We start from the raw sequence: 53,505 nt of genomic DNA on the forward strand, positions 1-53,505 counted from the left end.
TTCGCCGTCACCGCCGCTAACGCGGGCGTGCCTTGGAGGCACACAGACAGGCGCCCTGGGAGCTTGAAAAAGCCCCCCGGCGAAAAGACGGCGGGGTGGAACGGGTCGGCGGAAATGCCGCTTCTCCATCTGCCGGCGAGGGTCAGGCCGGACGGTACCATCCGGCGGGATCTTCCCGGGCCACCGGCCAGGCGTCAGCGAAGGTCCGTCACCGGACGGATGAGCGCTCGATGCCGATCCGCGCCGGCCGATGTCGAGACTTCAAGTCTCGGCAGAGGCGCCGCCTTGCCAGAGAGACGCATGCAGCGGGAAAGAACGCCGAACGGGGCGCCGCAAGGAGCCACATACTCATACTCTGACAGGCCCCCTGCGGCGCCGCGTCCGAGACTGAAATGACCCGACCCGGAGGGAGCGATCCCGACCGGCGGCGAAGTTTTGGGATTTTTGACAATCTGGCGGAGCCACGGCTTGTGGCAAGCCCTTGCCGTGGTAGCGGGAGGTACACGGCCAGAGCGGAAATAACGACGGCAGAAAACAAAAGATGGTGGGCCCGGAGGGTCAAAATTTTCGCAACGATTCCAATGTGCTACCCGGACGGTTAGCCAGCACATTTCGCGATATGTTCCAACGCGACGGCTAACTGTAGAGCGCTTCGAGCGTCTTTCCCGGGAGCCCAGGGCTTGACGTTGCTGTACGCCACCTAGAACATCGAACGCGACATGACAGACCAACCTGATCATCCCAAAAGCAGCAAGCGCGTACGCGCCAGCGAGCGCGCGGTCTCTGCTGTTCTCCGCGCCATGGCGGCCAACGGGATTGCCGTCGGCAAGATCTGTGTCTCCGGTGGACAGGTCGAAATCATCCCGGCCGGCGTTGAGGAAGCGACCAAGCCGAAGAAGAGTGGAGGCCTCAAGGATTGGTGAGGTACGCGAATCCTACCTCCGCCGAACTGAAGCGCATGGCCGATGTCGCCAACTCGGAGAATGTCATCGTTGAACTCGAGCGCGATGGGAGGCACTCGTGCGTGATCATGTCATCGACGTCTATCGGCGGCCGACGATTGTCAGGCATTCCCGTACCGAAGATGATGCTCCTTGAAGCGCTGATTCGCTGAGAGCGGAGGAACGTATGGCCTTGGACAAAGATACTATTCAATCACTGGTGAGGGCCGGGATCGGATTTTATGTGAACGTGCGAGTGCCTGCAGGTGGAAGAGATATATTGCTCTCTCCTGATGACGTCGAAAAATACGTCGAGGACAAGGTTGGCGCGACCGCTTCTCTTTTCAGGGCAACCAGAGACGAGTATCTCGCTTGGGTCGAGAGCGACGGCAACGTCCAGTGCTCGGCGAGGACGGCATCCGGACACCGCTGCAGGAATTTCATCTCCGGGGGAGGCCAGATGGAAATGGATGAATGGAAGAAGGCGCAAGGAGGATACTGCGCCGTCCATGGCGGCATAGGTGGCCGAAAAGGATAGATCGCTGATGTCAGGACTTGTCGGTTCAAAGTTGGGGTTCAGCGACCGCGATGTTGAAGATATCAAGGCGGCTGCCGGTTATGTTCTCGCAAATTTCAACAAGGGTACTGGTACCGAGCTGATGGCAGAGGCCCATGCAAGGTGGCCGAAACTGCCCGAGCAGGCCTGGCCCCTCGTGATGATTGCGGTCGAGGTCGCGCTAGATTACCACGTCAATCAGCAGATTGCTGAGATCGAAAGCGAGCGGTTCTAAGCCGAGATTACTTTGAGTTTGCAAGGTCGCGATGCCTCCGGCGTGCCGTCAGGGGAGGCATCGCGACGGCACTCTACGCCGCCGGCCGGTTTGCCTGCCGCTCCAGTACTCGCCGCTGCTGTCGGGTCATGCCAGCAAGGTGCGCCGAGTGCCGCGGGTGGAACGGATCGATCTTCCTTCCAATCTCGTCATCCCACTGGCGAAGCGTTCGGGTCGTCACGCCTTTGCGGGAGATCACGGTGAGATCGACCTGCCCACCGATGATGAAGCCCTTTGGCCCTTTCGGGGTCGAAGGATGCGAGACAGGTGTCCGGCGCCACAGCTCAACGGCATCGGCGCCGCAGCGGGCCGGGAAATCCGGCCCGGCCTGCATCACCCACGATTTGACGATCTCGAAATTCTCCGGAGCAAGCGCCGGCGCGGCATCGAAGAACCAGCTGGGCGTATGGAGATGAAACCTCGGCACGTCAGAATAGCCGGCGAATTCCGTGGTGATGAAATACCGATGTTGCGCGCCGGTCGTCTCCGACCACATGGCGATGACGACTTCGCAATGTTGTGTCGGGTGCATCCGCCCGTCGATTTTCTCGCGGGCAGCGTCCAGCGTGGCCGGGATGGCCTTCAGGAAGTCGTCGACCGTGCCCTGCTCGGTTGCGACGGCGAAAAGCAAATCCCGGAAATTGTCGATCATCTCGAGCGAGCCCCGCCCCGTAATCGCGATCGGCAGCGTATCGTGCGCATGGACCTTGCAGCCGATCTTTTTCAGCGTGCCGTCCAGGTCGTAGGTTGCGCCGTCGGTGAGCATCCGGACGGCGTCCGGATATGCGATCGAAATGAACATGCTCATGCTGCATCCTCCAAAGCTTGGCCCATGGAGCCGAGACCTCTGCCGAAGCAGTCGAGGCCCTGGCCGGCCACGTTGATGTTGCTGGTCATACCACCAAGGGCATTGTTGAACTTGTCGGCGTATTGCTGCACCGACGTTCCGAGTTGATCGGTGATGTCGCCGCGGCCGACCGATCCCGGCCCGCCGAACCACGCCTGGGCCGCTCCGGTCGGGCCGTATTTCCCGACATACTGGCCGAACTTGCCGTTAAAGATGTGATCCTGAATGGAGCGGCTGGACAGGAATTCGTCCGTCGATACCGAGCGGCCAAGGATTTCCCGCGACCATGGGCCGATGTTGTTGCCCATGATCTGATACGCACCATAGGCCCGATCGCCGGTCTTTGTGATCGGACCGAGCGCACCATAGTTGCCGCTGCTCTCGATCGACTGGATTGCCTTGGCAAAGCCCGACAGATTGCCGCCGCCCGGAAACTGAAGGACGTTCGAATTGTTGTTGGCCGCGTTTCCACCGAGCAAGCCGCCAAGTCCGCCTGTCAGGCTACCGTTGATCATGACGGTGCCGGCAGTGACCGACATGGACGCGGCGGAGCTGATACCGCCGCGCGCAGCCGGGCTTGGCCCTCCCAGGAGCGCACCGAACACGCCGCCGATGCCGCCCACGCTCTCCAACGTCGGGAGCTGATCGCCGTAGATGGCATTTTTGAGCGGATTCGATATGCCGAGCTGCGTTATCGACTTCAGAATGTCCTGGCTGATGTTCTTCAGCACGTCCTTGATGTCGCTGAAGCCGTTCATCGCGGAACCGGTGATCTGGTCGATCGCATCCCGACCGATATCGCGGATTGATTCCCATGCCTTCACTTGCTCTCGCAACGCATCGTTGGCGCGGAGGATACCTGCCTCGTAGGAGTTGAGATCGACCGGCAGGCCAGCCCCGCGGAGCTGCGATGCAATGCGCTGTTCGGCTGGTGATCGCCCAAGCTGATCGCGATCGAACTGTGCATCGTCCTGCAGCTTCAGGCTGGCAGCCTTGCGGGCCGCCGCTTCATACGCGTCACCCAGGCGCTCAATCTCTTGACGCTGGTCAGGCGTAATCTTGCGGCCCTTGTCTTGGGCTTCCTGCAACATTTCGAGCTGGAAGCGCATGCGCTCTGCCGCAATGCCGGTCAGGCCCGACACTTGGATTTCCAGTTTCATCTGCTCAATGCGGTCCTGGGCGGTCTTGATGATGTCCCGATACGAGCGCTGGGTTGCCTCGTTCGTCTTCGTTTCGCCTGGCAGGCCTTCGAGTTCGATCCGCGGCCGGCCTGTTGGTATTGGAACGGCACCTTTCGGAATGAGATCCTCCGGCGAATAAAGGCGACCACCTTCGGAGAAGAGCCCGGGCAGTTGCCCGAGCTGCGGAAAGATGGAACCGGAACCTTCCTGCCGGAACCGGCCTGCGGCCTCGATGGCCGCCTGTATTTGTGGCGCGACTCGCCCGAACTCTTCAGCGAACCGCCGAACCGCCGGGGTGCCGGTCCGGTCCAGCGTTTCGGCCAATGCCCGTTGGGTCGAGGAAAGGTCACTCGTCGTTGCCGTTCCCGACATGATCTTTGACTGCAGCTCGACCACGGAATCGGTCATCAGCTTCAGAGCCGGCGCGGCATCCGCCCCATAGCCGGTCAATTCCCGCTGAGCCGCACCAAACGGCTTCCGCAAGCGACCCAGCGTGTCCTCGATGGGATTGTATTGCTCCCTCGCCAGCGCCTCACCCGCCTTCAGACGATCCGCCGCTTTTGCCGCACGTTCCAACTCGTCGGCATAGGCCTTCATCCGAGGCGTGGCATCGCCCCAGGCGTTTGCAACGCGGGCAACGAGTTCGGCCTGCTCCCGGAGGTCCGAACTCATACCGTCCGCCCCGTGGTCAGCCTTCGCGAAATACTGGATCAGTGCCGCCGTTCCGGCCGTCAGCCCTATGGTCACCAAGGATATCGGACTGACGAGGGAGCCAAAGGCGGCTGCAAGGCCGGCAATGGGTCGCTGCATCGAGCCAACCACGGAAGCGAGCTGCGTGCCCTGCTGAAGGCCAATCATCAACGGTGACATACCCATCGCGGACGTGACCGCAATGTCCTGAAACTGGTATGCGGCATTTGCCGCGTTGAAACCGCCCATGCCGTTCTGATTGGCGGCGGCGAGGCGTCGATTGGCAGAGGCCGCCCTTTCCGCGGCTAAGACTTGCGAGCTGAGCCGGGAATTGACGTTAGTAATGGCCGATGCGAGGCGCGTGTAGCCACGCTCGGCAAGTTCAGTGGCGTCGGCTTGGAAGCCGAACCGGCGCTGCATGCCGGCGTAGACCTGCTCAAGATGCTCAACGGACGCGGCATTCGTGTCCTGTGAGCGCGCGAGTCGCATAACCTCCCCGTTGAATTTCGCAGCGGATCCGTAACCGTCAATATAGGCGCGGCTCAGGCGCTCGATGACCGGCATAGCAGAAGAGACTTTGACCTTCTGCTCGTCGACGGCCGCGCCCACAGCCTTACTCGAATCCGCCCCTTTCCGATCGGCATCCACCTTCTGCTGCATGCCAGCCACATAGCGGCTGGAATCGAAGTCCGATGTGATGCGCAGCGTGCGCAGTTCAACGACCATTACTCGCTCCTTTCCGAAGCTGCCGGGTTTTGGGAGACATCACTGCAGCGGTAGCGGCTGTTAGAGGCACATTGCCGGGTGCAGAAGGTTTTCGGAGATGAGGGCTTAACCCTGAACATCGTCTTGCAGGCCGGGCACTGGCGCTCCGGCCGGCGCCGATCGAGGGAAGCGGTGGCAGCAGCCTGCGCCGACTGCGTTGCACACGATCTCGAACAGAACATGAGGCCGTGCTTCTTTCGATCATAGCAGGCGCCGCACCACTGACAGGATGCAGCCGGCGCCCTGAGAGCGGCGCTCCCTGCCGTGCGACCACATTCCGGGCTGCAATATTTGTAGGCGCTCCTTCGCGGCTGAAAGCTGGTTCCGCAATGCTCGCACTGCTTTGCGCTCAACACTCGTGCGGCGTCATAGTGGCATTGCTGAGAGCAAAAGCGCTGTTTCACTTGATTTGTGAACTTCGGCGTGAAGGCCTTGCCGCAATGCTCGCAATCCCGCTCAAGCTGCTCGATCCGGAGCTTCTTTTCGACCGCTATTCGGGCGAAATATTCAGCGCGGCTCACCCGTTCGCCAGAAAGCCTGGCGATCCGGTTGGTATGGACAACGCGGCAGAGATGCGAACAAAACTTCTTTTCGCTGCCGTTCTCCGAAGGTTCCATTTTCCGATGACAGTAGACGCAACGGGTCCGCTCGATCGGCGAATGGCCGTCTTGGGTATATTCAGGCTGCCCCTGCTGCCAGGATGGCCGCTCACCACCAGCCAGTGCCAGTGCAGTCGACAAGACGGAAGCTGCAGCAAGATCAGCGTCACTCCAGCACCAACCTTGCAGGCAAAGCGATGACCGGACGCCATGCCGGCAACCGGCCTCAAAGGCGAAGAGCGTCGGGCGTCCCTCGTGCAATATGCCGGCGACGAACTCGACTAGGCGCTTGAACGCACCAGAGCCTAGCTGCCGATGACGAGGAGCCGCACTGATCGATGAGCGCTCACGAATCTCGGTATTCTGTTCCCGGGCGGCAAGGAACTCACGGAGTTGGGCTTGGAATTCCGGCGTGATCTGAAGCATCTACCAGGCCCCCATGTCGACCGACCATTGGTCGGTTTCGTAGATCGAGTGCACGTCCGTCGACGCGCCGCCGATCGCCATGATCAACGCATCGATGCCGTCGATCTTCTGAGGCGAGTCCTTGTGTTCCTTCTTCGGAAGGATGGTGCCGTCCGTGCGCCTGTCGACCACGCAATTCGAAGCCATCCAGCTCAAGACGGGATTGCCGTCGTGGCGGAACTTGTTGATCTCGACAAGCGCTTCGAGGAGCTTGGACGGCTCCGAATAGGTTGCCGCCTTCTTGTGGATGACTTCGACGGGCATACCGTCACCGGAGAGGTTCGCCGCGATCTGCGCGGAGCCGTAGTGCTCGATCCGGATCTTCTCGACCTGATGCGCGCTGCAAAGCTCCCGGATCTCGTCCTCGATCGCATTGTGATCAATGAAATCGCCGGGCGTCGTCGTGATGAAATGCTCCGCCGCCCATACCCGATAGTGGGTTGTGGTGCGGTGTGCGCAGACATCGACAAGCAGCTCCGGCAGGAAGAAGCGCGAGAAGGCGTGATAAACGCCGTCCCGTTCGAATACGATCACGACGGCAGCAACGTCGTTTGTGTCCGCGAGGTCGACGCCGATCCATGCGGGATCGGCCTCGAAATCCTCGATCTTGAGCTTCCGATCGCCGCAGGCGTTCCATTGCTCCATCGGCAGCCATGCCGAATGCGCGTTCTGCCAGAGGTTAAGGCGCTTCGTCTTGAACTCGCCAGCGCTGGCGGGTGAGATTTTCGCCTGTTTGGCATAGGACCGCAGCTTGTCGATATCGACCGACACGCCAAGATTGGGGTTTGCCTTCCCCCAAACACGCTCATCGAAGGCGTCATCGCCCTCGTCCAGAGTGTAGATCGCGCCGAAATACGTATCGTCTTCCAGAACGCTTTCGAGGATCTTCACGACATAGGTGCGCTGCTCATAGCAAACGCCCTGGCTGTTGTAGCCGGCCGTCGTGATGTACCAGCCGAGCGGATTTCGTCGGGCGCCGGTGGCCGATCTGAGAACGTCGAAGAGTGACCGATCCTTGTGCGCGTGCAGCTCGTCGATGACGGTGAGGTGCGGATTGAGGCCGTCCTGAGACGAGCTTTTGGCATTGATAGGCTGGATCGAGCCATGGTTGCTGAGGCTCACCAGCGAGTTTGCCATGATGTTCAGGCCGAACGCCTCGCACAAATCGGGCGTCTGACCAGCCATTTTCGAGGCCACGTCGAAGACAATTCGGGCCTGCGCGCCGCTTGTCGCCGCCGTCTTCACCTGGGGGCCAACCTCGTTTTCACAGGTCAGACAGTAGAGCGCAACGCCGCTGGTGAGAGCCGACTTCGCGTTCTTGCGGGCAACCTCGATATAAGATTGTTCGAACCGCCGCCCGCCGTCGCTCTTCCGGCGCCAGCCGAAGACGTTAACCAGCACCCAAATCTGCCATGCCTCGAGCGTGATCGTCGGCGTTTTCCACCGCCCTTCAACGTGAGGCAGTTTCTCGATGAAGTCGCAGACGTTGCCGCCTTCCCATGCGTCGAAGCGATACGGCCAAGCAGGATCGGTAGCAGCCCGTGCGAGGTCATTGAGATGACGGCGGCATGCCAACTGGATAAGCCGGCCCGCGAGGACGCGGCCGGCAATTACGTCCTCGCAATACTGGCGGGCGATGCCGGCGTAGTCACGCATCGGCGCCCCCGTTGGGCCGCTGCATGTTGGTGGCGAACTTTCCGCCCCTGCCCGGCGTCTTGCTCGGCAGCACTTGGCTAGCAGGCGTGTCGTAAAACTCGGCAGCGTAGATCCGGAAGGAATTGACCTGGGCCACCGGAGGCGTGATGCCCTTCCGGTATTGCTCGATCAGCGATGCCTCGATCGCGCAGTATTGCGCGAGAGCGGATTCGCACCCGACGATCGCCTGTCCCCGCGCCCGGTAGATCGCGACCTTTTCAGCCCACAGCTTCGCTGCGCGTCCCTTCAACCATGAGGGCTTGATTGCCTCTCCTGGGATCGGAGCGACGGCCGGTTCGCGCCGGCGGCACGGTTGATCGGTGCCGGAAACGATCTTCAGCTCGGGCGGCTTGCCCTTCGGTCCCGACCGCGTCATTCGAAATTCTCCAAATTCTCAATGTGCATGGCCGAAAATTCGACCCCCGGACGGTCCACCCCCCGGAGGGCAAAGTCGTCGACCACCCGGGGGTCTCGACGGTCCCGATGGGCGTCCTTGGCGTTGCAGGACCGACACCCAGGCAACCAGTTCGACCGGTCCATCCTGAGGTCAGGACGGCGGGCAATGCTCTCCCGATGGCGCACCAGCACCGCTGGCTTGCCGCATGGGCAGGTCGGATGCAGCTTGAGGAAGGCAACGGCGGCGCGTTGGAACTCGCTATCATAGCCACGCTGGCGGGCAGAGGGCCTGTAACGATCGGCTTTGGCCTTGCGTGCCTTAGAGCATGCGCAAGCACCGCTGCCTCTAATGGTGCCACCGCAGGATGAACAGACGCGAGGGGGACGGCTTGTCATGGTTCACCCCGTCGCCGTCAGTTCGATGCGAATGAATTGGCCGGAGTCGTAGATCGGCGCAGGGCGCTCGATCGCGCGCTCACGGCCGCGAAGCACCACCTTGTCCGACGTGGTTGGTATCCACGCTTCTGCCGGCTGTATCAGACTGCCAGTGGTGGCAGGGACGCGGCCACCGGGCCATTGTGCGCGGAGGATATGGGTAGGGCTGAGGATGACGAAGAACGTCTGTTGAGTGACGTTGCCTACGAGCTGTTCGATAGTGAGCGCCCGCACGATCGCAGGCACCTCGCACTCCACGCTGATGATCTTGCTGCCCGCCGTGGAGCGGCGGCGCAGAACGACCATCTCGCCCCGCTGCTCAAGCCGTCTATCCAGTTGGGCAAGCAGTCTGCTCATCGGGCGTTCACCTTCACACCAAAGATCGTGGTGGCATAGGTTCCGACGCTGACGAGACGAACGCGCAGCGCGGAGCCGAGGATGCCGTTCAGGCAGGTGTTATCGGCCATGGCGCCGTCGCTCGTGGTCACGGCGTCGGTGATGGGGGTAAGGCCTGACAGGTTGATGACCTTGATGCTGCTGCCCGTCGTGAAGGCAAAGCAGGCGATATCGATCCAGCTATCGCCTCGATCGAGTGTCGTTTGTACATAGGCCTTCAGGCTGCTGCCGCCGCTTCCCCAGGACAGCTTTGCTTCGATCGTCGCTGCAACCATGCCCTCAAGGTCTTGGATCGGCGTGAGGGCAACATTGTTGATCGCCGTCGTGATGGGCTGATCGCAGAGGGAATAATCGCCGGGATTGAGCATGGCCGTCATCCAATCGAGAGGTTGCGGTACGGGGCAAGCAGGCTCTCGACTTCCGGGGGAAGCTGAGAAACGGTGCCTGGGAAATAATCGGTGCTGCCGGCGTCATCGACGGTTTCGCTCCGGATCAAGGGATCGCGGTTCCGCGAGAACCAATGCGCCTTAATGAGGGTGAGAGCGGCGCGCTCGATATCGGCAGGCAACGTTCTGCCGGGCTGGCCGGGCAAGACATATCCGGCCTGGTACTCGACTTCGATTCGGCCACCGGGCCACCATCCCATGCGAGAGCCGTCTTTCCAGAAGCACAGCAAGCCGCCTTCCCCTGGCTGCGCAACAATCGGATCGGCAGGGCTGCCATTCAGCGACACTGACGTGACACTAAGGACAGGCCACCGGGAAACGACGAGGGTATGAGCTGGAACGATGCGGGTGATGACTTCGCGAACGGTCTCAACGGCGAACACGCGGTCGCACCACGCCTCGATCGCGGAGCTCGCCTGATCGATCAGCATCGATAGGTAGGCATCATCACCACCGCCCGTGATCTTCAGCTCGAGCTTGACGGCTGACGTCGTGGTCAGTTTTCGGTTCGAGCTAGGGGCGGTGACGATAAGCATCAGGCCACCGGCCGTTCCGCTGCGCTGCCTTTGACCAGCACTGCGCCAGCAGCGATCGAGGTGCCGCTGTTCTGGGTGATGACCAATCTGACGTAGCGCTTGAAGCCGCGATAGCCGACTTTGACCACGCTGTTGGCGGCAAGCGATGCCGGCAACGCACCATGCAGGAGGCCGGCGTCAACGTCGGTGAAGTCACCACTGGTTGTGGTGTCCGATTCCTGGACCTTGGCGGTGAAATCACCGGCGCCGACAATCGCGCCGGTGTTGACGACGAAGGCCGCGCTGCCGTAGCCGAGAAGGTCAAGGGCGGCGCCCATCGTCGTCGCTGCAAGAACGTCCGGGGCGATCGCCTGCACGGCCGCGATGTTGTGAGCAATGTCGCGCATGGGAAATCCTCCTTAAGCCGCAGCGATCTTGAGCTTGCGGAGCGCTTCGGTCAGAACCGGCCCACCGCCCACACGACGGCGCGCATGGAAGCGGATCAGCCCCTTTATCGCTTGAGTGAAGGGATCGCGCATGATCGACATGCCAACCCGGTCGTAAACCCGGTAGGCTTTCGAAAAATCACCGAAGAGGATGGGGAAAGCACCCGCGCTAACATCAGGCATGGTTGGATCTTCGAGAACCGGACGGCCGAGCAGCGTCGACGGCGCGCCGGCCTGAACAGACGGCTGCCACAGGTAGTGGCCATCGCCCGTCTTCAGCTTGCGGACAAAGCCAAGCGTCGTCCCGTTCATGAGCCAGGAGCCGGTATTGCGATAGGTTGCCGGCAGCTCGTACATGAGAGTAATCAGGCCGTCGCCCGTGATCGTGGTGGCGTCGCCGGAGAGGACTTCGGCGATACCGGAAGTTCGCAGAAGACCGAGCGGCTTTTTCACTCCGTCGCCGTTGGAGAAGGCCTCCCCCTCCTTCCCGGCGAATTCCTGGGAGAGCTCGGCGGCAACCTCGCTTTCGACGTTGATTGCAGAGTCCTCGAGGAGCTTCACGGACACGTCGATGTAACAGGCCAATTCGTGAACCGGGATTTCGAGTTGGCCGTAGGTCTGGGTGGTTTCGCCACGGTCCTCGGTCTCCCCGACCCAGGAAGCGGTAGGGCGTCCGGTGAGCCTGGGAAGGATGACGGAACCGCTCGCCGTCGAACCCACCCGAACGGCCTGGCGGATGGGCGAAATCTCGACGATGCCCTTGATGACTTCGGCCTGGAATTCGGCGGGTGCGAGGTAACCGCCCTTGGTGTCATCGCCGACGACCAGAGCGCGAACTTCCTCGGCTTCCATCGGTTCGCGGCCCATGCGGAGGAAGTTCGTGAAGGCCCGGCGTTCAAGGGAGATTTCGGCCGGCAGAGTGCCGCCGCCGAAGCCCGGCCGGTTCATGCGGGTTTCGAGGTCCGTCACCTTGCCGCGCAACTCGCCGATGGTGGCTTCGGCGCTGGTGCGATACTCGGTGAAGATGGTCGTCAGTTCCTGAACCGAGCGCGTGGCGAGCTCCAGCGGATCGTCGTCGGGCTCGGCACGGGTTTCGAGAAGTGCGAAGTTTTTCATTTTAGTTTCCCTTGTGTGACGAGAGCGCACTTGGCCTGTCGGCAGGCTTCGACGAAGGCCGCTGCGCTCTCGGAAGAGCGGCCGTTGCTGCGAACTGAGGTGATGCGGGCGCCCCCAGCGCTGGGAATGCCGACGATGGAGATTTCCGCGAGGCTGATTTCGGAGAGATAGCGAACGCCGGCCCGACGCCTTTCGCCGCCGGCCGGCACGCGAAAGCCGATCGACAAGCCGGTTACGGCGCCGGCCTTCATCCGCTCGTAGGTGTCTTTCCCGCTGGTGACCGCGGTCAGGAGACGTCCGCGAACGAACAGGCCTTTGTCGTCTTCCCGAACCTCCTCCCAGACACCGACGATTTCGACGGGGTCGTGGCTCCATAACATCACTGGCCTGGTGCCCGCTGTGCGGTGCGCCGCCAGCGTCTTCACGAAAGCGCCTCGCTCGACGATCTCGTTATGAGCATTGCGCTCGCCCCAGACGACGGCATAGCCAGCGAATTCGGCGGTATCGGCGCTGGGCTCAAAGCGGAAGGCAATGTCGAGGCAATCCATCAGCTCGGCTCCTTTGGCTGGTTGTCGTCGAGCGGCGGGCCACCGTTGTGCCCCTGGCCCGGCGTGGTCGGGTTGATGTGCGGATTCTGGTAAGCGTCGCCGCCATCGTAGCGAGCAAGATCGAGCCATCCACGGGCTTCGTTCGGGTTGAGAACTTTGGCGCTGATCAGGCTGCTGATCGCCGTCGCCCGGGCTGTGAGATCGGCCCGGGTCAGATCATCTCGATCGAGAAGGATGCGGTACCGCATGCGCTCCTCTCTGGTGAAGAGCGCACGGGAGAATGAGGTTTCAATGATGCGGAGCCACGGTTCCAATGTGTATGTCAGGAACTCTCTGCCCATCTGCTCCGAGTTCGACCAGGTCGCGCGATCCAACTCGAAGAGCATCGAGGGCGGCACGCGGAAGATGCGAGCGATTTCGAGGATCTGGAATTTCCTCAGTTCCAGGAACTGCGCGTCCGTCGACTTGAACGTCATCGCATTGAAGACGCCGCCGCTGAAAAGCGCCGCCGTCTTGCCGCTGTTGTCGGAGCCCTCGTGTGCAGCTCGCCATGATTCCATCATGCGCTTGATGGCTTGGGGACTTATGCTCGCCTTGTCGGGGAACTGGATCACACCGGATGGCCTGGCGCCTTTCCGGAATAGGTTGCCGGCATGACGCTCCATTTCGCGCGCGACGCCGATCGCCTCCGCCGCCAAGGTGACGGGCGACTTGTCGAAAGGACCGCGGACGTGAAGGATCTCGCCTGCCGGCCGAACAGTTCCTTCGATGCGATAGGCAGGCTCTCCGGTCCTCGAATCGTACTGAACCGAGATCGTCGATTCCTGATACCGGACGATCTCGCGAACCTCATCTCCGATCCTGTTGACGAAGGCCATGCCGCCATAATCTCGAATGAGCGCCGCAGCTACGAGATCCCGGATCAACTCATGGCCCGCGGTCCATGGATTCACGTCGCCGCGGAGCAGGATGCCGATCGGATGGTTCACGGCTTCCGTTTCGGTACCGTCTTCGGCGCGTTCCATGATCCGCACCGGCAGGCATGCGGCGGCCTCGGAGATGACGCGGACGGCAGATGCGACGGCTGGCACTCGAAGGGCGGAAGCGCCGGAGACGGCCACCGCGCCGGCACCGGCGCCCGACCACAGAGCTTCGAGCACGCCGTCTTCATCGGCGACGTTCGCATCGCGCGTCTCAAGTTTCTCGGACCTGGAGAACGGCCACAGCTTCATGCATCAGTTTATGGCTGATGTCGCCTTCTTCATGATAACGGTTTGAGCGGGGAATTCATGGTTTCAGAGGGTTTTACGATGATGGAAGCAAGGACAGCGGCCGACGACATTGATCGCGTCGTCCATTGGGAGCTTGGATACTGCGCAGCGGCAATTGACCGCGGCGATCTGGAACGCGCCATATCCGAGCTGCGCCAGGCCGAAAAGAAGCTGAAGAATATCGCCCATCGGGTCCGTCGCTTGCAGGACCAACTTTCCCGGTGACGGTGCCACCTCAACGGTTTCTCAGGTAGGCGATCAGGTCATCCTCGAACGCATAGTAACGCCCACCAATTTCCTTAACTGGCGAGTCCTTCTGACCTGCCAGCGTGTCCCGCACAAAGTCGGCGCCGACGCCGATGCGACGGCCGATCGCCGGAAGTGTCCAAATGATACGCGATGAGTTACCTGACGCGGGATCCGGCGCGCGCTGCTGTGTACCGGCATCTGGTTTGCGACCGTTGAGGGCATTGGTCATGGCAGGATTCCGAGCCTATCCATTACTTCGAGACGCTCAACCTCACGTTCCACCGCCAAGATGAACGGGATGCGTTGTGACAGGACCTCACGCTGCGGGACACCTGCGTCGAGCAGCATCTTTTCCATCTGCTCAACCGCACGGCGCAGAAGGAAATCCTGCCTATTGGGGTGCTCGCGAGCATCATAGATCGTCCTGGCAATCTGCCGGTGACGGCCAATACGGCGCTCCTGAGGGAAGGCAATCACGGCGCAGGTGCGATCGGCCCAGGCGAATAGGTCACTCGAACCAGTCATTGTTGCCTCCGTCGATGGAGGAGCCGGGCGCTTCGCGCGCCCGGCACTCGTCTTCCATGGTGAGATAATGATCGGCGTCACGATCGAGGTGCCAATCAGGATCGAGATCCGAAAGGAAGTCTCTTTCGCTCCTACTATCTCTATTTAAAGAATCCATACCTATCCCCCCTCCGCCGTAAGGCGGAGGGGTAGGTTCTTTAAGAGGAGGTTCTATAGGCGGATTCGCGCCCCTATCGGGGGCGGATTCGCGCCTGTAATTATGGGCGGATTTCCGCCTGTTTTTCGGCCATATTAGGAGGTACGAAGTTGCCCGCCGATCGGGCTCAACCGCCCGTGTATTACGTCGGATGAAGTCGAACTCCTCCATCTTCCGAAGCGCCTCCTTCACGGCCGTGAGGCTGACCTGTCGGTTAGCGGCGATCGTCTCTTGCTTGGGGAAGATCCCGGAGGAGTCCGGGCCTGCGCACTCGTGAGCGAAATAGTACGCGATCCGGTAGGCCGTAGGTGGCAGGCCAGGGGTTGCCATAACCAAATCCAGCCATCGAAACCGCGAGGCGGAACGGATATTCACTCGCTCCTCCTCTCCTAAGTTCGGCGCTTCGCTCATGACGATTTTCAACTTGTTCCGGCATTTTCCGCGATTTTTCCGCGCTAATTCCGCAAGATTTCCGCGCCGGCTATGACAGCCGGCGCGCGAGGCGTAGCGCGAGGTCAAGGACGCACCTCCCCGTCGACTTCGGCCGCCTGGGCGCCATCGGCCGTGAACGGGTAGATCGCGGCGTCGACGAAGCAGTCGCGGAAATATTCCGCGCGCCGACGGGCATCGGCCGCCAGAAACAGGAGATTCTCGACCGTCTCCGGATTAAGGCGATAGGTAACCTCGTCGCCGTCATCCCAACGGCACCGGTCGAGCGCCAGACCGACGTAGTCGTCCAGAACTGTGACCGCCCGTGCGAGGTCGTGCACGTCATCCTCCAGGTCTCGCAAGTTCTCCGCAACCTCGCGAAAGTCGGCGAGACCTGGTCGAGACGAGCCCTGGAATTCGTTCATGGGGATGACGAGAGTCGGCGACGCGATGGCGCGGAGGACGACACCCTTTTCATGTCCTGCCGGGTAAATCTGCAAGAACACCTGCCCCTTCTGGTCGTCGACGAGCAGCTCCGCCAACTCGTCTGCCAGCCTTTTCAACCGGCGCGCGACCGGCTCTCCAGTTGCGGGATCCTGCTTAAGCGTGATATTTCTGTGTTCGTTCATGCTGAAATCCTCTCTGGAGATTTGGTGGAACCACCGCTCGGGACCGTTGCCGCGGTTGCCGAGCGTTTTCTTTTCTGCGGGCGAGCACCGCCCGCGATGATCTCAATAGGCGGCAGTTCCCCTGCCCCCTCCTGCACCGATCGATGAGCTGGTCGCATCTTCACAACTGCCGCGGCGTCATCGAGCTTGCGCCGGAACTCCATGGCCTCGTCGCGGCGCTCGGCCGGAAGCGTGAGGTAGTGGCTCCACGCTGCTTCGAGCAGCCGGCAGACGACTTTTTCGGAAATGGTGAGGTCGGCGGTCATGACTGCCTCCTCGCAAAAAGTTGGTCGATGCGGTTCACGCCGTCGTCCGGCAGATCACTGAAGGCGGCATCAAGAGCGACACGGTCCCAGACCGTGCGACCATCGATCCGCTTGGGCTTGGGCATCCGACGGGCTGCGACGAGCTCGTCGAACTTTGTTGTGCCGACGCCGACATAGCGGGCGGCTTCCTCGCGGCAGAGGCCGCGAGGCGCATAGGCGATGCCGTCATGCCCGCGTGCCATTGGGCTCCCCTTCCGTCGTACTGGCGACTGCCTTTTCGAGGCAGACGAGGATTTCGGAGTTCAGCGAACGGCGGTTGGCCGTTGCACGACTTTTCAGCTTTTCTCGAAGAGTGGCAGGGAGACGAAGCTGATATTGCTCCACTGTTTCGGTGGTTAGAGATCTTGCGTTCATACGTTAACCTCTCAATCATACTAAGCAGATATGATCTATCAAGCAGATATGATTGACTGTCAACCGTTTTGTGTATCTGCTTGATATGAGTAACGTGGGAATTTGCGGCATGGGCGTGAACAAAACAGCGACGGATCAATTTCAGCTCCGCCTACCTCCCGGCCTTCGGGATCGCATCAAGACGTATGCTGAAGCCCACGGCCGCTCGATGAACACCGAGATCGTGCGCGTGCTTGAGCGGGAGTTTCCAGAGCCCTGGGGTCTGGAGAGTCGTGTCACGCAATTGCTGGGTTTGACGCAAATCCTTGGGGATGCGTCGGCCGACGAAGCCGTGACGCACCTCAAGGAGGCGATCTACGAGACTGTGAAGGGCATCGCCACTGGTCGAGTGCAGGACGTCGACGATGAAACACGCGAGAAGATCCGCGAACGCCTGATGTATTGGGAGGCCGAAGAGGCGAAGGACGATCACAACCGGCAGACTGCCGATATGGACGATTCCGAACTCGACACGCTTCACAAGCATGGCTCTACGGAAAAATTCTGATGGAAGACGAGCGCCGCCCGTATCTCTCGAGCTTCCAGGATCGCCACGGCCGCACGCGTTGGCGCTATAGGCGGTCGGGAAAGACGATCTCGATCTCCGGCCAGCCCGGAGAACCGGATTTTGAAGAGGCCTATCTGGCGGCCATAGAAGGCCGTCCAGCGCGAAAGGCTTCTGTGGTGGCGCATCCCGGCGCCACGGTGCCGAAGTCGTTCCGTGATGCCTGGAAGCGTGCTCTACGCACGCCCGAGTGGATCAAGCACGACGACGCGACGAAGGCGAAGAACATTCGGCTTGCGGAAGAGTTCTTGAACCTGCCCGTTGTTGCCGACGATCCGGCGCTCTGGGGTGATATGCTGGTCGAGGATCTGAAGCGCCGGCACATCAAGGACATCCTTGCCCGCTTCTCGGAAACGCCGCATAAGGCCAAACACTTGCTGGTGGCGATCCGGAAGATGCTCCATGTTGCCCTCGACGAGGAATGGATCGAGATCGATCCGACCTACAAGCTTTCCTATCGGCCCGAATACAAGGGTTGGCGCGCCTGGACGGAAGCGGAGCGCGAGGCGTTCGAAGCCCGGTGGGCGATCGGCACGACGCCACGGACCTGCTACGCGCTTGCCTTGTGGATGGGGAACCGCCGCTCTGACGTGGCGAAAGTCACCTGGGATATGTTCGACTTCAAGAGGAGCGTCGTCACCATTGAGCAGACGAAGGGCGGCAAGCGCCTCGTGTTGCCGATCACGCCCATGCTGAGGGATGCGCTTGAGCCGCTGCCCCGCCAAGGCGATACTGTCCTCTTGACCGCCTACGGCAAGCCTTTCTCCGAAAAGTCGCTCACCGGCCGCATGGCTGACTGGACGCACAGCGCCGGCATGCCGAAGGGATGCACGATGCACGGTCTTCGGAAGTCCCTCGGCAAGCTTCTGGCCGAAGGTGGCGCGAGTACGAGACAGCTCATGGACACCCTCGGGCACGACGACATTGAGCATGCCGAACTCTACAGCCGCGAAGCATCGCAAGTGATTCTGGCGAGGGACGCCATGAGCAAGGTTACTCGCCTCGTGCAGAGCAAAAAGAAGCGTGGCTAACCATCTGGCTAACCCTGCTGGCTAACCGATATGTAATTCGTTGATTTTAAAGAAATTTTGGTGGGCCCGGAGGGACTCGAACCCCCAACCAAGCGGTTATGAGCCGCCGGCTCTGACCATTGAGCTACAGGCCCGGCGCCAGGCGCCGCCGGCGGCAATGGTCCCCGCCGGCTAGGTCCCGCTCTAACGCAATTCGGTGGAGGCGACAAGCCATTGCCGCAATGGCTACACAATCACCCGCCATCACGCTATGCGAAGGGACCGATTAACCAGAGGACTAGATGATGACGAGCCGTATCCTGCCTTCCCTCGCATTCGTGGCACTCGCCTGCGCCACCACGCTTTCCCCCGCCGCCGCTTTCGCCGAAGAGGAAAAGCTGCGCGAAGCCACCATCATCGTCTCCGGCGAAGGCGTAGCGAAGCTGGCGCCCGACCTCGCGATCCTCTCGCTCAGCGTTCTGCGCGAGGCGCCGACCGCCGCCGAAGCGCTCGCCGCCAACACCGAGGCGATGGGCAAGGTCATTGCCGAACTGAAGGCCGGCGGCATCGAGGCGCGCGACCTGCAGACCAGCGATTTCTCGGTCATGCCGCGCTACCGCGACCGCAACGACGACGAACAGATCCGCGAGCCGGAAATCATCGGCTATGCGGTCACCAACGGGCTGACGGTCAGGGTGCGCGATCTCGGCAAGCTCGGCGCGATCATCGACCAGTCGGTGCGGCTCGGCGTCAACCAGGGCGGCAGCATCGTCTTCACCAACGACAAGCCCGACGCCGCGATCAGCGAGGCCCGCAGGGCCGCTGCGGCCGAGGCGATCGCCAAGGCGAAGACGCTCGCCGAAGCCGCCGGCGTGACGCTCGGCCGCGTGGTGGAGATCAGCGAGAACTTCGCCCGTCCGATGCCGCAGCCGGTGTTCCGCGCCGCCATGGAGAAGGACATGATGGCCGGAGCACCGGCTCCGATCGAGGCCGGCGAGAACAGCTACAGCGTGACGGTCAACATCACCTACGCGATCAAGCAGTAGGTGTGAAAATGCGAACGGCCGCTCCTGCCCGGACCTGACCCGAGGCAGAAGCGGCCGGCGCCCCCCAGCGGTGTGGGCGCAATCAGTAGCCGATGATCGGGCAGCCACGCACGTTGGCGAAGACCATCCGGTCGTAGTCGCCATGACGGTAGCCGGCGACGACCACCTTGCGCGGCGTCACGCGCTGGACGCGGGCATGGCGAAGGCCGTTCCAGCGGGCCTTCTCGACCGCGCGGCCGGGATTGCAGGGCCGGTACTGGCGACGCTCGTAGCGGTCATGGTGCTCGTAACGGTCATGGCGCTCGTAACGGCCGTAGGGATCTTCCCATCCGCGGCGCTCGCCGGGATAGTAGCCGGGTTCGCCGATATAGATGCCGACGCCGAAGTCCGAACCTGCCGCAGCCGAGCCGGCCGTCGCAGAAACCGCACCGAGGGCGATCAGGGCCGCAAGGCCTGCCTTTGCGAGAATGTTGTGCATGTCTTCCTCCTTGGTCTGTGGCGTGGAACCCTTGGGTTCCGTTTGCCTGTCGATTGGGAAGACGATAGCGGCGCGGGGCTGAACGCTGTCAGAACCCGCCGTTCACTTGCCGTTCATCGGCCGAAAGTGGCGAATCACGGGGAAAGGTGCAGCACGACGGAACGCCGGTGCGGCCGGTCGCGGTGCTCGAAGAGATAGATGCCCTGCCAGGTGCCGAGGAGCAGCCGGCCGTCGTTGACCGGCACGGAGAGCGAGACCGGCGTCAGCGCCGCCTTGATATGCGCCGGCATGTCGTCCGGTCCTTCGCTGTTGTGGGTGATCCAGCGCATCGACGGATCGTCGGCGGATGGCACCAGCCGGCGCAGGAAGCGGGTGAGGTCGTCCTGCACGGAAGGATCGGCGTTTTCCTGGATCAGCAGCGAGCAGGAGGTGTGGCGGACGAAGAGCGTCAGCAGACCCTCGCCACTATAGCCGGAGACGAAGCGTCGCACCTCGCCGGTGAATTCGTAGAGGCCCTGCCCCGAGGTCGCGATGGTGAGAATGGTCTGCGGCACGTTCACCTCCGTCGTCGGCCCGTTCTCGCCCCTGCCGTCGGGGCGGATGCATTTGACATTCGATGCCGCGCCGCCGCAAGGTCCACGGCGACCGTCACGTCCAGCAGAGGAGCACGCCATGAGCACGGACACCAGCCTGATCGACGAACTCGAGGCGCAGGAAAAGGCGCTGGTCTTTTCGGCCTTTGACGAGACGGTGGCCTACGAGGTCGGCGAGCGGCTGGTCCAGGCGGCAAGGCGGGATGGGGCGCCGGTGGTCATCGACATCCGCACGCCGGACCGCACGCTCTTCCATGCCGCGCTCCCCGGCTCCTCGCCCGACAACGACCACTGGGCGCGGCGCAAGAGCAACGTGACGCTGAGACTCCACAAGTCTTCGATGCGCGTCGGCGAAAGCTACCGCCTCAAGGGCCGCACGCTCGGTCCCGACCACGGCTTCGATCCGCTCGATTACGCCTGCCACGGCGGCAGCTTCCCGGTCCGCGTCACCGGTACCGGCGTCGTCGCCGCCATCACCGTCTCCGGGCTTGCCTCGGAGGAAGACCACGCGATGATCGTCAACGTCCTCGAAGACTATCTGTCGTAAACCGGCTCAAAGCGGCGTCGCGCAGAAGAGGCTGATTCTCTGGAACGGCCCGTCGTCGCGTTCGAAGACGACGACCGCCGGCAGAGAAACCCGTCCCTCTTCCGGCTCGTCCTCGCCGGGCTCTGCCTTCACCATGGCGGAAAGCGTCACCTCGGCCGCACCGCGGAGATCCGCCTCGCCGGTCATCACCACGATGTCGGAAAAGCGGATGTCGCGGCCGAGGATGAAGGCCGCGAGCGTGTTGCGGATCGACTCGGCGCCGATCACCCGGCTGCCGTCCGGCATGTCGAGCGCGGCTTCGTCGTCGATCAGCCCCATCAGGGCCTCGAAATCGCGACGGTTGATCGCCGCGAGGCTCGCATCGATCTGGCTCTTGAGGCGCATCTTTCTTCTCCCCCGCTTCTCCACCCATTCCGAGGAGGTAGCGCGCGGCAGCCGCCGCGGCAAGGGGCAGCCGGCGCTCATGTTTCCGGCAGCAGCAGGACGGCGCCGGAGGCCTCCATCACTGCCGCGGTGATGCCGCGGATCGCCGGCTGCACCGACCGGCTCCAGTGCCAGTAGAGCGGCACGTCGTAAGGCGCATCCTCGACGAGCGGCACCAGCCTGCCTTCGGCGATCAGGTCCTTGACCAGCGCCTCCGGGTTCATGCCCCAGCCGACGCCGGCGAGCGTCGCGTCGACGAAGGCCTCGGACGAGGGGAGCCAGTGGGTCGGCGTCGCAACCGCCTCGCCGAACACCTTTCCGATCCAGCGCGCCTGCAGCATGTCCTTGGCGTTGAAGGTGAGGCAGGGCGCAGCGGCGAGCGCCTCGGGCGTCACGCCATCCGAAAACCAGCGCCGGGCGAAGGCCGGGCTCGCGGTCGCGATGTAGCGGAGCGCCCCGAGCGGGCGGCTGTCGCAGCCCTGCACGGCGCCGCTGTCGCCGCTCACCGCCGCCCGAACCTCGCCGCGCCGCAGCCACTCGGCGCTGTGGTCCTGGTCGTCGAGCACGAGGTCGAACAGGCAGTCGTCGACCGCCGCCATGGCCGAGACGAACCAGGTCGCCAGGCTGTCGGCATTGACAGCGATGCGGATGCTCGGACGTTCGGCGGGGATCGCGCTGACGCCGATCTCCTCGCGCAGACTGTTTTCGAGCAGCGCCACCTCCTCCACGTGGCAGAAGAGTTTCTGGCCGGCGGGCGTCGCCGTGCAGGGCTGGCCGCGGACGACGAGCACGAGGCCGAGACGCTCCTCGAGGAGCTTTATCCGCTGCGACACCGCCGAAGGCGTCAGGCCGAGAAGGCGCGCGGCCTTCTCGAAGCTCCCTGCGCGGAGAACGGTGGCGAGCGCATCCAGCAGCGCGTAGTCCATCATCGGTAAATTTCTCTTATCCTAGCCGCGGAAATTTAATTTTTCTAATCCGTCGCCGAGGCGTAGTCAAAGACCATTCTTGACGGAGAGGTCCGATGACGACAGCAGCGATTTCCGGTTTCTTCCTCGGCCTCAGCCTGATCGTCGCGATCGGTGCCCAGAACGCCTTCGTGCTCCGTCAGGGGCTGAGGCGCGAGCACGTCTTCTCAATCTGCCTCACCTGTGCGGCCTCCGATGCCGTGCTGATAGCGACCGGTGTCTCCGGCTTTCGTGCCACGACCGGCGCCCTGCCCTGGCTGGAGCCGGCGCTGCGCTTCGGCGGCGTTGCCTTTCTCGCCTTCTACGGCCTGAAAAGCCTGCGCGCGGCGGTCGCCGGCAACGCCGCCCTCGACCCCTCGGAGGTCGGGGCACAAAGCCTTGCGGCGGCGCTCGCGACCTGCCTCGCACTCACCTGGCTCAATCCGCACGTCTATCTCGACACCGTCGTGCTGCTCGGTTCGATCTCGACGCAGTATCCCGGCCGGGAGACCGCCTTCGGGATCGGCGCGGCGGCCGGCTCCTTCCTGTTCTTCTTCTCGCTCGGATACGGCGCGCGCCTCTTGCGTCCCCTCTTCGCCCGGCCCGCAGCCTGGCGCCTGCTGGACGGCGTGATCGCACTCGTCATGTGGACGATCGCCGGCCGCCTCGCGCTGGTCGGCTGAGCGGACCTCAGAAGACCGGAAAGCCCCGGTTCTTCCACTCGCTCCTCGGGATTTCCTTGCCGACCGCGAAGGCGAAGGAGCGCACGCTCATCGCGTCCGCGTCGAGCTCGCAGCGGAAGCGCAACTCGTACCAGCGGGCGCTCGCCCGGAAGGCGGCGTTGCGGACGTCGAGCACCGTCCCGGTCTTCAGCGCGAAGGACGGCAGGAGCTCCGGCCGGTAGGGCGGCGAGGCACGGCGGAGCTGCTCGCGGAGCTCCGTCACGCAGAGCTCGGCGGCGCGCTCGTCCCGCGGCATGTCGCCCATCGCCGTCTTCGCGACCGGGTTGTCGGTGATCGCGGTGGAAAAGAGCCTCTTCACTTCGGGAAGGTCGTTCGGCGCATCCGCCTTCGCGGGCGCATCCGGCTTCGGCTCGGCCTCCGGCGGGCTTTCCGGCGCGGTCTCCTCGAGCGCGGCGATCGTTTCCGCGGCGAGATCGCCGGCGCCGGGCTTGGCCGTCTCGTCCATCATGTCGGCCTTCGGGAGGTCGATCGCAGGCTGCGGCTTCGCACCGGCCGCAGGCTCCTTCTTCTCCGCCGTCTCGGCCGGAGGCTTGGGCTCCACCTGCGGCTTCTCCTCGGGAGGCTTTGCCGCCGGCTCCTCCGCGGCATTGCCGTCGAGCGCCTTGCGGGGGCCGCTGTCCTTCTCGCCGAAGGCGAAGACCGGACGCAGCACCGGGATCGGCACGCGGCCTCCCGGCGGCTGTCCCTCCGCTGCGGCAGGGGGCGGCTCCGCCTTCTTTTCCTCCTGCTTCGGCGGTGGCGGCGGAGGCGGCTCTTCCTTTTTCTCCTCTTTCGGAGGTGGTGGAGGCTCTTCCTTTTTCTCTTCCTTCGGAGACGGCGGCGGCTCCGGCTTCTTCTCCTCCGGCGGCGGCACGATCTCGACGCTGACGCTCTCCTCCTTCTGCGGCGCGGGCATCTCGAAGGGCAGCTCGAAGAAGAGAACGGCAGCGAAGACGAGATGCAGCGCGACGGAGGCCGGTATGCCCCATCGGAGAGTGCTGCTGCTGCGCGGTCTCGGCGTCTCGTCGTTCATGCAGAGCATGTAAGTCGGAAAGGAGACGGGATAAAGTCCGCAACGGTCACGGGTGAGAGAAAAGCCGTTTAGACAAGAAACTTCAAAAATGCCTCGATGGCTCGCCGGAGGGCAACCACTGCCGCCTGCGCCTGAGGTGTTGCTATTAGGGTTGAGATTCCCGCCAAAGCAGCAAGCGAACGCTCCCAAAAACCAATTTGCATCAGCACGAAGCGGCGCTTTGGCGTCACATCATTTCCTTTGCCGGCATTTTCACCGATATTGGGAGGCAAACCATCGATATCTGTGGCCATTCGTGCCTGCGCCTTTACAACGCTCTCATATCTGGGCGTCACCCCATCAATTTCGGCGAGACGATCAATGACGTCGGCAACCTGGACGACAGGAGTGACAAAATCGCTGCCACTTGCCAAATCTTCGTTGACCTCCGCCTCCGCGAACGTCCGTTCGCGCTCCTGCGAAAGCGGATAGTGACCGAGAAACCTGGCATGATGGGAGAAGTATCGCATGAAAAGATGGGACAGACCGGCGCCCCACAGCTCGAAATCGGTCGAATTGAATTCCAGTTGTGCGATCTCGGCATAATCGACCAAGAGCCCCACGATAGGCTTCGTTCCACGTTCATCGAGGTGCGCCCTGTATCCTTCAAGAACCGCTCCGATCACTGGCGGCGCATTGGCGGGCAGCGCTTTGAGCAGCGCCGAAACAGTTGAGCGCAGGACTGTCGGCAAGTCGGGCAAATCGACGTCGTAGGCGGCGCGGTCGAAGGTCGCGTTGGGCACGGCGTCAAGCTTTTGATCAGGCGTGCTAACTACGTCGGGGCTAGCGATTTCCGCGAGGCGTTGACGCAGGGCCTCCGGCTCCACTGCCCCGTTATGGTGGATCGCATCGAGCACTGCCCGCCGCCGTTCCTCACGGGGCAATCCGACAAGGGACTTGTAGACGATCTGCCGCGCCAATCGATTGAGTTCTGCCGGACGCAGAAGAAAGGAGACAAGCTTCCGTTTCCGGCCAATGGGATCGGCATTGTAGATCGCGGCCCATTCCGCCCGACAATGCTCCGAAACCACATAGTCGGGAGAAAGAAGCACAACGGCCCTCGCGCCCCGCTCCAGCCCCTCTTGCATCTCGATCACAAAGTTGGAGCCAACGGGAAAGTCCTTGAACTGCGCGATCGTCGTGTAACCGGCATCTTCCAGATATGCGTTGATCTCCCTCGCCTCGGTTTCGTTACGGGTCGAATAGCTGATAAAGAAATCGACCTTACTACGCTTCGTCGTCTCCTTATCCGTTCCGGATGTTGGGTGAGGCTCTCGTGACGCCGCGCTTTCCTCACCACCGCGCCCCCCCAGCCGCGCGGCCACATCCTGCATCACCTCGTCAGGATCACGCTCCCAGAATTTGTTCTTTTCGGTCGCCAGCGAGACAATCACATCCTCGCGCCGCCCGGCCAGATGCATAAAGGGGACGTGGCCTCTCGCAACGGCCGCGTACCAGTCCCGGACCACGCCCCAATCCGCGCCAAGCCTATTCAGGCTTTCGTCAAACCCATTCTCCGCATTCACGACCCAGACTGGCCTCGGTACCCCGGCCCAAAGAGAGGTCTGCAGAAGCGAGCCCGCCCCGCTCTGGGCAGCCTGTTCCAGATCGGCACGAACTACGGCCCAAATAGCAGCTCTGGCAGCGGCGGCGGCTCTGCTGCCGGGGAAAGCGGCGGCGGCTCTGGCGGTGGCGTCGGCGGCGTAGGCGGTGAAGGTGGCGGAGTCGGCGGCGTAGAAGGCGGCGGAGTCGGCGACGGCGAAGGCCCTGGCGGCGGTGGCGAAGGCTCTGGCGGCGGTGGCGAAGGCGGCTTTGCCTTCGGCGACGGCGGCTCTGCCGGCGGGGAGGGCGTCGGCGACGGCTTTGGCGGCGTCGGAAGCGGCGGCGGAAGCGGCGGCGGCCATTTCGTGGGCCGGATAATTGCGCGCGGCCCATGAAATGAACAGTGCCCTGAAGCCCGCAAGTGTCAAGCGCCGCTGCCGATCAGGTCTGATGGAGGGTGAAGACACAATCGTAGGAAGCACACGCAAAGCAGAGCGCAGTGCCACCAACTGCGCCTCCGCGATCGAACGTGTCGCGAGATACGCTTCAAGCCCGTCCCGGTCTTCTATCTCGCCGATCGCTTGCGTCCTTCGCGCCATGCCCTTTGCCCCCGGTTGCAACGCCCAAGTGCAAGATGCATGGTGGCTGTCGGCGAGGCAAGAGCCCCGGCGCCTCACCCACGCGATCCCTGCGCAACGAAAAACCCGGCAAGATTGCTCTCGCCGGGCTTCTGTTTTTCTGACTTCTGCAGACTGTTTCTCAGCTGTCCAGGAAGCTTCTGAGCTTGCGCGAGCGGCTCGGGTGCTTGAGCTTGCGGAGTGCCTTGGCTTCGATCTGGCGGATACGTTCGCGGGTGACCGAGAACTGCTGACCGACTTCTTCGAGCGTGTGGTCGGTGTTCATGCCGATGCCGAAGCGCATGCGCAGCACGCGTTCTTCACGCGGGGTGAGCGAGGCGAGAACGCGGGTCGTGGTTTCCCGGAGGTTCGCCTGGATCGCCGCGTCGATCGGCAGCAGCGCGTTCTTGTCCTCGATGAAATCGCCAAGATGCGAATCCTCTTCGTCGCCCACCGGGGTTTCGAGCGAGATCGGCTCCTTGGCGATCTTCAGGACCTTGCGGACCTTTTCGAGCGGCATTGCGAGCTTCTCGGCCAGTTCTTCCGGCGTCGGCTCGCGGCCGATCTCGTGCAGCATCTGGCGCGAGGTGCGGACGATCTTGTTGATCGTCTCGATCATGTGCACCGGAATGCGGATCGTGCGGGCCTGGTCGGCGATCGAACGGGTGATCGCCTGCCGGATCCACCAGGTGGCATAGGTCGAGAACTTGTAGCCGCGGCGATACTCGAACTTGTCGACCGCCTTCATCAGGCCGATATTGCCTTCCTGAATGAGGTCGAGGAACTGCAGGCCGCGGTTCGTGTACTTCTTGGCGATCGAAATCACGAGACGGAGGTTGGCTTCCACCATCTCCTTCTTGGCGATGCGCGCTTCACGCTCGCCCTTCTGCACCATGTGCACGATGCGGCGGAATTCCGAAATCGAGATGCCGGTTTCCTGGGCGAGGTTCTGGATCTCCGAGCGGATGTCGCGGATCGTCTGGTTTTCCTCGCGGGCGAATTCCTTCCAGCCGCGCGCCGCCAGATTGCCGATCGACTTCATCCAGTTCGGGTCGAGTTCCGCACCCTGATACTGTTCGAGGAAAGCCTCGCGCTTGACGCCGTAGGATTCGGCAAGGCGCAGCAGCCGGCCTTCGTTCTGAACGAGACGCTTGTTGATGTCGTAGAGCTGCTCGACCAGCGCATCGATGCGGTTCTGGTTGAGCGACAGCGACTTCACCGCCGTGATCAGCTGGTCCTTGAGTTCCTTGTAGCGGCGTTCCTGGCCGGAGGACAGCGTGCCGGCGCAGGCGAGACGCGCCTCCACCTGCTGGTCCTGCAGCTTCCTGAGCTTCTTGTAGGTGTCGGCGATGAGGTCGAGGGTTTCCATGACCTGCGGACGCAGTTCGGCTTCCATCGCCGCAAGCGACAGGTTGCTCTCGTCCTCGTCTTCTTCCTCTTCCTCCGGCGGCAGGCCTTCGCCGCCGACATTGGTGATGTCGTCGTCGCCGCTCGGCGCGCGGGCGCGGCGGGTCTTTTCCTTCTCCTCGGCCGCCTTGCGGTCCGCCTCGATCTTTTCCGGGCTCTGGAACTGCGGAGCAGCCTTGGCCTCGGGACCGGAATAGGTGGTTTCGAGATCGATGATCTCGCGGAGCAGCGTCGTGCCTTCGTTCAGTTCGTCGCGCCAGATGATCAGCGCCTGGAAGGTGAGCGGGCTTTCGCAGAGGCCCGCGATCATCGTTTCGCGGCCGGCCTCGATGCGCTTGGCGATGGCGATTTCGCCCTCGCGCGAGAGAAGCTCCACCGAGCCCATTTCGCGCAGGTACATGCGCACGGGATCGTCCGTGCGGTCGGTCGGCTCTTTCTTCTTGGCGGTCGCGAGCGCGGTGCCGGCGGTCGGCGCCAGTTCGCCGCCTTCCTCGCCGTCGTCACCACCGTCGTCGTCGTCGGATGCGGCCTCTTCGACCTCTTCGTCCTCGACGACGTTGATGCCCATGTCCGAAAGCATGGACATGGTGTCTTCAATCTGCTCCGAGGTGACTTCTTCAGAAGGCAGCACCGAGTTCAGCTCGTCCATGGTGACGTAGCCGCGCTTCTTCGCCGCCTTGATCATCTTCTTGACCGCGTCGTCGGAAAGATCGAGAAGCGGACCGTCCGTCGCACCGTCGCGTTCGCTGTCGGCTTCTTCGTTTTCTTTGACTTTGGTTGCCATGTATCTCGTCGCTTTCCCTGACGCTGTCATTACCACGTGACACCACGCGGACAGGCCCCAACCGGCCCTGTCCGCCGCGAATCACAGTCACTGACCTAACGGAATGATCTTTAATCCCCGATTAACTACGGGAGTACCCACGGCCACGCCGCACATCTGCGCTTCCAAATGACCGCACATGGTAATATAGATCCGCCCTGATCCAATTCACCTACAAATGCCCGTTCTGGTGATTCCCACAAATTTTCCCGGCGTCAAGCTCTCCAGGCGTCAATACCCAGGAAAATTGGAAAAAACCGCGGCAACGAGCCATCAGCCTCGTTTGTCAACGCAGATGTAGGATCGAAACCGCGGAAGACAAGGGGGAGCGCGCCGCCGAAGCCGATATTGCCGGCGATCGCCCAGCGAGCCGTCTAATGGTGCCCGGTCGCAGCACCCTTCACCCGTCCCGACATCACGCCGAAGCCGTCGACGATCGCCTCCTGGTTTTCCATGCGGGTGATCTCGAGCTGAACCTGATGCAGCGCGCCGATCAGCTGGCCGATGCGATCGGCATCCTCCGCTTCCGTCGCCTCCGCGATCTCGCGCTCGAGTTCGAGCCGCTGCGTCTTCAGCGCCCGCGCACGCTTGTGCAACGACAGCGCCTGGCGATAGCCCTCGCGCGCATCCTCGCCGGCGGCGATCTCGGTCGCGGTCCAGAGCCGCGCATTGCGGATCTGCTGGTCGAGACTGCGGATGAGTTCAGAAAAGCCCTGCTCGTCCAGCTTTGCCGTCAGATGGTCGCGGTCAAGATGGGCGCCCGCGCCCGCCGCCGCGGTCAGGAGCGCCGACCAGAGGCGCTGCAGGTCGCGGCTCTCGTATTCGATCTGGGCGATCTCGTCGTAGTCGTCCTGCAGGATCTGCGGATGGTTGACGACGGTGAGTGCCAGCACGCTCTCGCGAAGCGTCGGCTGGTCGGACCGGCCCTTGACCATGCCGGACCGCGCCAGCCGCTCGGAGACCACCGCGCCGCGCTGCGCGTAGCCCTGTCCGGGGGCCCCGCCCCTGCCCTGCCCTTGCCGCTGCCCGCGCTCGAAGCCGCCGCGACGTTCGCCGCGCCCAGCCGGCGCGCTCGACTGGAAAAAGGCGTTGAGGCGGTCGCGGACGTCCTGCTGGTAGTGCCGCCTGACGCTCTCGTCGGCGATGACCGAGATCACCTGCTTCAGCCGCGCCTCGAGCTCAGCGCGCTTTTCCGGCGTGTCGAAGCCGCCGCCCCCGACCTCTCGCCGCCACACCATCTCGGCGAGCGGACGCGCCTCGGAGAGCACCTTGTCGAAGGGCGCGCGGCCCTCGTGCTTGACGAGATCGTCCGGATCCTTGCCGTCCGGCAGCAGCGCGAAGCGGACGGAGCGGCCGGGTTTGAGATGCGGAAGGGCGAGATCGACGGCGCGGAAGGCGGCCCGCTGGCCGGCGCCGTCGCCGTCGAAGCAGAGCACCGGAACCGGCGTCATCTTCCACATGAGGTCGAGCTGGTTTTCGGTGAGTGCCGTGCCGAGCGGCGCGACGGCATTCGCGACACCCGCCTGGGCGAGCGCGATGACGTCCATGTAGCCCTCGACGGCGATGATGGTATCAGCACCGCCCGCCCCCTGGATCGCCCGTCTCGCGCGGGAAAAGTTGTAGAGCACGCTGCCCTTGTGGAAGAGCTCCGTCTCCGGCGAGTTCATGTACTTCGCCAGCGCATCCGGCGCCATTGCGCGGCCGCCGAAGGCGATGACCTTGTCGCGCGACGACAGGATCGGGAACATGATGCGGTCACGGAAATAATCGTAGGAGACGGGAATGTCGTCGCCGTGCCGCACGAGGCCGCAGGCTTCGATCTGCTCCTTCGGCACCCCCTTGCCGGCGAGGTATTCCTTGAGCGCGTTGCGGCTCTCCGGCGCGTAGCCGAGGCGGAAGGCCTCGATCGTTCGCCCGGAAAGGCCGCGCTCGCGCAGATAGGCCCGCGCCCTGGCGCCGTTCGCCGTCTGCAACTGCTCCTGGAAGAAGACCGTCGCCATCTCCATGACGTCGAGGAGGGTCGTGCGCTCCTTCTCCCGCCGTTCGGCCTGCGGATCGGGCGCCGGCATCGGTACCCCGGCCATGTCGGCGATCTGCTGGACCGCCTCCGGAAAGCTCAGGCCTTCGAGATCGGTGAGAAAGCGGAAATGGTCGCCCGTGACGCCACAGCCGAAGCAGTGGTAGCGCCCCTTGCGGTCCTCGCAGTGGAAGCTCGGCGATTTCTCGCCGTGGAAGGGGCAGCACGCCCAGTAGTCGCCACGCGAGACGTTGGTCTTCTTCCGGTCCCAGGACACGCGCCGGCCGATCACCGCCGAAATCGGCACGCGGTCGCGGATCTCGTCGAGAAAGGGTTGGGAAAAGCGCATGAATGTCCTCGGGGTCGATCCATCCATATAGGCCGCCCGCACGGCAAATGCCATCGCGCCGATGCGTGATACCCGTTATTCACAGCTGTTGACCGTACGTACGTTTGTATATACAATTTTGTCGATTTGGTCTTTGTCGACGCCTCGACGACCAGAGAGCTCGTGGGGCGAGCGGACAAAACTGAGTCCAACCTCTTTCGTCCCGAAGGAAGCGGTGCCTATGGATGTCTCTCAACCAGACTTCTCCCGCTTCGAATGGGACGAAAACAAGCGACTGAGGAATATAGAGAAACACGGGATTGATTTCGAAGACGCCGTATTGGCCTTGGCCTTGCCGCGTGTCGAATATCCTTCCGATAGAAATGGAGAGAGACGCACGGTTGCAATTTGCCCGGATGACTTACGCCTGATCGCCGTAGTCTATACGGCGAGGGGCGATGTCTGCCGGATAATTTCAGCGCGCGTCGCACGCCCAAATGAGCAACGAGAATATTACGCGCGTTACCCGTGAGGACATACTGCGCAAGCGGGCAAGGGGCGAAAAGAGCCGCACCGACTGGAAACGCGTCGATGCCATGACCGACGAGGACATCGTCGCGGCCATGCGTGACGATCCCGACTGGCAGGACTTTATCGACATCGACTGGTCCAAGGCGGTCGCCGTCACCCCGCCACAGAAGACGGCGATCTCGATCCGGCTCGACGAGGATATCGTCGATTTCTTCAAGGCGACCGGCAAGGGCTACCAGACGCGCATCAACGCGGTCCTGCGCCATTTCGTGACCGAGCAGAAGCGCTCGAAGCGCTGAACGCAAAACTCCGCCCGAAGGCGGAGTTGCAGCAGTCCGTTTCAAAATGGCGCTGTTTACTTCAGCAGGTCCTTGACCACGCCGGAAGCCTTGGCGAAGTCCATCTGGCCGGGATAGCGCTCCTTGAGCGCGTTCATGCACTTGCCCATGTCACGCAGGCCTTGCGCACCGGTCTCGGTGATGACGGAGGCGCAGAGTTCGCGCACCTTCTCCTCCGACAGCTGCTCGGGCATGAAGCTCTTGATGACGCCGATTTCCTCGCGCTCCTGGGCGGCGAGTTCCGGACGTCCGTTCTCGGCATAGATGCGGGCGGATTCGTCCCGCTGCTTGATCATCTTGACGAGAATCTGCATGATTTCGTCGTCGCTGACCGGGTCCTTGCCCAGCCCGCGATTGGCGATGTCCCGGTCCTTGATCGCCGCCTGGATCAGCCGCAACGTCGACGTCCGGCACGTATCCTTGGCCTTCAGGGCATCCTTGAGGGAATTGGCGAGCACGTCTCGCATCATGATCTTTCTCCGCGAAAAAGCCGTTGGGCAGGCTCGGTCAATTGTGGCTTTTCCTTGTCAGTTGAGCCGCAGTAATAGCCAGTGGCGTCCGCTCAGGCAAATCAATTAGACAAGCCGTTGAATCCGATGGACGTTAATTCCACGGTTTCCACAGTGAAGAATTGACCTGGCGGAGCGATCCGTCTATTTTCCGGCACCTGCACGAAAATGTAATCAGGGCTTCAAGCGCGCTTGGCCGCGCAGCCTCGATCTGCGACAGAAAATGGCCACTGTCAGCCGGTTCTTCAAGGGAACCGGGGGCAGACGGCTAAACCAAGGAACGGAATATGACCGCGACAGCCCCCTGGACCACCCGCAAGCCAACCGCCCTTCTCGTTCTTGCCGACGGCACCGTGATCGAGGGCCGCGGAATCGGCGCGACGGGCAAGGTGCAGGCGGAGGTCTGCTTCAACACCGCGCTCACCGGTTACGAGGAAATCCTGACCGATCCTTCCTATCTCGGCCAGATCGTCACCTTCACCTTCCCGCATGTCGGCAATGTCGGCACCAACGCGGAAGACATCGAAGACCTGACGCCTGCCGCCCGCAACGGCGCCGTCGGCGTGATCTTCAAGGCCGACATCGCCGACCCCTCGAACTACCGCGCCACCCAGCATCTCGACGCCTGGCTGAAGGCCCGTGGCATCATCGGCCTCTGCGGCGTAGACACCCGCGCGCTGACGGCCTGGATCCGCGAGAACGGGGCCCCGAACGCGGTGATCGCCCACGATCCGGCCGGCGTCTTCGACCTCGAAACGCTGAAGGCGGAAGCGAAGGCCTGGAGCGGTCTCGAGGGCCTCGACCTCGCCAAGGTCGCGACCTCCGGCCAGTCGTCGGTCTGGACGGAAACGCCCTGGGTCTGGAACAAGGGTTTTGGCACACTGGGCGCCGAGAACGCCCGGTACCACGTCGTCTGCGTCGACTACGGCGTGAAGCGCAACATCCTGCGCCTCTTCGCAGGGCTCGACGCGAAGGTCACGGTGGTGCCGGCGACGACCAGCGCCGAGGATATCCTTTCGCTCAATCCCGACGGCATCTTCCTGTCGAACGGCCCGGGAGACCCGGCCGCGACCGGCATCTATGCCGTGCCGGTCATCCGCAAGCTCATCGACAGTGGCCTGCCGGTCTTCGGCATCTGCCTCGGCCACCAGATGCTGGCGCTGGCGCTCGGCGGCACGACCGAGAAGATGCACCAGGGCCACCACGGCGCCAACCATCCGGTCAAGGACTTCACCACCGGCAAGGTCGAGATCGTCTCGATGAACCACGGCTTTGCGGTCGACTCGAAGTCGCTGCCGGAAGGCGTTGAGGAGACTCACGTTTCGCTCTTCGACGGTTCGAACTGCGGCCTGCGCCTCGTCGGCAAGCCGGTCTTCTCGGTCCAGCACCACCCGGAGGCCTCGCCCGGTCCGCAGGACAGCCACTATCTCTTCCGCCGCTTCATGAACATGGTGCGCGAGAGAAAGGGCGAAGCGGCGCTCGCAGAGCGCTGATCGGACTCTCTTATTAGCGGATCATTTCGACGGCCCGGCAATCACTGCCGGGCCGTTCGCATTTCGTAGCGCACCCTGAGGAAAAAGCGGGCGCAAAGCAGGAACGAGGCGCTGCCGAGCCCGACGAGGAAGCCGAGCCAGATGCCGACCCCGCCGAGACCGAGCGGGAAGGCCATCAGCCAGGCGAGGAAGAAACCGATCGGCCAATAGGCGATGAGCGCCATGACCATCGGCACGCGGGCATCCTTGAGGCCGCGCAGCAGGCCGCTTGCGATCGCCTGCAGCCCGTCGACGAGCTGGAAGATGCCGGCGACGACCACGAGATGCGCGGCAAAGTCGAGCACCGCCGGCGCCTCCGGCTTGTTGGCGTCGATGAAGACACTGCTGAGCTCGCGCGGCAACGAAAAGAAGAGAATGCCGCCGGCGATCGCGATCAGGCTGGCGATGGCGAAAACGGCGATCGCCGCCCGCACGAGCTCGGCATAATCGCCGCGACCATGGGCGACACCGATCCGGACGGTTGCTGCCTGCGAGAGGCCGAGCGGGATCATGAAGGCGATGGAGGCGAGCTGCAGGGCGATCCCGTGTGCGGCGAGCTCGATCGTGCCGATACGCCCCATCAGCAGCGAGGCGGCGGTGAAGAGGCTCACTTCGGCGAGAACGGTCACGCTGATCGGCAGGCCGAGGTGCACGACTTCCCAGAGCGCATGCCAGTCCGGCCGCCAGAAACGGACGAAGAGCTCGTACTTGCGGGTCTGCTCGCGAGTTTGAATATAGACGACCATGGCGAGGAAGCTCGCCCACTGGACGCAGACGGCGACGATCGCCGCCCCGGTCATGCCGAGCGCCGGCAGGCCGAAATGGCCGAGCACGAGGCCGTAGGCCAGAACGCCGTTCATCACCAGCACCCCGAGCGTCACGTAGAGCACGATCCCCGCCCGGCCGATGGCGCTGACGAGGGCCCGCAGCACGGCAAAGAGCAGCGCCGGCAGGAGCCCGAACTGGACGATCATCACGTAACCGGCGGCAAGGGCCGCCACCTCCGGCTTCTGGCCGAGTGCGAGCAATATCCGCTCGGCATTGAAGAAGAGCGGCATCGTCAGCAGCGTGTAGGCGATCGAGGCCCACATGCCCATGCGCAGCGAACGGCGCACCGAGACCACGTCGCCGCGGCCAGAGGCCTGCGCCACCATCGGCACGACGGCGATCGAGAGCCCCGAGCCGAAGATGAAGACGGTGAAGAAGAACTGGCCGGCAAGAACCATCGCCGCAAGCGATTGCGCACCCAGTTGCCCGACGATGACGACGTCGGTCGTATGGATGCCGAGCTGGGCGAACTGGGCGCCGATCAGTGGAATCCCCAGCGCCAGCGTTGCGCGGATATGCTCGCCCCAGCTGTTGGAGGAGCCTACCGGCCGAACTGCGGTTTGCGTGGACATGTTCAAAACCCTGGACGAAAAAAGCCGCTTGCGGGAAATCTGGCAAGCGGCGGACAGCGCCACGGATACGCGAGCTGTCCGAAACGCGCAACCCGAAAGGGCGTTTCTTCAGCAAAACTCGTCGACATATCAATTCGCCTTATGGAGCCATGCAAAATCGCCCGCGCCTCGCGCAGCGGTTTCGGCCCGCCGGTGCTCTGGCGGTCACCCCTCCAGGTCGCGTTTCAGGCGATCCAGCAGCGAGACAGCATTCGCCGCATACTCGCCGATCCATCGGTCATGGATCGCCTTGATCGGCAGCGGGTTCAGGATGTTGCGGCGCTCCCGCCCTTCCCGTTTGACGATAACGAGGTCAGCACCTTCCAGCACCTTCAGGTGCTGCATCACCGTACAGCGGTCAAGTGCGGGAAAAGACTCGCAAAGCGCCCCGGTCGTCAGCGGCGCCTCCTTCAACCGGTCGAGCATCGCCCGCCGCACCGGCGCGGCCAGTGCCTTGAAGACCAGATCTTCCTGATTCGCACTTGACATGTTATATTTTTATAACATGATTGAATCATGGACAAGAGGAGGAGGCGACCATGAACGGTCCGCTGAAGTTCAGAGTGTCTGCGCATATCTCCAGGCCCGTCGGCGAGGTCTTCGAGGCGGTCGTCGATCCGGCCATACTCTCACGCTATTTCACCACTGGCGGCGCGAAGGGACGGCTCGAAACCGGCGCGACGGTCTATTGGGATTTCCATGATTTTCCGGGCGCCTTCCCCGTCGAGGTGGTGGAAGTCGTCCCGCAACGCCGTATCGTGCTGCGCTGGGAGGCGAACGAAGGCTCGCCCGCCGAGGGCGACCCTGAGACGACGCCAGCCGGATACAAGACGACCGTGACCATGGAGTTCGAACCGCTCTCCGACGGACGTACACTCGTCACCATCGCCGAGGAAGGGTGGCACCCGACGCCCGGCGGGCTCAGGGCGTCCCACGGCAATTGCCAGGGCTGGATGCAGATGCTCTGCGCAATGAAGGCCTGGCTCGAATACGGCATCAACCTGCGCGACGGCATGTTCAAATAGGCAGGCGGACGCCGGCGAGCCGCGAATTGCCGCAAGCGGGACTATCGATGAACGCCCTCGGTCCGCGCGACGGAACGGCGGGCCAGGAACGGCCAGCACGCGACGAGCGCCGCCGCAGACAGGGCACCCACCCCCGCCAACGAAGACCACAAGGAGCCAGAGAAAGTGACGGCGTTCATGAGACGGCCGGGCATCAAGGTGAAGGCGCCGGCAATCACGATGCCGCCGACGTAAAGTCCTGTCACGATGCGCCGATGGGCGACGATCCGGCCACGCCGGGCCGCCGCATAGGCGGAGAAACAGCCGACGATCACGTAAAACGAAAGAAGGTGGATCGGACTCCAGTCACCCCATACTCTAAGCTCGTGGACAAAAAGGCTGCTCACGGACGTCAGCCCCATCAACGCAAGCCACAGCTTGCCGAACAGCCGGTGCAGATACGTGCCCTTGCGGCGGGCGAGCAAAAAGGCACCGATGAAGGCAGCAGGCACCACGGTGGCGACGTGAAACTGTATGGCAAATGGGGCATTCAAGAGGGGCTCGAGCGTCATGGCAGGTCTCAGCATTGAAATCGTCCGCCATCTTCGGCAGAAACATAGAACCCTCAACGCAAACCCCGTAAACGGCGGAGAAACTTCGTGGCTTACGAGAAAATGCAATCCGCGCTTCGCGAATTGTGCACCATCGCCGCCGCGCGGCGCCTGTGGCTCACCTTCACGCTTGTGGTTGCGTTATTTACCGTCACCGGCCCTTTCGGAACCGCCGAGCGCATGTTCGTCGGCGCACGTTTTTCCTATTGGCTGATGGTTCATGCACTCGCCTGGTCGATTTCGATCACCTTCGCCATCATGGCAGATGTCTATCTGGCCGGAATTCTTCGGAGCCGCCCCTTGAGAGTGACGTCCGGATCGCTCCTCGCCGCCCTGCCGGTCGCACTGGCGCTGCAAGGTTTCGACATGGCGTTCGATGGACGAGCGTTCTCGCTCGCGGCACTCAGAACGGATTTTGCCATCACCCTACCTCTGTGCGCCCTCTTCTGCCTGCTGACCTGGCTGACGATGAGCGGAACGTTGCTCGGAGAAGCACAACAGGCAGTCCGCTCGCAGCCGCCGTGCCCTCCTTCCGTTTCGGCAAGAGAACCGGCCACCACCCAAAACCCCGCGCCGATTCTGCTGCGGCTCAACCCGGAACACCGCGCCACGCTGCTGCGTCTTTCGAGTGATGATCATTATACAGAAGTGGTGACCCGGCGCGGCCGCGAACTGGTGCTGGTCCGCTTTTCGGATGCCCTGGCCGAACTGGGAGAGACGCAAGGACTGCGCGTCCACCGCTCCCACTGGATCGCTGACGAACACGTCGCCGGTCTGCAGCGAGACGGCAGGCGGCTCTTCGTTCTGACAGCCGACGGAGACCGCATCGCGGTCAGCCGACCCTATGAGGCGGCAGCCCGCGGGCGCTTCGGAGCGAAGAGGCAGACCTGAGCAACGACGATCAGACGTCGCCCTTGAAGGTGTCGCAGGCCTCGACCTTGCCGGCGTCGTAGCCGCGCTTGAACCACTTCATCCGCTGCGCCGAGGTGCCGTGGTTGAAGCTGTCGGGAACGACATAGCCCTGGCTGCGCTTCTGCAACGTATCGTCGCCGATCTGCTGGGCGGCGTTCAGCGCCTCCTCGATGTCGCCGGCGGAGAGAAGCCCCTTCTGGTCGGTCTGCCTGGCCCAGATGCCGGCGAAGCAGTCGGCCTGCAGCTCGACGCGCACCGACATGCGGTTTGCCTCGCCCTCGCCCATCGTCTGCCGCATCTGGTTGAACTTCGGCAGGATGCCCGTCAGGTTCTGCACGTGATGGCCGACCTCGTGGGCGACTACGTAGGCCTGGGCGAAATCGCCGGCCGCGCCGAACTGCTGCGCGAGCTGCCGGAAGAAGTCCGTATCGAGATAGACCTTGCGGTCGCCGGGACAATAGAAGGGACCCGTCGCCGACGACGCGGTGCCGCAGGCCGAGCGGGTGGCGCCGGAAAAGAGCACCAGCTTCGGTTCTTCGTAACGCTCACCGGATGCCGAAAAGATCGTGTTCCAAGTGTCCTCGGTCTCGGCGAGCACGACGCCGACGAAGCTGCCGATCTCCTTCTCCTGCGGCGAGAGCTCGCGCTGCACCGTCTGCTCGTAGCCGGGGCCGCTCGTGGAGCCGTCATCCAGCATCTGCAGCATGTCGATGCCCATCATCTTCAGGACGAAGTAGAGGACGATCAGGATGATGATGGTCGAGAAGCTCAGGCCACCGCCGCGCCGCCCGACGGGGATGCGCAGGCCCGACCGGCCGAACGGATCGCGTCCCATGCCCGCGCCACCTGTCGAGGCGCTGCGGCGATCCTCGATGTTCTGCGACTGACGTCGGCCTTTCCATTCCATGTCGGCACCTCTTCTTCCGGCAGCTTTATGCTGTTGGTGAAAACAGTCTATAGCCGAAAGCGTTCCCGTCGGCCATTCTGAGCAGCGCGGTCTGCGACGGTTGTCAGAGGTTCGGACGCCTGTCTTTCCACGGCCGGGCCTGTTCCAGTTGCCCGGCAAGCCGGAAGAGAGTCTCTTCGTCCGCGAAACGTCCGACGAAATGCATGCCGACCGGCAGGCCCTCCGCCGACCAGTGGAGCGGCACCGACATGGCCGGCTGTCCGGTGACGTTGAAAACCGGCGTCCAGGGAATGAACCCGAAGGTCTCGGCGGCGAGCTGCTCGGCGATGCCGAGCTTCTTCAGGAGCCATCCGCCACGGATGTGCCCCATGATGCGGATGAGTGTCTTCTCGATCGGCTTCGGCTGCAACGCACCGATCTTGACCGGCAGGCTCGAAAGGACCGGCGTCATCAGCACGTCGTGGCTCTCGAAGAAGCCGAGAATCGACCGGGCAGAGAGCTTCAGGTAGCGCAGCGCCGCGGCAAGCTCGGCAGCGGAGAAGGCCTGTCCGAGGAGCGCCAGCCCGAAGGAGGACGGATCGTAATCCTCCGGCCTTGTCTTCACGCCGGCCGTTTCGGCGGTGAATGCGATGTCCGCGCGAAGCTCGGCGGCGAGCACCGTCAGGAAGGCCATGGAAAAGGCGGTCCGGTCGACGGCCGGTGCCGCCTCCACCACCTCGTGCCCGAGGTCTTCCAGAAGCCGCACCGTCTCGGCGAAGGCGGCCTTCACCTCCGGTGCCACGGCGCTCCCGAGCATCGGCGCGTCGGAGACCGCGATCCGAAGCTTCCCCGGCGGGCGGCCGACCGCCTCCAGCCAGGAACCGGGATAGGCGGGGAGCGGATGCGGTGTGCCGACATCCGGTCCGTGGGTAGCGTCGAGCATGGCCGCCGAATCGCGCACCGAGCGCGTCAGCACATGCTCGCCGGCAAAGCCCGACCAGGCCTCGCCGATGAAGGGGCCGACGGGCGTGCGTCCGCGCGTCGGCTTCATGCCGAAGAGGCCGCAGGCCGAAGCGGGAATGCGGATCGACCCGCCGCCGTCGCCGCCCGATGCGATCGGCACCATGCCGGCTGCGACCGCCGCCGCCGAGCCGCCGCTCGATCCGCCCGGCGTGCGGTTCGTATCCCACGGATTGCGGCAGGGGCCGAAGACCTCCGGCTCGGTATAGGGTGTCAGCCCGAATTCCGGCGTGTTGGTCTTGCCGAGAAAGATCACCCCGGCCTTGCGCCAGCGCTTGACGAGCTCGTTCTCTCCGGTCGCGGGAATGCGCGCCCAGAGCCTGTTGCCATTCGAGGTCGACACCCCTTCAATCTGGGCGAGAAGATCCTTGACGAGGAAGGGAACGCCGGCGAACGGCCCCTCTCCCGCCGGCTCTTCGGCCTGGCGCCGCGCCGTGTCGAACATCGGCCGGACGACGGCGTTGAGCTTCGGATTGTCCCGTTCGATGCGGGCGATCGCCGTATCGACGAGTTCGCGCGCGGACACCTCTTTCCGCCGGACCAGCTCCGCCAGACCGAGCGCATCGCAATTCAGATAATCTTCAAACATGTGAGCCCCCCAGAGCCGCAGGCTAGCATGCGCAAATTCAGGAGCAACCCTACCGATTTTGTCGGAGAAAATTCCCTCAATAAGAGTATATTGCCTGATTGCAACCATAGGATGGAGATTGCAGATGGTGTATCCGGTACACAACCAGCAGGCCGATGCCATGACCCTGTTTCTTGCAGATAACACACAGGTCAATCTTCCGGGCAACGGCAACGCCAATGCGGGTGCCGCGATCACCCGCATCAGCTACCACGGCCTGACCTATGACCGCGTCGGAGACTGGGTCGTCGCGGACGGCACCCAGCTGACAGCCAGCTATCCCGGCGCGCAGAACGTCTATCTGACGACACCCCAGCATTTCGAGGTCGTCTATCACCACAACGGTCCGTGAGCCTCGGCTGGAATCCTGCGGGAAGGACGACCGGAGGCGCCGCTCAGGCGGATGCCAGCACCCGCAGTTCCTCGAAGTGGTTCATGTCCTCGAAGGAGCAGAAGGCCGGCGGCCGCAGTTCTATGGTCCCAGCATTGTTCCTGATGTCCTCGACGACCGAGTCGAGGAAGGGATGCCACCGAGCGAGTGCCGCATCATCGAACCGCTCGATGAGGTAGGCGAAGGTGATGTGGAAACTATAGGAGTCGTGATCGGGGTGGCGGTAGCCGAAGACCTCCGCCAGCCGCTCGCGCCAGTCCTTCAGCGCCGCCCGGTCGGCCGCGCTCGCGCCTTCGAGGGCGAGACCGGTCGGCGTGGCGCGGGTCACTGCCATCCTGAACGGCGCACCGGCGGCAAAACCGCCAAGCCTTTCCGTGAAAATCGCCGTCATCTCATCGATCGGCGTATCGAGCGCGACATCGTGGGGCCAGTAAGGGAGCCGACGGCGATATTCGATAATGCCCTGGAAGAGCGTCATGTGGAGGCTCGAGACGGGCGTGAAGGCAAGGAGCTTTGCCTCCGGCGTGTCGAAATAGCGGTTGCGCGCCGCGACGATCGCGCGTTCGCTGTCAGAACCGGCCGCGAGATGGCAGACGACGGTATTGCCCGGCTCCGGAAGAAAGACGCCGTCGGCGCCGTAGCGGGTGCCGAAATGCGGCAGCGGCTCCTGCCGCAGGCTGCGCGAGAAGGGATGCAGGTAGGTGGGCAACAGCGCGGCAGATACGTCGGCGGACATCGCAAACTCCGATAAAAGGGCGGGGCTCCCCTCGTATCGGCGTCGTGCGACGCTCCGATGACAGGACGGAACAGCAGGCCTGCCCTCGCCCTCCCCAACTTTCCTCCCGCGCGATGAAATTTGGGGTTCCGCTACGGCGAACAATTCCCTATAAGCCGCTTCTAGCCTGAAAAGACCCTCCTTGCGCCCCGGCCGGTGAATTCACCGTGGCCGGCCTTTCGCGCAACTGAAAATTGGAAGACGCCGATGCCGAAGCGCCAAGATATCAAGTCCATCCTCATCATTGGCGCGGGGCCGATCGTCATCGGTCAGGCTTGCGAATTCGACTATTCAGGCACCCAGGCCGTCAAGGCGCTGAAGGAGGAAGGCTACCGCGTCATCCTCGTCAACTCCAACCCGGCCACCATCATGACCGATCCGGGGCTCGCCGACGCGACCTATATCGAGCCGATCACCCCGGAAGTCGTCGCCAAGATCATCGCCAAGGAACGCCCGGACGCGCTCTTGCCGACCATGGGCGGCCAGACGGCGCTCAACACCGCGCTTTCGCTGAAGCGCATGGGCGTGCTCGACCGCTACAATGTCGAGATGATCGGCGCAAAGCCGGCCGCCATCGACAAGGCCGAAGACCGCGCCCTCTTCCGCGAAGCCATGGCCAGGATCGGCCTTGAAACGCCGAAGTCGATGCTGGCGAATGCCACCGAGATCAAGGATGCCGACCGCAAGACCCACGAGGCCGCCCGTGCGGAGCTGAAGGCGAAGCTGTCCGGCGCCGAGCTCGACAAGGCTCTCGACGAGCTGGAGAACCAGTGGAACCTCGGCGAGAGCGACCGCAAGCAGCGTTACATGAACCATGCCATGGCGATCGCCGCCCAGGCGCTCGACGACGTCGGCCTGCCGGCGATCATCCGCCCGTCCTTCACCATGGGTGGCACCGGCGGCGGCATCGCCTACAACCGCTCGGAATTCTTCGAGATCGTCGGCTCCGGCCTCGACGCCTCGCCGACCACCGAAGTGCTGATCGAAGAATCGGTGCTCGGCTGGAAGGAGTATGAAATGGAGGTCGTCCGCGACAAGGCGGACAACTGCATCATCATCTGCTCGATCGAGAACATCGACCCGATGGGCGTCCACACCGGCGATTCGATCACGGTGGCACCGGCGCTGACGCTGACGGACAAGGAATACCAGATGATGCGCAACGCCTCGATCGCGGTGCTGCGCGAGATCGGGGTGGAGACCGGCGGTTCCAACGTGCAGTTCGCCGTCAACCCGAAGGACGGCCGCCTCGTCGTCATCGAAATGAACCCGCGCGTTTCGCGCTCGTCGGCGCTCGCCTCCAAGGCCACCGGCTTCCCGATCGCCAAGGTCGCCGCCAAGCTCGCCGTCGGCTACACGCTCGACGAACTGGAAAACGACATCACCGGCGGCGCCACACCGGCTTCGTTCGAGCCGTCGATCGACTATGTCGTCACCAAGATCCCGCGTTTCGCCTTCGAGAAGTTCCCCGGCGCCGAGCCGACGCTGACTACCGCCATGAAGTCGGTCGGCGAAGTGATGGCGATCGGCCGCACCTTCGCCGAGTCGCTGCAGAAGGCGCTGCGCGGCCTTGAAACCGGCCTGACCGGCCTCGACGAGATCGAAATCCCCGGCCTCGGCTCCAATGGCGACAGCGGCGACGACAAGAACGCGATCCGCGCCGCAATCGGCACGCCGACCCCGGATCGGCTGCGCATGGTCGCCCAGGCGCTGCGCCTCGGCATGTCGCCGGAGGAAGTGCACGAAGGCTGCAAGATCGACCCGTGGTTCATCGCCCAGTTCAAGGCGATCGTCGACATGGAAGCCCGCATCCGCGAACACGGTCTGCCGGAAGACGCCGAGAACCTGCGCATGCTGAAGGCCATGGGCTTCTCCGACGCCCGCCTCGCCTCGCTGACCGGCGGCAAGCCGAAGGACGTGGCGATGCTGCGCAATTCGCTGGGTGTCCGCCCGGTCTTCAAGCGCATCGACACCTGCGCGGCCGAGTTCGCCTCGCCGACCGCCTACATGTATTCGACCTACGAGACACCCTTCGTCGGCAATGCCCGTTCCGAAGCGCAGGTCTCCGACCGCAAGAAGGTGGTCATCCTCGGCGGCGGTCCGAACCGCATCGGCCAGGGCATCGAGTTCGACTACTGCTGCTGCCATGCCGCCTTCGCGCTCAAGGATGCCGGCTATGAAGCGATCATGGTCAACTGCAACCCGGAAACGGTTTCGACCGACTACGACACCTCCGACCGCCTCTATTTCGAACCGCTGACGGCCGAAGACGTGATCGAAATCATGCGCGCCGAGCAGGAAAACGGCACGCTCGTCGGCGTCATCGTCCAGTTCGGCGGCCAGACGCCGCTGAAGCTCGCCGAGGCGCTGGAAAAGAACGGCATCCCGATCCTCGGCACTGCGCCGGACGCGATCGACCTCGCCGAGGACCGTGACCGCTTCCAGAAGCTCCTGATGAAGCTCGACCTGACGCAGCCGAACAACGGCATCGCCTATTCGGTCGAACAGGCCCGCCTCGTCGCCTCCGAGATCGGCTTCCCGCTGGTCGTGCGCCCGTCCTACGTCTTGGGTGGCCGCGCCATGCAGATCATCCACAACGAGAGCATGCTGCAGTCCTACCTGCTCGACACGGTTCCGGGTCTTGTTCCGGAAGACATCAAGCAGCGCTACCCGAACGACAAGACCGGCCAGATCAACACGCTGCTCGGCAAGAACCCGCTTCTCTTCGACAGCTATCTGACCAATGCGGTCGAGGTCGACGTCGATGCGCTCTGCGACGGCACGGACGTGTTCGTCTCCGGCATCATGGAGCACATCGAGGAAGCCGGCATCCACTCCGGCGACTCGGCCTGCTCGCTACCGTCGCGCTCCTTCTCGCCGGAACTGCTGGACGAGCTGGAACGCCAGACCAAGGCGATGGCGAAAGCGCTCAACGTCGGCGGCCTGATGAACGTGCAGTACGCCATCAAGGACGGCACGATCTACGTTCTCGAAGTCAATCCGCGCGCCTCGCGCACGGTGCCCTTCGTCGCCAAGACCATCGGTGCGCCGATCGCCAAGATCGCCGCCCGCATCATGACCGGCGAGAAGCTCGACCAGGCGATCGCCGCCTATGGCAGGAAGCCGGATCCGCGCAACCTGAAGCACATCGCGGTCAAGGAGGCCGTCTTCCCGTTCGCCCGCTTCCCCGGCGTCGACACGCTGCTCGGCCCGGAAATGCGCTCGACCGGCGAAGTCATGGGTCTCGACACCGACTTTGCGCTGGCCTTCGCCAAGAGCCAGCTCGGCGCCGGCGTCGAACTGCCGCGTGAAGGCACGGTCTTCGTTTCGGTCCGCGACGAGGACAAGGAGCGGGTCCTGCCGGCCGTGCGCCTCCTCGCCGACATCGGCTTCAAGGTCATGGCGACCGGCGGCACCCAGCGCTTCCTCGCGGAAAAAGGCATCGACGCCGTCAAGATCAACAAGGTGCTCGAAGGCCGTCCGCATATCGAGGATGCCATCCGCAACCGTCAGGTCCAGCTCGTCATCAACACCACCGACGGCAACAAGGCGATCTCGGACTCCAAGTCGCTGCGCCGCGCCGCGCTGATGCAGAAGGTGCCCTACTACACCACCATGGCCGGCGCGCTGGCCGCGGCGGAAGCGATCCGGGCACTCAAGAACGGCCAACTCGAAGTTCGCCCGCTGCAGAGCTACTTCTGAGACAATCCCCAGATGCGAGGCCGGTCAAGACACCCCTTGACCGGCTTCTTTTTACCCGGCGCTTGACCGTCAAGTTGCCTGCCTTCGCGATTGAACATGCGCACTGACCCGGCGTAGCCGGACGGCAGCCGTCACCCTGCACCGATCAACCGCAAATTGTTGTACGGCACACCACCTGCTATGCTTCCCGCGTGACGGCGGAGAGCGTGCATCATGGCGAAAAACATCGTCCTCCTGTTCGACGGCACCTCGAACGAGATTGCCGAGGACAGAACCAACATCCTGCGCCTCTTCGGAGCGCTGAAGCGAAACACCGACCAGATCGTCTATTACGATCCGGGCGTCGGCACCTTCGGTGCGGTGAACGCCTGGCTGAAGCCCTATCGCGATGCAGTCGAGATCTGGGGCATGGGCACCGGCTGGGGCCTCGACCAGAACGTCAAGGACGCCTACCGCTTCATCGTCGAGAACTACGAATCCGCCTCTAGCGGCCGGGGCAGCAGGAAGGACGGCGAAGACGACCATCTCTTCCTCTTCGGCTTCAGCCGCGGCGCCTATGCCGCAAGGGTTCTGGCCGGCTTCATCCATGCCCTCGGCCTCGTCAGCCGGCACAACCTCAACCTCGTCGACTACGCCTACAGCGCCTACAAGGCGATCCCGGATTTCGTCCCGCCGCCGGGGGACGCCGCCGCCAGCGAGGACACGCCTTCGGCCTTCTCCGTCATGCGGCTGCACGAGCGGGCGCTGAAGACCTACCGGCCGAAGATCAGGATGCTCGGGCTTTTTGATACGGTGGGCTCGGTGATCGAGCACGGCTCCTCGGGTGTGCGGCTGAAGACGCATCCGTTCACCCGGCGCAATCCGAGCGTCGAGATCGTACGCCATGCGCTGGCGATCGACGAGCGGCGGACGATGTTCCGCCCGCAATACTGGGAAATCGACCAACCTTACTGGGGCAGCCCCTTCCGTCCTAAGGACGATCCTCCGCCGCAGGACGTCAAGGAGGTCTGGTTCACCGGCTGCCACGGAGACGTCGGCGGCGGTCATCCGGAGAGGGAAAGCGCACTCATCAAGGTCCCGCTCGCCTGGATGATCCGGGAAGCGACCGGCAAGGGGCTCAAGGTCATCACGCGCACGGTGAACGAGATCGTGCTCGGGCAAAACCCGCAAAAGCCCTATGTCGCACCCGACCCGAAGGGGCCGGCCCACGACAGCATGAACCCAGCCTGGCGGCTTCTGGAGTTCGTGCCCCGACGTATTCCGGACAGCTCATGGCGGCGTCACGGTATCGCCGGCGGCATCTACGTCCCGCTGAGCGACCCGCGTTTCATCCCGGATGATGCCCTGGTCCATCAGTCGGTCGTCGACCGTCTCGGCTCCCCGTTGCCCGAAGGGCCCTACGCTCCGGAGAACCTCCCCGCCCGCTATCGTGTGGAATCCTGATCGCGAAGGCAGCCGCAGGCGGGCGCGACAAAACCTCTGGAAATTCGGACCGCGCTGCTATACCTTTCGAACTGATGATTTGAAACACGGTTCCGGGGCGGCGCTCCGGAACCTGTTTTCTTTTATGTCTGCGCCACGCAGGCGCCACATGCGAAGGAAGTCGAAATGGTAGAAAAGGTACCGATGACGCAGAACGGTTTCGCCAAGCTGCAGGAAGAACTGCGCTGGCGGCAACAGGAAGAGCGCCCGCGGATCATCGAGGCGATCGCGGAAGCGCGGGCCCATGGCGACCTTTCCGAAAATGCCGAGTACCACGCCGCCAAGGAAGCCCAGAGCCATAACGAGGGCCGCATCACGGAACTCGAGGACCTGATTGCGCGCGCGGAAGTCATCGACCTTTCCAAGATGTCGGGTTCCAAGATCAAGTTCGGCGCGACGGTGAAGCTCGTCGACGAGGACACCGACGAGGAGAAGGTCTACCAGATCGTCGGCGACCAGGAAGCCGACGTGAAGCAGGGCCGCATCTCGATCTCCTCGCCGATTGCCCGTGCCATGATCGGCAAGGAAGTCGGCGACTCGATCGAAGTCGTCGCACCCGGCGGCTCCAGGGCCTACGAGATCCTGGCGGTGCAGTGGGGCTGAGGGCTCTGTCGCCGGAACAAGGATTGCCCGCGTGACGGATATCGCAGACGTCGAGGTCATCGCGCCGAATTTCAAGCAGCGGCTTTCCGGCGTCACCTCGACGATCATCCAGCTCGTTCCCGTACAGACCCGGCTCGGCCAGAAGGTTGCAACCCTCGGACCGGGCCTTCCCTCTTCGCTTCCGCGAATCGGCTATGCCGACCTGCTGCGGCTCTGGAAGAGGCCGCGCAGCGGGCGCAAGCGCGTCTGGCACGCGCGCCGCAACAACGAGATGCTCGCCGGCCTCGTGCTGCGTGATCTCCTGCGCATGCCGATCAAGGTTCTCTTCACCTCCGCCTCGCAGCGCAAACATACCCGCTGGACCAAGGCGCTGATTGCCCGCGTCGACGCCGTCGTCGCAACGAGCGCCCGCACTGCCGCCTATCTCGAAGTCGAAAACAGCGTCGTCATGCACGGCATCGATACGGCGCGCTTCTTTCCACCCGCAGACAAGACTGCGGCGAAGCAGGCGGTCGGGCTCAATCCCGAAAGTAAGATCGCCGGCTGTTTCGGCCGCGTGCGCCGCCAGAAGGGCACTGACCTCTTCGTCGACGCGATGATCGCCCTGCTGCCCGACCGGCCGGACTGGAGCGCCATCGTCGCGGGCCGTGCGACCGCCTCGCACACCGCCTTTGAGACCGAACTCAAGGAGCGGGTGGCGAAGGCCGGGCTTTCGGAGCGCATTCTTTTCGTCGGCGAGCACACCAACATCAACGACTGGTACCGGGCGCTCGACCTCTTCGTCGCGCCGCAGCGCTGGGAGGGTTTCGGACTCACACCGCTGGAGGCGATGGCAACCGCCGTGCCCGTCGTCACGACCGATGTCGGCGCCTTCCCCGAACTGGTGGTGACCGGGAGGGATGAGACCGGCATCGTCATCCCCGCCGACGACCTCGCCGCGATGGCGAACGCCGCCGGCGCCTTCATGGACGATCCGGCACGCCTTTCCGCCGCGGGCGCCCGGGCGCTGGCCCACGTCTCCGGAAATTTCAGCATCGAGGGCGAGGCCCGCCGGCTCGGCGAAATCTACCGCCGCCTCATCGATGACGCCCCCTAGGCCCGACCATGGATGCGATCATCATCAATCTTGACAGGGCGACCGAGCGCATGGCCTTCCAGAAGGCTCAAATGGAGGCACTTGGGCTGACATACCGGCGTCTGCGGGCTTTCGATGCGGCAAGCGCTCCGGCGTTACGTCCGTCGACCTATTGGGACACCTGGGAACGCCCGCTCGTGGATGTCGAGAAGGCCTGCCTGCTCAGTCATCGCGCGGCTTGGGAAATGGTCGCGGCGAGCGACACGCCGTCCCTGATTCTCGAAGACGACGCGGTCCTTTCGAAGCGCGTCCCTGATCTTCTTGCCCGCCTGGAGAAACGGAACGGCATAGATCTGGTGACGCTGGAAGTGCGTGCCCGCAAGAAACTGGTGTCGAAGAGCCGCAGCGGGCTCCACACGGGCCTGCCGATCCGCAGGCTCTACCAGGACAGGACCGGCGCCGCCGCCTACGTGCTCTGGCCGGAAGGAGCACGAAAACTCCTGAAGAGAACCGCACGGAGAGCGGGACTTGCCGACGCCGTGATATGCGCCACCTATGAGCTGCAGGCCTTCCAGGCGGACCCGGCTCTCGCGCTCCAGATCGACCGCTGCCGCCATTACGGCATTGAGGAGCCCATCGCCACCCGGTCGGCGATCGACGCCGGCAAGAACGCAACGGAAGCCAATCCGCACAGGAAACTTGTCTTTCGGTTCCGCCGTGCCCTCGCGCAACTGCGCATGGGGCTTCGCCGCGTCGCCAAGGCTCCCGTTGCCGTCCGCCGCGAAATCATGCTCGACCCTCGCGACTTCGACCATCTGAGGGAACTCACGCGCGGATGATTGCGGCTACCACCAGCCGGTACGGTCGCGTCGATGCAGCGCCCGAAGGCGGGCAAACACGGTATCGTTGACCTGAAGGCGGTCATAGACCGTCTTCAGGATCATCCCGAGCACCCCGTCGTCGAATGCTTTCTCGAGCCGCCAGCGCATGTTGCGCAGCGTGTCGTCGGTTCCGACGGTGAAACACGAGAGGCCTTCGAAAAGCGGCACGAGCTCGGTTTGCAGGAGTTCGACCCTGTCGTCGACGACGGGATTGCCGGCAGCGGCCGTGATGAACCGCTCGGTCTCGTAGACCTTCACCGTATTGACCAGCAGCGACACGAGGAGCGCCGCGTTGCGCACGGCCCGGTCGCGATCATGATCTGCGAAGGTGTCCGCGGCGGAAACCAGCCAGCGGATGTTGAGATGTTCGCACAGGAACTCGGCCTCGCTTTCCCAAAGTTCCTTGAATTGGGCGAAGGTTTCCTTGACGCGGAACTCGCGACGCAGGAGGACGATGAGCTTGGCATGATGGTAGACGAGCTCCGACTGGCCCGAAAACTCGCGGCGCAGGTTGGCAAGATGCTCATCGAGCGATTTTTCCGAACCGCGCGTCTGTTGCTGCTCACCTCCCTCGACGATCGCCGCCTTCAGCACCGCGAAATCGACCTCGGTCGGCAGGTGCCGACGGGCACCCCACCGCTTGCGGTGCTGATTAAAGGAAAGGAAGCGTTCGAGCCCGGTTTTCTTGCGCGGCATGTGACCTTCTTTCGCAGCCGCGTCACCACATCTGGCGGCCTATCTGTGAATAGCAACAGCATCTTCGGATGGAAACAACAACCTTGACCGCTTCTTGACCCCGACAGACTTCCGGCCTTATCCACCGAAACACAGGCACTGAAGGGTTCAACCTATTGCGCCGGTCCCGATTCCATCGATAGCTTGCAACCAGTAACCGACACTCTTTTCCAGAATGGCGATCATGCTCGACAAGACAATCAAGACCCGATGGCTCAGCGCCAATTCATATGATGTGAAGTGGGGAGAGCGGAGCGGCGAATTGCTCTCCATGTTCCTCGATCACGAGAGCAAAGAAGAAAGGTGGACGTTTTCGGAGTACGGGTGCGGTCCCTACACCCCATTTCGAAAAATTGCCTCAACGCAATATGGATATCACGTAGACTGCTATGATTTGAAAAAATGGAGCGACGAAAATGAAGTCGTAGATTTGAATGAAGATGCGATTTCCGTCACGAAAAATTCCGTCGGGGTATTGAGCGGCGTTTGCGAGTACATGAACGATTTGGGAAAGACACTCGCGTTGCTGAGCGAATTCCATCAGTACTTCCTCCTCTCATATGGTCCCGTTCCTCTGTCGTCGGAGTTCCACGACGCAAAATACCTCAAAGAAATCCGGATCAGATCAACCAGCAGGGGCTGGCGCAATCATATGAACATGAAAGACCTCGTAGGCGTGGTTTCAGCGGTCGGCTACATAGCCGATATCAGAAGCTGGGATCGTCAGGTCCTGCTCTACATCAGAGGCTTCAACACCAACCTGTAGACGTGTATGCCCGCTGGAAGGCGGGGCCTGCCCCCCATGTCATAACGTGCATCACGACGGCGCCTTGATTGTCAGGACGGATGTTGCTCGGAGGAGCGAATGCGATTAACGAGACGACCGATCCGTCTGTTCTTCAGTCGCCGACGCAATGGCGCAACAAACTTCGGTGACGATATATCGCCGATCCTAGTGTCTCACATTACTGGCCGGGAGGTTCATCACGCAACCGTATCGCGGTGCGACTGGGCGGCGATTGGCAGCATCATCGAAATGATCGCCGAACGGCGCATCAAGCGCGTTCTGCACGGGCGCTTCCTTCCGATTCAGATATGGGGCTCCGGCTGCCTTCGTGGGGGCGACAATATCTCGCGCATTTTCACTAATGTGCTGGCTGTGCGAGGAGAGCACACAAGAGAGCGACTGGCCTGCCCTCGCGACTTGCCTCTCGGGGATCCTGGACTGCTGTTCAATCGATTGCACCAGCCCGCTTCAACCAAGCGCTACAAGTGGGGCATCACCGCGCATTATACCGACGCAGATTCACCGCTGCTCAAGAAGATCGTCGAGCAAACGCCCAATTCACTGCTGATCCCGCTCGACATCGATCCGATGGATACATTGAGGCTGATCGGCGAGTGCGAGCATATCGCGTCGTCCAGCCTGCATGGACTGGTCGCAGCTGACAGCTTTGGTATCCCAAACTGGCGTATAGCATTGGGCGACCGAATTGCCGGCGGCAACTACAAGTTTGAAGACTATGCAAGCGCAATTGGGCGAACAGCGCCCCAACGGCGACACCTGGACCAAAGTGGAAATCTGGACCTCTTGCTCAACGAAGGGTATCCTGACTTCAGCTATATGCAGTCAATCGAGGAAATCGCCGGCAGGCTCGAAAAGGTCTTGCTGTCCGCCGCCGTCTAGAGCATCTCATGCTCTGAAGATCGTCTCGATCCGGGCGTCGAAACTGAAGTCGTAGACCTTCAAAGCGGTCATGAAGCCCTCCGACAGATCGTCGCTTCCCCGCTCATTCTCGCGCTTCTTCGAACCATCGACGAAAGCCTTGAGGGAACGTGAGGCCTGTTTCTGGTCAATGAAGGGCCGCATCTTCTTTTGCCTGGGATAGTAAAGGACGCGGTCGCGCAGATCCCGCAGCCACGGTCGCGGGAAGCGAAAGATGCCGTCATTCATCCAGAGCGTCGAAAGATCCCGTTCCCGCGCTGTCTGAAACCACGCAAGTGTCAGCAGCACCTGATCCCATACATGCGGATTGGCCCGGCAAAGTTCGTTCCATCGATGCACGATGGCCCCCGCCCCCTCCGTCTTGTTCAGGTAGATCAAGCCCGACATGACATACCAACCGTGCCGCTGCACCGCCGAAAAGTCGAAGGGATTGTCGAACACGAAATAGGGCGTGCGCAGGATTTCCGCGTCGGCATCGACCCAGCAGATCGGCCCGTCGCTTTCCTGCCAGACGCGCTCGATGAAGGCGGCCTTGAGCCCGGTATTGGCGACCCAGCTGCCGCGAGACGGGATCGCTTCGATACGATGCGGCAGGCCGAAACGGTCCAGCGACAGCCTCAGACGTTCGGCGAGTGCTTCGTAGGGCGTGTCTGCGGTGAAATAGGAGACAAAAAGCGGCGGCTTTTCCCTTCGTCTTTCCGCAAGGGCGATGAGATCCTTCAGACCGGCCTCGGCATACCGATCGCCGTCATGCGGCCGGCGCACATGGGCGACGACATGTCCCGCACGACGGTCCGCCGAAGGGGTTCCCGTTTCCAGCCGGATCGCGCCGAGAAAAGCCTCGATCGCCGCTGCCGAATTGCCGAGCCGCACCAAACCTGTCACGTTCAGATCTCCACCAGCCCGAGCCGCTTCACCTGCCGGATGGTCAGCATGGTGCGGACGGTGTGGACGTGGTCGTTGGCCGTCAGCACCTCGATGACGAAGTCCTGGAACTTCGTGAGGTTCTCGGCGACGCAATGGAGCAGGAAGTCGCTGTCGCCGGAGACCATCCAGGCCTGGCGGACGAGCGGCCAGCTTTCCGTCGCGGCGGCGAAGGCCTTGAGGTTGCTTTCCGACTGGTGCTTGAGGCCGACCATGCAGAAGGCGACGAGGTCGAAGCCGAGCTTCGGCGCGTTGAGGAACGCGTGATATCCCTCGATAATGCCGGCCTCCTCGAGCTTGCGCACGCGGCGCAGGCAGGGTGGCGCGGAAATGCCGACGCGCTCGGAGAGCTCGACATTGGTGATGCGGCCGTCGCGTTGCAGCTCGCGGAGGATACGGATGTCGATGGCGTCCAGCTCGGCGCGGAACAAGGGAGAAACCTTCTCAGATGTGACTGCGCGGATATGTACCGCATTCCCGCGATTACGCAAGAATCAGTCCCCGCCAGGCACAATTATTGCCGTACGGTGTGGATGCCGTGCCGTTATTGCAAGGCTGACCTTGAATAAACGCATGGAGCAATCATAAATGGGGCGGCAGACATATGGCCCCGGTGCGAATCGATCGCTCATCCTCTGCGACATCCCTGAAAGGAACGACCATGACTGCCCGTCATACCAAGGTGTTGATCATAGGCTCCGGCCCGGCCGGCTACACCGCCGCGATTTATGCAGCGCGGGCCATGCTGAAACCCGTGCTGATTGCCGGCATGGAACAGGGCGGACAGCTGATGATCACGACCGACGTCGAGAACTATCCGGGGTTTGCCGATCCGATCCAGGGGCCGTGGCTCATGGAGCAGATGCTGAAACAGGCCGAACACGTGGGCGCCGAGATCGTCAACGACCTCGTGACCGAGGTCGACATGGACCACCGCCCCTTCACGGTACGCACCGATTCCGGCGCCGTCTGGACGGCCGATACGCTGATCATCGCGACCGGCGCCAAGGCGAAATGGCTCGGGATTGAAAGCGAGCAGCATTTCCAGGGCTTCGGCGTCTCGGCCTGCGCCACCTGCGACGGCTTCTTCTATCGCAACAAGGACGTGATCGTCGTCGGCGGCGGCAACTCGGCGGTCGAGGAGGCGCTTTATCTGTCGAACATCGCGAAGTCGGTGACGGTCGTCCACCGCCGCGATTCCTTCCGCTCGGAAAAGATCCTGCAGGAGCGCCTGTTTGCGAAGGACAACATCAAGGTCGTCTGGAACACGGAAGTGGAGGAGATCACCGGCGAGGCCGC

General features: G+C 62.9%; 60 protein-coding genes and 1 tRNA gene (1 of these 61 cut by a window edge). 23 read left to right on the forward strand and 38 right to left on the reverse strand.

Features of this window, described 5'->3' with window-relative positions:
* The first annotated feature begins 719 nt into the window (after positions 1-719).
* From NHF53_RS11960 to NHF53_RS11970, 3 genes are all read left to right on the forward strand, one after another.
* Complete coding sequence (locus NHF53_RS11960; RefSeq protein ID WP_252834358.1) at positions 720-923, forward strand: hypothetical protein; 204 nt, start codon at positions 720-722, stop codon at positions 921-923.
* 205 nt (positions 924-1,128) lie between these two features.
* Entirely contained in the window at positions 1,129-1,479 is a 351-nt protein-coding gene (locus NHF53_RS11965) for a hypothetical protein (protein WP_252834359.1), read from the forward strand.
* Between the two features lie 7 nt (positions 1,480-1,486).
* Positions 1,487-1,732, forward strand: coding sequence for a hypothetical protein (locus NHF53_RS11970; protein WP_252834360.1), 246 nt, complete (start codon positions 1,487-1,489; stop codon positions 1,730-1,732).
* 73 nt (positions 1,733-1,805) lie between these two features.
* On the opposite strand, the gene NHF53_RS11975 is transcribed toward NHF53_RS11970, so the two are convergent.
* The 12 genes from NHF53_RS11975 to NHF53_RS12030 form a co-directional block, all read right to left on the reverse strand.
* The gene (locus NHF53_RS11975; RefSeq protein WP_252834361.1) at positions 1,806-2,579 is read right to left on the reverse strand and encodes a hypothetical protein; all 774 of its coding nucleotides are present in this window, start codon (positions 2,577-2,579) and stop codon (positions 1,806-1,808) included.
* Positions 2,576-5,215, reverse strand: a complete 2,640-nt coding sequence (locus tag NHF53_RS11980) for a phage tail length tape measure family protein (RefSeq protein WP_252834362.1) — start codon at positions 5,213-5,215, stop codon at positions 2,576-2,578. Before NHF53_RS11980 ends, NHF53_RS11975 begins: the two co-directional genes overlap by 4 nt.
* Positions 5,215-6,279 carry a hypothetical protein gene (locus NHF53_RS11985; RefSeq protein ID WP_252834363.1) on the reverse strand — a complete coding sequence of 355 codons (1,065 nt, stop codon included), beginning with the start codon at positions 6,277-6,279 and terminating at the stop codon, positions 5,215-5,217. Before NHF53_RS11985 ends, NHF53_RS11980 begins: the two co-directional genes overlap by 1 nt.
* On the reverse strand, positions 6,280-7,974 hold the full coding sequence (locus NHF53_RS11990; protein ID WP_252834364.1) for a terminase large subunit: 1,695 nt from the start codon (positions 7,972-7,974) through the stop codon (positions 6,280-6,282).
* On the reverse strand, positions 7,967-8,389 hold the full coding sequence (locus NHF53_RS11995; protein WP_252834365.1) for a hypothetical protein: 423 nt from the start codon (positions 8,387-8,389) through the stop codon (positions 7,967-7,969). Before NHF53_RS11995 ends, NHF53_RS11990 begins: the two co-directional genes overlap by 8 nt.
* A gap of 419 nt (positions 8,390-8,808) precedes the next feature.
* Positions 8,809-9,201, reverse strand: a complete 393-nt coding sequence (locus tag NHF53_RS12000) for a hypothetical protein (protein ID WP_252834366.1) — start codon at positions 9,199-9,201, stop codon at positions 8,809-8,811.
* Positions 9,198-9,608, reverse strand: a complete 411-nt coding sequence (locus tag NHF53_RS12005) for a hypothetical protein (protein ID WP_252834367.1) — start codon at positions 9,606-9,608, stop codon at positions 9,198-9,200. The genes NHF53_RS12000 and NHF53_RS12005 overlap by 4 nt, the downstream gene beginning before the upstream one ends.
* Positions 9,609-9,613: 5 nt before the next feature.
* The gene (locus NHF53_RS12010) at positions 9,614-10,222 is read right to left on the reverse strand and encodes a hypothetical protein (protein WP_252834368.1); all 609 of its coding nucleotides are present in this window, start codon (positions 10,220-10,222) and stop codon (positions 9,614-9,616) included.
* Positions 10,222-10,608, reverse strand: coding sequence for a hypothetical protein (locus NHF53_RS12015; protein ID WP_252834369.1), 387 nt, complete (start codon positions 10,606-10,608; stop codon positions 10,222-10,224). The genes NHF53_RS12010 and NHF53_RS12015 overlap by 1 nt, the downstream gene beginning before the upstream one ends.
* A 12-nt stretch (positions 10,609-10,620) precedes the next feature.
* Positions 10,621-11,763, reverse strand: coding sequence for a phage major capsid protein (locus NHF53_RS12020; RefSeq protein ID WP_252834370.1), 1,143 nt, complete (start codon positions 11,761-11,763; stop codon positions 10,621-10,623).
* Positions 11,760-12,311 carry an HK97 family phage prohead protease gene (locus NHF53_RS12025; protein WP_252834371.1) on the reverse strand — a complete coding sequence of 184 codons (552 nt, stop codon included), beginning with the start codon at positions 12,309-12,311 and terminating at the stop codon, positions 11,760-11,762. Before NHF53_RS12025 ends, NHF53_RS12020 begins: the two co-directional genes overlap by 4 nt.
* Positions 12,311-13,543 carry a phage portal protein gene (locus NHF53_RS12030; protein ID WP_252834372.1) on the reverse strand — a complete coding sequence of 411 codons (1,233 nt, stop codon included), beginning with the start codon at positions 13,541-13,543 and terminating at the stop codon, positions 12,311-12,313. The genes NHF53_RS12025 and NHF53_RS12030 overlap by 1 nt, the downstream gene beginning before the upstream one ends.
* A 78-nt stretch (positions 13,544-13,621) precedes the next feature.
* Here NHF53_RS12030 and NHF53_RS12035 point away from each other — a divergent pair, with 78 nt between their 5' ends.
* A complete protein-coding gene (locus NHF53_RS12035; protein WP_252834373.1) occupies positions 13,622-13,807 on the forward strand; it encodes a hypothetical protein in 186 nt (61 codons plus the stop codon).
* 10 nt (positions 13,808-13,817) lie between these two features.
* Here NHF53_RS12035 and NHF53_RS12040 read toward each other — a convergent pair whose 3' ends face one another.
* The 7 genes from NHF53_RS12040 to NHF53_RS24290 all read right to left on the reverse strand — a co-directional run bounded on the left by NHF53_RS12040 (position 13,818) and on the right by NHF53_RS24290 (position 16,329).
* Positions 13,818-14,060 carry a hypothetical protein gene (locus tag NHF53_RS12040; RefSeq protein ID WP_252834374.1) on the reverse strand — a complete coding sequence of 81 codons (243 nt, stop codon included), beginning with the start codon at positions 14,058-14,060 and terminating at the stop codon, positions 13,818-13,820.
* Entirely contained in the window at positions 14,057-14,356 is a 300-nt protein-coding gene (locus NHF53_RS12045; RefSeq protein WP_252834375.1) for a DUF6074 family protein, read from the reverse strand. Before NHF53_RS12045 ends, NHF53_RS12040 begins: the two co-directional genes overlap by 4 nt.
* On the reverse strand, positions 14,340-14,513 hold the full coding sequence (locus NHF53_RS12050) for a hypothetical protein (RefSeq protein ID WP_252834376.1): 174 nt from the start codon (positions 14,511-14,513) through the stop codon (positions 14,340-14,342). Before NHF53_RS12050 ends, NHF53_RS12045 begins: the two co-directional genes overlap by 17 nt.
* 554 nt (positions 14,514-15,067) lie before the next feature.
* Complete coding sequence (locus tag NHF53_RS12055) at positions 15,068-15,610, reverse strand: hypothetical protein (protein ID WP_252834377.1); 543 nt, start codon at positions 15,608-15,610, stop codon at positions 15,068-15,070.
* Positions 15,607-15,915 (reverse strand): hypothetical protein, encoded by a 309-nt coding sequence (locus NHF53_RS12060; protein WP_252834378.1) that lies wholly within the window; start codon positions 15,913-15,915, stop codon positions 15,607-15,609. Before NHF53_RS12060 ends, NHF53_RS12055 begins: the two co-directional genes overlap by 4 nt.
* Positions 15,912-16,157, reverse strand: coding sequence for an AlpA family transcriptional regulator (locus NHF53_RS12065; protein ID WP_252834379.1), 246 nt, complete (start codon positions 16,155-16,157; stop codon positions 15,912-15,914). Before NHF53_RS12065 ends, NHF53_RS12060 begins: the two co-directional genes overlap by 4 nt.
* A complete protein-coding gene (locus tag NHF53_RS24290) occupies positions 16,141-16,329 on the reverse strand; it encodes an Arc family DNA-binding protein (protein ID WP_374591094.1) in 189 nt (62 codons plus the stop codon). Before NHF53_RS24290 ends, NHF53_RS12065 begins: the two co-directional genes overlap by 17 nt.
* Before the next feature lie 52 nt (positions 16,330-16,381).
* Here NHF53_RS24290 and NHF53_RS12070 point away from each other — a divergent pair, with 52 nt between their 5' ends.
* Both NHF53_RS12070 and NHF53_RS12075 read left to right on the forward strand, forming a co-directional pair.
* A complete protein-coding gene (locus NHF53_RS12070) occupies positions 16,382-16,876 on the forward strand; it encodes an Arc family DNA-binding protein (RefSeq protein ID WP_252834380.1) in 495 nt (164 codons plus the stop codon).
* Positions 16,876-17,964: a site-specific integrase gene (locus tag NHF53_RS12075; RefSeq protein WP_252834381.1), complete on the forward strand. Its 1,089-nt coding sequence runs from the start codon at positions 16,876-16,878 to the stop codon at positions 17,962-17,964. The genes NHF53_RS12070 and NHF53_RS12075 overlap by 1 nt, the downstream gene beginning before the upstream one ends.
* Positions 17,965-18,022: 58 nt before the next feature.
* Here NHF53_RS12075 and NHF53_RS12080 read toward each other — a convergent pair.
* Positions 18,023-18,098: transfer RNA gene (locus NHF53_RS12080), tRNA-Ile, on the reverse strand.
* 150 nt (positions 18,099-18,248) lie between these two features.
* On the opposite strand from NHF53_RS12080, the gene NHF53_RS12085 reads away from it, so the two are divergent.
* A complete protein-coding gene (locus tag NHF53_RS12085; protein WP_252834972.1) occupies positions 18,249-18,989 on the forward strand; it encodes an SIMPL domain-containing protein in 741 nt (246 codons plus the stop codon).
* An 82-nt stretch (positions 18,990-19,071) separates the two neighbouring features.
* On the opposite strand, the gene NHF53_RS12090 is transcribed toward NHF53_RS12085, so the two are convergent.
* Together NHF53_RS12090 and NHF53_RS12095 are read right to left on the reverse strand one after the other, a co-directional pair.
* On the reverse strand, positions 19,072-19,467 hold the full coding sequence (locus NHF53_RS12090) for a hypothetical protein (protein ID WP_252834382.1): 396 nt from the start codon (positions 19,465-19,467) through the stop codon (positions 19,072-19,074).
* Positions 19,468-19,601: 134 nt separating this feature from the next.
* Positions 19,602-20,021 carry a secondary thiamine-phosphate synthase enzyme YjbQ gene (locus NHF53_RS12095; protein ID WP_252834383.1) on the reverse strand — a complete coding sequence of 140 codons (420 nt, stop codon included), beginning with the start codon at positions 20,019-20,021 and terminating at the stop codon, positions 19,602-19,604.
* Between the two features lie 118 nt (positions 20,022-20,139).
* On the opposite strand from NHF53_RS12095, the gene NHF53_RS12100 reads away from it, so the two are divergent.
* On the forward strand, positions 20,140-20,607 hold the full coding sequence (locus tag NHF53_RS12100; RefSeq protein ID WP_252834384.1) for a heme-degrading domain-containing protein: 468 nt from the start codon (positions 20,140-20,142) through the stop codon (positions 20,605-20,607).
* A 6-nt stretch (positions 20,608-20,613) separates the two neighbouring features.
* Here the strand turns inward: NHF53_RS12100 and NHF53_RS12105 are convergent, their stop codons facing one another.
* Both NHF53_RS12105 and NHF53_RS12110 read right to left on the reverse strand, forming a co-directional pair.
* Positions 20,614-20,991 carry a nuclear transport factor 2 family protein gene (locus NHF53_RS12105; RefSeq protein ID WP_252834385.1) on the reverse strand — a complete coding sequence of 126 codons (378 nt, stop codon included), beginning with the start codon at positions 20,989-20,991 and terminating at the stop codon, positions 20,614-20,616.
* Positions 20,992-21,068: 77 nt separating this feature from the next.
* Complete coding sequence (locus NHF53_RS12110; RefSeq protein ID WP_252834386.1) at positions 21,069-21,959, reverse strand: LysR family transcriptional regulator ArgP; 891 nt, start codon at positions 21,957-21,959, stop codon at positions 21,069-21,071.
* A gap of 92 nt (positions 21,960-22,051) precedes the next feature.
* On the opposite strand from NHF53_RS12110, the gene NHF53_RS12115 reads away from it, so the two are divergent.
* The gene (locus NHF53_RS12115; protein ID WP_252834387.1) at positions 22,052-22,657 is read left to right on the forward strand and encodes a LysE/ArgO family amino acid transporter; all 606 of its coding nucleotides are present in this window, start codon (positions 22,052-22,054) and stop codon (positions 22,655-22,657) included.
* A gap of 7 nt (positions 22,658-22,664) precedes the next feature.
* Here the strand turns inward: NHF53_RS12115 and NHF53_RS12120 are convergent, their stop codons facing one another.
* The 4 genes from NHF53_RS12120 to dnaG form a co-directional block, all read right to left on the reverse strand.
* Entirely contained in the window at positions 22,665-23,729 is a 1,065-nt protein-coding gene (locus tag NHF53_RS12120; protein WP_252834388.1) for a DUF930 domain-containing protein, read from the reverse strand.
* Positions 23,730-23,797: 68 nt separating this feature from the next.
* Positions 23,798-25,909, reverse strand: a complete 2,112-nt coding sequence (locus tag NHF53_RS12125; RefSeq protein WP_252834389.1) for a toll/interleukin-1 receptor domain-containing protein — start codon at positions 25,907-25,909, stop codon at positions 23,798-23,800.
* A 160-nt stretch (positions 25,910-26,069) separates the two neighbouring features.
* Positions 26,070-28,118 (reverse strand): RNA polymerase sigma factor RpoD, encoded by a 2,049-nt coding sequence (gene rpoD / locus NHF53_RS12130; RefSeq protein ID WP_252834390.1) that lies wholly within the window; start codon positions 28,116-28,118, stop codon positions 26,070-26,072.
* 413 nt (positions 28,119-28,531) lie between these two features.
* Positions 28,532-30,523, reverse strand: coding sequence for a DNA primase (dnaG, locus tag NHF53_RS12135; protein ID WP_252834391.1), 1,992 nt, complete (start codon positions 30,521-30,523; stop codon positions 28,532-28,534).
* 220 nt (positions 30,524-30,743) lie between these two features.
* Here dnaG and NHF53_RS12140 point away from each other — a divergent pair, with 220 nt between their 5' ends.
* On the forward strand, positions 30,744-31,034 hold the full coding sequence (locus NHF53_RS12140; RefSeq protein WP_252834392.1) for a BrnT family toxin: 291 nt from the start codon (positions 30,744-30,746) through the stop codon (positions 31,032-31,034).
* A complete protein-coding gene (locus NHF53_RS12145) occupies positions 31,000-31,332 on the forward strand; it encodes a BrnA antitoxin family protein (protein WP_114361383.1) in 333 nt (110 codons plus the stop codon). Before NHF53_RS12140 ends, NHF53_RS12145 begins: the two co-directional genes overlap by 35 nt.
* Before the next feature lie 56 nt (positions 31,333-31,388).
* Here NHF53_RS12145 and NHF53_RS12150 read toward each other — a convergent pair whose 3' ends face one another.
* On the reverse strand, positions 31,389-31,838 hold the full coding sequence (locus NHF53_RS12150; RefSeq protein WP_114361806.1) for a GatB/YqeY domain-containing protein: 450 nt from the start codon (positions 31,836-31,838) through the stop codon (positions 31,389-31,391).
* A gap of 329 nt (positions 31,839-32,167) precedes the next feature.
* Here NHF53_RS12150 and carA point away from each other — a divergent pair, with 329 nt between their 5' ends.
* On the forward strand, positions 32,168-33,373 hold the full coding sequence (gene carA, locus NHF53_RS12155) for a glutamine-hydrolyzing carbamoyl-phosphate synthase small subunit (protein WP_252834393.1): 1,206 nt from the start codon (positions 32,168-32,170) through the stop codon (positions 33,371-33,373).
* Positions 33,374-33,414: 41 nt separating this feature from the next.
* On the opposite strand, the gene NHF53_RS12160 is transcribed toward carA, so the two are convergent.
* Positions 33,415-34,812, reverse strand: a complete 1,398-nt coding sequence (locus NHF53_RS12160) for an MATE family efflux transporter (protein WP_114361381.1) — start codon at positions 34,810-34,812, stop codon at positions 33,415-33,417.
* Positions 34,813-35,016: 204 nt separating this feature from the next.
* A complete protein-coding gene (locus tag NHF53_RS12165) occupies positions 35,017-35,340 on the reverse strand; it encodes a helix-turn-helix transcriptional regulator (RefSeq protein WP_114361380.1) in 324 nt (107 codons plus the stop codon).
* A gap of 50 nt (positions 35,341-35,390) precedes the next feature.
* On the opposite strand from NHF53_RS12165, the gene NHF53_RS12170 reads away from it, so the two are divergent.
* Positions 35,391-35,876 (forward strand): SRPBCC domain-containing protein, encoded by a 486-nt coding sequence (locus NHF53_RS12170; protein ID WP_252834394.1) that lies wholly within the window; start codon positions 35,391-35,393, stop codon positions 35,874-35,876.
* Positions 35,877-35,917: 41 nt separating this feature from the next.
* Here NHF53_RS12170 and NHF53_RS12175 read toward each other — a convergent pair whose 3' ends face one another.
* Positions 35,918-36,427, reverse strand: coding sequence for a DUF2306 domain-containing protein (locus NHF53_RS12175; protein ID WP_252834395.1), 510 nt, complete (start codon positions 36,425-36,427; stop codon positions 35,918-35,920).
* Between the two features lie 87 nt (positions 36,428-36,514).
* Between NHF53_RS12175 and NHF53_RS12180 the strand changes: the two genes are divergently transcribed.
* Positions 36,515-37,357 (forward strand): LytTR family DNA-binding domain-containing protein, encoded by an 843-nt coding sequence (locus tag NHF53_RS12180; RefSeq protein WP_252834396.1) that lies wholly within the window; start codon positions 36,515-36,517, stop codon positions 37,355-37,357.
* A gap of 10 nt (positions 37,358-37,367) precedes the next feature.
* Here the strand turns inward: NHF53_RS12180 and NHF53_RS12185 are convergent, their stop codons facing one another.
* Both NHF53_RS12185 and NHF53_RS12190 read right to left on the reverse strand, forming a co-directional pair.
* The gene (locus tag NHF53_RS12185; RefSeq protein ID WP_252834397.1) at positions 37,368-38,285 is read right to left on the reverse strand and encodes a neutral zinc metallopeptidase; all 918 of its coding nucleotides are present in this window, start codon (positions 38,283-38,285) and stop codon (positions 37,368-37,370) included.
* A gap of 103 nt (positions 38,286-38,388) precedes the next feature.
* Positions 38,389-39,873, reverse strand: coding sequence for an amidase (locus NHF53_RS12190; protein ID WP_252834398.1), 1,485 nt, complete (start codon positions 39,871-39,873; stop codon positions 38,389-38,391).
* A gap of 124 nt (positions 39,874-39,997) precedes the next feature.
* On the opposite strand from NHF53_RS12190, the gene NHF53_RS12195 reads away from it, so the two are divergent.
* On the forward strand, positions 39,998-40,264 hold the full coding sequence (locus tag NHF53_RS12195) for a hypothetical protein (RefSeq protein ID WP_114361376.1): 267 nt from the start codon (positions 39,998-40,000) through the stop codon (positions 40,262-40,264).
* A 43-nt stretch (positions 40,265-40,307) separates the two neighbouring features.
* Here NHF53_RS12195 and NHF53_RS12200 read toward each other — a convergent pair whose 3' ends face one another.
* On the reverse strand, positions 40,308-41,039 hold the full coding sequence (locus NHF53_RS12200) for a DUF1868 domain-containing protein (RefSeq protein WP_252834399.1): 732 nt from the start codon (positions 41,037-41,039) through the stop codon (positions 40,308-40,310).
* Between the two features lie 246 nt (positions 41,040-41,285).
* On the opposite strand from NHF53_RS12200, the gene carB reads away from it, so the two are divergent.
* The 5 genes from carB to NHF53_RS12225 all read left to right on the forward strand — a co-directional run bounded on the left by carB (position 41,286) and on the right by NHF53_RS12225 (position 48,779).
* Complete coding sequence (carB, locus tag NHF53_RS12205) at positions 41,286-44,780, forward strand: carbamoyl-phosphate synthase large subunit (protein WP_252834400.1); 3,495 nt, start codon at positions 41,286-41,288, stop codon at positions 44,778-44,780.
* A 213-nt stretch (positions 44,781-44,993) separates the two neighbouring features.
* On the forward strand, positions 44,994-46,223 hold the full coding sequence (locus NHF53_RS12210) for a DUF2235 domain-containing protein (RefSeq protein WP_252834401.1): 1,230 nt from the start codon (positions 44,994-44,996) through the stop codon (positions 46,221-46,223).
* Positions 46,224-46,388: 165 nt separating this feature from the next.
* Positions 46,389-46,865 (forward strand): transcription elongation factor GreA, encoded by a 477-nt coding sequence (gene greA, locus NHF53_RS12215; RefSeq protein WP_114361805.1) that lies wholly within the window; start codon positions 46,389-46,391, stop codon positions 46,863-46,865.
* A 31-nt stretch (positions 46,866-46,896) separates the two neighbouring features.
* Complete coding sequence (locus tag NHF53_RS12220; RefSeq protein WP_252834402.1) at positions 46,897-47,961, forward strand: glycosyltransferase family 4 protein; 1,065 nt, start codon at positions 46,897-46,899, stop codon at positions 47,959-47,961.
* A gap of 8 nt (positions 47,962-47,969) precedes the next feature.
* Positions 47,970-48,779, forward strand: a complete 810-nt coding sequence (locus NHF53_RS12225; protein WP_252834403.1) for a glycosyltransferase family 25 protein — start codon at positions 47,970-47,972, stop codon at positions 48,777-48,779.
* Between the two features lie 6 nt (positions 48,780-48,785).
* Here NHF53_RS12225 and NHF53_RS12230 read toward each other — a convergent pair whose 3' ends face one another.
* Positions 48,786-49,517 carry a hypothetical protein gene (locus tag NHF53_RS12230; RefSeq protein ID WP_252834404.1) on the reverse strand — a complete coding sequence of 244 codons (732 nt, stop codon included), beginning with the start codon at positions 49,515-49,517 and terminating at the stop codon, positions 48,786-48,788.
* A 223-nt stretch (positions 49,518-49,740) separates the two neighbouring features.
* Between NHF53_RS12230 and NHF53_RS12235 the strand changes: the two genes are divergently transcribed.
* Together NHF53_RS12235 and NHF53_RS12240 are read left to right on the forward strand one after the other, a co-directional pair.
* Complete coding sequence (locus tag NHF53_RS12235) at positions 49,741-50,322, forward strand: hypothetical protein (protein ID WP_252834405.1); 582 nt, start codon at positions 49,741-49,743, stop codon at positions 50,320-50,322.
* Positions 50,323-50,421: 99 nt separating this feature from the next.
* Entirely contained in the window at positions 50,422-51,243 is an 822-nt protein-coding gene (locus tag NHF53_RS12240) for a polysaccharide pyruvyl transferase family protein (RefSeq protein WP_252834406.1), read from the forward strand.
* 6 nt (positions 51,244-51,249) lie between these two features.
* Here the strand turns inward: NHF53_RS12240 and NHF53_RS12245 are convergent, their stop codons facing one another.
* Complete coding sequence (locus NHF53_RS12245; RefSeq protein WP_252834407.1) at positions 51,250-52,167, reverse strand: hypothetical protein; 918 nt, start codon at positions 52,165-52,167, stop codon at positions 51,250-51,252.
* A gap of 2 nt (positions 52,168-52,169) precedes the next feature.
* Positions 52,170-52,637 (reverse strand): Lrp/AsnC family transcriptional regulator, encoded by a 468-nt coding sequence (locus NHF53_RS12250; RefSeq protein WP_114361366.1) that lies wholly within the window; start codon positions 52,635-52,637, stop codon positions 52,170-52,172.
* 230 nt (positions 52,638-52,867) lie between these two features.
* Here NHF53_RS12250 and trxB point away from each other — a divergent pair, with 230 nt between their 5' ends.
* Positions 52,868-53,505, forward strand: partial view of a thioredoxin-disulfide reductase gene (trxB, locus tag NHF53_RS12255; protein WP_252834408.1) — the 5' portion only. 337 nt of this gene lie beyond the right edge of the window; only the first 638 of its 975 coding nucleotides appear in the window; its start codon is at positions 52,868-52,870; its stop codon lies beyond the right edge, outside the window.

Source organism: Ciceribacter sp. RN22 (genome assembly GCF_024054295.1).
GTDB classification, from domain to species: domain Bacteria; phylum Pseudomonadota; class Alphaproteobacteria; order Rhizobiales; family Rhizobiaceae; genus Allorhizobium; species Allorhizobium lividum.

What these genes read in the sequence shown, in the direction of transcription:
- NHF53_RS11965 (WP_252834359.1), top strand. Translation starts at nt 1,129, where the DNA reads ATGGCCTTGGACAAAGATACTATTCAATCACTGGTGAGGGCCGGGATC.
- NHF53_RS12195 (WP_114361376.1), top strand. Translation starts at nt 39,998, where the DNA reads ATGGTGTATCCGGTACACAACCAGCAGGCCGATGCCATGACCCTGTTT.
- NHF53_RS12065 (WP_252834379.1), bottom strand. Translation starts at nt 16,157, where the DNA reads ATGGCACGCGGGCATGACGGCATCGCCTATGCGCCTCGCGGCCTCTGC.
- NHF53_RS12040 (WP_252834374.1), bottom strand. Translation starts at nt 14,060, where the DNA reads ATGACCAATGCCCTCAACGGTCGCAAACCAGATGCCGGTACACAGCAG.
- NHF53_RS12110 (WP_252834386.1), bottom strand. Translation starts at nt 21,959, where the DNA reads ATGATGGACTACGCGCTGCTGGATGCGCTCGCCACCGTTCTCCGCGCA.
- NHF53_RS24290 (WP_374591094.1), bottom strand. Translation starts at nt 16,329, where the DNA reads ATGAACGCAAGATCTCTAACCACCGAAACAGTGGAGCAATATCAGCTT.
- NHF53_RS12140 (WP_252834392.1), top strand. Translation starts at nt 30,744, where the DNA reads ATGGATGTCTCTCAACCAGACTTCTCCCGCTTCGAATGGGACGAAAAC.
- NHF53_RS12150 (WP_114361806.1), bottom strand. Translation starts at nt 31,838, where the DNA reads ATGCGAGACGTGCTCGCCAATTCCCTCAAGGATGCCCTGAAGGCCAAG.
- NHF53_RS12200 (WP_252834399.1), bottom strand. Translation starts at nt 41,039, where the DNA reads ATGTCCGCCGACGTATCTGCCGCGCTGTTGCCCACCTACCTGCATCCC.
- NHF53_RS12115 (WP_252834387.1), top strand. Translation starts at nt 22,052, where the DNA reads ATGACGACAGCAGCGATTTCCGGTTTCTTCCTCGGCCTCAGCCTGATC.
- NHF53_RS12050 (WP_252834376.1), bottom strand. Translation starts at nt 14,513, where the DNA reads ATGGATTCTTTAAATAGAGATAGTAGGAGCGAAAGAGACTTCCTTTCG.
- NHF53_RS11975 (WP_252834361.1), bottom strand. Translation starts at nt 2,579, where the DNA reads ATGAGCATGTTCATTTCGATCGCATATCCGGACGCCGTCCGGATGCTC.
- NHF53_RS11960 (WP_252834358.1), top strand. Translation starts at nt 720, where the DNA reads ATGACAGACCAACCTGATCATCCCAAAAGCAGCAAGCGCGTACGCGCC.
- NHF53_RS12085 (WP_252834972.1), top strand. Translation starts at nt 18,249, where the DNA reads ATGACGAGCCGTATCCTGCCTTCCCTCGCATTCGTGGCACTCGCCTGC.
- NHF53_RS12015 (WP_252834369.1), bottom strand. Translation starts at nt 10,608, where the DNA reads ATGCGCGACATTGCTCACAACATCGCGGCCGTGCAGGCGATCGCCCCG.
- NHF53_RS12035 (WP_252834373.1), top strand. Translation starts at nt 13,622, where the DNA reads ATGATGGAAGCAAGGACAGCGGCCGACGACATTGATCGCGTCGTCCAT.
- greA (WP_114361805.1), top strand. Translation starts at nt 46,389, where the DNA reads ATGGTAGAAAAGGTACCGATGACGCAGAACGGTTTCGCCAAGCTGCAG.
- NHF53_RS12100 (WP_252834384.1), top strand. Translation starts at nt 20,140, where the DNA reads ATGAGCACGGACACCAGCCTGATCGACGAACTCGAGGCGCAGGAAAAG.
- NHF53_RS12030 (WP_252834372.1), bottom strand. Translation starts at nt 13,543, where the DNA reads ATGAAGCTGTGGCCGTTCTCCAGGTCCGAGAAACTTGAGACGCGCGAT.
- NHF53_RS11970 (WP_252834360.1), top strand. Translation starts at nt 1,487, where the DNA reads ATGTCAGGACTTGTCGGTTCAAAGTTGGGGTTCAGCGACCGCGATGTT.
- NHF53_RS12020 (WP_252834370.1), bottom strand. Translation starts at nt 11,763, where the DNA reads ATGAAAAACTTCGCACTTCTCGAAACCCGTGCCGAGCCCGACGACGAT.
- NHF53_RS12175 (WP_252834395.1), bottom strand. Translation starts at nt 36,427, where the DNA reads ATGACGCTCGAGCCCCTCTTGAATGCCCCATTTGCCATACAGTTTCAC.
- NHF53_RS11985 (WP_252834363.1), bottom strand. Translation starts at nt 6,279, where the DNA reads ATGCTTCAGATCACGCCGGAATTCCAAGCCCAACTCCGTGAGTTCCTT.
- NHF53_RS11990 (WP_252834364.1), bottom strand. Translation starts at nt 7,974, where the DNA reads ATGCGTGACTACGCCGGCATCGCCCGCCAGTATTGCGAGGACGTAATT.
- NHF53_RS12235 (WP_252834405.1), top strand. Translation starts at nt 49,741, where the DNA reads ATGCTCGACAAGACAATCAAGACCCGATGGCTCAGCGCCAATTCATAT.
- carA (WP_252834393.1), top strand. Translation starts at nt 32,168, where the DNA reads ATGACCGCGACAGCCCCCTGGACCACCCGCAAGCCAACCGCCCTTCTC.
- NHF53_RS12210 (WP_252834401.1), top strand. Translation starts at nt 44,994, where the DNA reads ATGGCGAAAAACATCGTCCTCCTGTTCGACGGCACCTCGAACGAGATT.
- NHF53_RS12060 (WP_252834378.1), bottom strand. Translation starts at nt 15,915, where the DNA reads ATGACCGCCGACCTCACCATTTCCGAAAAAGTCGTCTGCCGGCTGCTC.
- dnaG (WP_252834391.1), bottom strand. Translation starts at nt 30,523, where the DNA reads ATGCGCTTTTCCCAACCCTTTCTCGACGAGATCCGCGACCGCGTGCCG.
- NHF53_RS12000 (WP_252834366.1), bottom strand. Translation starts at nt 9,201, where the DNA reads ATGAGCAGACTGCTTGCCCAACTGGATAGACGGCTTGAGCAGCGGGGC.
- NHF53_RS12185 (WP_252834397.1), bottom strand. Translation starts at nt 38,285, where the DNA reads ATGGAATGGAAAGGCCGACGTCAGTCGCAGAACATCGAGGATCGCCGC.
- NHF53_RS12120 (WP_252834388.1), bottom strand. Translation starts at nt 23,729, where the DNA reads ATGAACGACGAGACGCCGAGACCGCGCAGCAGCAGCACTCTCCGATGG.
- rpoD (WP_252834390.1), bottom strand. Translation starts at nt 28,118, where the DNA reads ATGGCAACCAAAGTCAAAGAAAACGAAGAAGCCGACAGCGAACGCGAC.
- NHF53_RS12125 (WP_252834389.1), bottom strand. Translation starts at nt 25,909, where the DNA reads ATGGCGCGAAGGACGCAAGCGATCGGCGAGATAGAAGACCGGGACGGG.
- NHF53_RS12160 (WP_114361381.1), bottom strand. Translation starts at nt 34,812, where the DNA reads ATGTCCACGCAAACCGCAGTTCGGCCGGTAGGCTCCTCCAACAGCTGG.
- carB (WP_252834400.1), top strand. Translation starts at nt 41,286, where the DNA reads ATGCCGAAGCGCCAAGATATCAAGTCCATCCTCATCATTGGCGCGGGG.
- NHF53_RS12170 (WP_252834394.1), top strand. Translation starts at nt 35,391, where the DNA reads ATGAACGGTCCGCTGAAGTTCAGAGTGTCTGCGCATATCTCCAGGCCC.
- NHF53_RS12105 (WP_252834385.1), bottom strand. Translation starts at nt 20,991, where the DNA reads ATGCGCCTCAAGAGCCAGATCGATGCGAGCCTCGCGGCGATCAACCGT.
- NHF53_RS12055 (WP_252834377.1), bottom strand. Translation starts at nt 15,610, where the DNA reads ATGAACGAACACAGAAATATCACGCTTAAGCAGGATCCCGCAACTGGA.
- NHF53_RS12145 (WP_114361383.1), top strand. Translation starts at nt 31,000, where the DNA reads ATGAGCAACGAGAATATTACGCGCGTTACCCGTGAGGACATACTGCGC.
- NHF53_RS11980 (WP_252834362.1), bottom strand. Translation starts at nt 5,215, where the DNA reads ATGGTCGTTGAACTGCGCACGCTGCGCATCACATCGGACTTCGATTCC.
- NHF53_RS12025 (WP_252834371.1), bottom strand. Translation starts at nt 12,311, where the DNA reads ATGGATTGCCTCGACATTGCCTTCCGCTTTGAGCCCAGCGCCGATACC.
- NHF53_RS12165 (WP_114361380.1), bottom strand. Translation starts at nt 35,340, where the DNA reads ATGTCAAGTGCGAATCAGGAAGATCTGGTCTTCAAGGCACTGGCCGCG.
- NHF53_RS12010 (WP_252834368.1), bottom strand. Translation starts at nt 10,222, where the DNA reads ATGCTTATCGTCACCGCCCCTAGCTCGAACCGAAAACTGACCACGACG.
- NHF53_RS11995 (WP_252834365.1), bottom strand. Translation starts at nt 8,389, where the DNA reads ATGACGCGGTCGGGACCGAAGGGCAAGCCGCCCGAGCTGAAGATCGTT.
- NHF53_RS12230 (WP_252834404.1), bottom strand. Translation starts at nt 49,517, where the DNA reads ATGCCGCGCAAGAAAACCGGGCTCGAACGCTTCCTTTCCTTTAATCAG.
- NHF53_RS12240 (WP_252834406.1), top strand. Translation starts at nt 50,422, where the DNA reads ATGCGATTAACGAGACGACCGATCCGTCTGTTCTTCAGTCGCCGACGC.
- NHF53_RS12225 (WP_252834403.1), top strand. Translation starts at nt 47,970, where the DNA reads ATGGATGCGATCATCATCAATCTTGACAGGGCGACCGAGCGCATGGCC.
- NHF53_RS12045 (WP_252834375.1), bottom strand. Translation starts at nt 14,356, where the DNA reads ATGACTGGTTCGAGTGACCTATTCGCCTGGGCCGATCGCACCTGCGCC.
- NHF53_RS12075 (WP_252834381.1), top strand. Translation starts at nt 16,876, where the DNA reads ATGGAAGACGAGCGCCGCCCGTATCTCTCGAGCTTCCAGGATCGCCAC.
- NHF53_RS12005 (WP_252834367.1), bottom strand. Translation starts at nt 9,608, where the DNA reads ATGCTCAATCCCGGCGATTATTCCCTCTGCGATCAGCCCATCACGACG.
- NHF53_RS12090 (WP_252834382.1), bottom strand. Translation starts at nt 19,467, where the DNA reads ATGCACAACATTCTCGCAAAGGCAGGCCTTGCGGCCCTGATCGCCCTC.
- NHF53_RS12190 (WP_252834398.1), bottom strand. Translation starts at nt 39,873, where the DNA reads ATGTTTGAAGATTATCTGAATTGCGATGCGCTCGGTCTGGCGGAGCTG.